Origin of the sequence: Synechococcus sp. W65.1 (genome assembly GCF_047461615.1) — a bacterium.
Taxonomy (GTDB): Bacteria; Cyanobacteriota; Cyanobacteriia; order Thermostichales; family Thermostichaceae; genus Thermostichus.
Map to the genome: position 1 here is coordinate 80,173 of NZ_JANSHI010000005.1, position 50,899 is coordinate 131,071.

General features: G+C 60.0%; 53 protein-coding genes and 1 tRNA gene. 26 read left to right on the forward strand and 28 right to left on the reverse strand.

Features of this window, described 5'->3' with window-relative positions; translation table 11 throughout:
- Positions 1-121 precede the first annotated feature (121 nt).
- The 4 genes from NW806_RS04170 to NW806_RS04185 are packed head-to-tail and all read left to right on the forward strand — an operon-like array spanning position 122 to position 3,409.
- Entirely contained in the window at positions 122-538 is a 417-nt protein-coding gene (locus NW806_RS04170; protein WP_414410131.1) for a rubredoxin, read from the forward strand.
- Between the two features lie 4 nt (positions 539-542).
- Positions 543-1,532 (forward strand): photosynthesis system II assembly factor Ycf48, encoded by a 990-nt coding sequence (locus NW806_RS04175; protein WP_414410132.1) that lies wholly within the window; start codon positions 543-545, stop codon positions 1,530-1,532.
- A gap of 13 nt (positions 1,533-1,545) precedes the next feature.
- On the forward strand, positions 1,546-2,634 hold the full coding sequence (gene murG, locus NW806_RS04180) for an undecaprenyldiphospho-muramoylpentapeptide beta-N-acetylglucosaminyltransferase (protein WP_414410133.1): 1,089 nt from the start codon (positions 1,546-1,548) through the stop codon (positions 2,632-2,634).
- 19 nt (positions 2,635-2,653) lie between these two features.
- Entirely contained in the window at positions 2,654-3,409 is a 756-nt protein-coding gene (locus NW806_RS04185) for an endonuclease III domain-containing protein (protein ID WP_414410134.1), read from the forward strand.
- A 3-nt stretch (positions 3,410-3,412) separates the two neighbouring features.
- On the opposite strand, the gene NW806_RS04190 is transcribed toward NW806_RS04185, so the two are convergent.
- The 5 genes from NW806_RS04190 to NW806_RS04210 all read right to left on the reverse strand — a co-directional run bounded on the left by NW806_RS04190 (position 3,413) and on the right by NW806_RS04210 (position 7,473).
- Positions 3,413-5,224 (reverse strand): chloride channel protein, encoded by a 1,812-nt coding sequence (locus tag NW806_RS04190; RefSeq protein ID WP_414410135.1) that lies wholly within the window; start codon positions 5,222-5,224, stop codon positions 3,413-3,415.
- A 7-nt stretch (positions 5,225-5,231) separates the two neighbouring features.
- Entirely contained in the window at positions 5,232-6,017 is a 786-nt protein-coding gene (map, locus tag NW806_RS04195) for a type I methionyl aminopeptidase (protein ID WP_414395566.1), read from the reverse strand.
- 182 nt (positions 6,018-6,199) lie between these two features.
- The gene (locus NW806_RS04200; protein ID WP_414405764.1) at positions 6,200-6,715 is read right to left on the reverse strand and encodes a DUF2062 domain-containing protein; all 516 of its coding nucleotides are present in this window, start codon (positions 6,713-6,715) and stop codon (positions 6,200-6,202) included.
- A 128-nt stretch (positions 6,716-6,843) separates the two neighbouring features.
- Positions 6,844-6,981 carry a hypothetical protein gene (locus tag NW806_RS04205; RefSeq protein ID WP_414410136.1) on the reverse strand — a complete coding sequence of 46 codons (138 nt, stop codon included), beginning with the start codon at positions 6,979-6,981 and terminating at the stop codon, positions 6,844-6,846.
- A gap of 6 nt (positions 6,982-6,987) precedes the next feature.
- Complete coding sequence (locus NW806_RS04210; RefSeq protein ID WP_414410137.1) at positions 6,988-7,473, reverse strand: DUF4168 domain-containing protein; 486 nt, start codon at positions 7,471-7,473, stop codon at positions 6,988-6,990.
- A gap of 472 nt (positions 7,474-7,945) precedes the next feature.
- On the opposite strand from NW806_RS04210, the gene NW806_RS04215 reads away from it, so the two are divergent.
- The 4 genes from NW806_RS04215 (at position 7,946) to NW806_RS04230 (ending at position 11,209) form a co-directional block, all read left to right on the forward strand.
- Positions 7,946-8,287: a DUF3155 domain-containing protein gene (locus NW806_RS04215; RefSeq protein WP_414405762.1), complete on the forward strand. Its 342-nt coding sequence runs from the start codon at positions 7,946-7,948 to the stop codon at positions 8,285-8,287.
- Positions 8,288-8,623: 336 nt separating this feature from the next.
- Positions 8,624-9,751: a sugar phosphate nucleotidyltransferase gene (locus NW806_RS04220; RefSeq protein WP_414410138.1), complete on the forward strand. Its 1,128-nt coding sequence runs from the start codon at positions 8,624-8,626 to the stop codon at positions 9,749-9,751.
- Positions 9,723-10,475: a GvpL/GvpF family gas vesicle protein gene (locus tag NW806_RS04225; RefSeq protein ID WP_414410139.1), complete on the forward strand. Its 753-nt coding sequence runs from the start codon at positions 9,723-9,725 to the stop codon at positions 10,473-10,475. The genes NW806_RS04220 and NW806_RS04225 overlap by 29 nt, the downstream gene beginning before the upstream one ends.
- Before the next feature lie 209 nt (positions 10,476-10,684).
- Positions 10,685-11,209 (forward strand): Uma2 family endonuclease, encoded by a 525-nt coding sequence (locus NW806_RS04230; protein ID WP_414410171.1) that lies wholly within the window; start codon positions 10,685-10,687, stop codon positions 11,207-11,209.
- A gap of 73 nt (positions 11,210-11,282) precedes the next feature.
- Here NW806_RS04230 and NW806_RS04235 read toward each other — a convergent pair whose 3' ends face one another.
- Complete coding sequence (locus NW806_RS04235) at positions 11,283-12,035, reverse strand: DUF561 domain-containing protein (protein ID WP_414410140.1); 753 nt, start codon at positions 12,033-12,035, stop codon at positions 11,283-11,285.
- Positions 12,036-12,180: 145 nt separating this feature from the next.
- Here NW806_RS04235 and speB point away from each other — a divergent pair, with 145 nt between their 5' ends.
- From speB to proC, 4 genes are all read left to right on the forward strand, one after another.
- Positions 12,181-13,086 carry an agmatinase gene (gene speB / locus NW806_RS04240; protein WP_414410141.1) on the forward strand — a complete coding sequence of 302 codons (906 nt, stop codon included), beginning with the start codon at positions 12,181-12,183 and terminating at the stop codon, positions 13,084-13,086.
- A gap of 53 nt (positions 13,087-13,139) precedes the next feature.
- Positions 13,140-13,847, forward strand: coding sequence for a YggS family pyridoxal phosphate-dependent enzyme (locus tag NW806_RS04245; protein ID WP_414405757.1), 708 nt, complete (start codon positions 13,140-13,142; stop codon positions 13,845-13,847).
- A gap of 346 nt (positions 13,848-14,193) precedes the next feature.
- Entirely contained in the window at positions 14,194-14,769 is a 576-nt protein-coding gene (locus NW806_RS04250) for a cell division protein SepF (RefSeq protein WP_414410172.1), read from the forward strand.
- Between the two features lie 5 nt (positions 14,770-14,774).
- Positions 14,775-15,578 (forward strand): pyrroline-5-carboxylate reductase, encoded by an 804-nt coding sequence (gene proC / locus NW806_RS04255; protein WP_414410142.1) that lies wholly within the window; start codon positions 14,775-14,777, stop codon positions 15,576-15,578.
- Here proC and NW806_RS04260 read toward each other — a convergent pair.
- From NW806_RS04260 to NW806_RS04275, 4 genes are all read right to left on the reverse strand, one after another.
- On the reverse strand, positions 15,522-16,778 hold the full coding sequence (locus NW806_RS04260; protein WP_414410143.1) for an NAD(P)/FAD-dependent oxidoreductase: 1,257 nt from the start codon (positions 16,776-16,778) through the stop codon (positions 15,522-15,524). The genes proC and NW806_RS04260 overlap by 57 nt on opposite strands.
- A 52-nt stretch (positions 16,779-16,830) precedes the next feature.
- The gene (locus NW806_RS04265; protein ID WP_414410144.1) at positions 16,831-18,114 is read right to left on the reverse strand and encodes an MDR family MFS transporter; all 1,284 of its coding nucleotides are present in this window, start codon (positions 18,112-18,114) and stop codon (positions 16,831-16,833) included.
- A gap of 65 nt (positions 18,115-18,179) precedes the next feature.
- Positions 18,180-18,338, reverse strand: a complete 159-nt coding sequence (locus tag NW806_RS04270; protein WP_414410145.1) for a hypothetical protein — start codon at positions 18,336-18,338, stop codon at positions 18,180-18,182.
- 252 nt (positions 18,339-18,590) lie between these two features.
- Complete coding sequence (locus NW806_RS04275; protein ID WP_414395562.1) at positions 18,591-18,887, reverse strand: hypothetical protein; 297 nt, start codon at positions 18,885-18,887, stop codon at positions 18,591-18,593.
- Positions 18,888-19,110: 223 nt separating this feature from the next.
- On the opposite strand from NW806_RS04275, the gene NW806_RS04280 reads away from it, so the two are divergent.
- The 4 genes from NW806_RS04280 to NW806_RS04295 all read left to right on the forward strand — a co-directional run bounded on the left by NW806_RS04280 (position 19,111) and on the right by NW806_RS04295 (position 22,761).
- Positions 19,111-19,353, forward strand: a complete 243-nt coding sequence (locus tag NW806_RS04280; RefSeq protein ID WP_414395204.1) for a Ycf34 family protein — start codon at positions 19,111-19,113, stop codon at positions 19,351-19,353.
- A gap of 115 nt (positions 19,354-19,468) precedes the next feature.
- Positions 19,469-20,482 carry an oxygen-dependent coproporphyrinogen oxidase gene (gene hemF, locus NW806_RS04285; RefSeq protein WP_414410146.1) on the forward strand — a complete coding sequence of 338 codons (1,014 nt, stop codon included), beginning with the start codon at positions 19,469-19,471 and terminating at the stop codon, positions 20,480-20,482.
- 31 nt (positions 20,483-20,513) lie between these two features.
- On the forward strand, positions 20,514-21,209 hold the full coding sequence (locus NW806_RS04290) for an alpha/beta hydrolase (RefSeq protein WP_414410147.1): 696 nt from the start codon (positions 20,514-20,516) through the stop codon (positions 21,207-21,209).
- Between the two features lie 73 nt (positions 21,210-21,282).
- A complete protein-coding gene (locus NW806_RS04295) occupies positions 21,283-22,761 on the forward strand; it encodes a hypothetical protein (protein WP_414410148.1) in 1,479 nt (492 codons plus the stop codon).
- On the opposite strand, the gene NW806_RS04300 is transcribed toward NW806_RS04295, so the two are convergent.
- The 3 genes from NW806_RS04300 to NW806_RS04310 form a co-directional block, all read right to left on the reverse strand.
- Positions 22,758-23,654, reverse strand: coding sequence for a putative CRISPR-associated protein (locus NW806_RS04300; protein WP_414410149.1), 897 nt, complete (start codon positions 23,652-23,654; stop codon positions 22,758-22,760). The genes NW806_RS04295 and NW806_RS04300 overlap by 4 nt on opposite strands.
- Before the next feature lie 35 nt (positions 23,655-23,689).
- Positions 23,690-25,234, reverse strand: coding sequence for an ArnT family glycosyltransferase (locus NW806_RS04305; protein ID WP_414410150.1), 1,545 nt, complete (start codon positions 25,232-25,234; stop codon positions 23,690-23,692).
- A 1,344-nt stretch (positions 25,235-26,578) separates the two neighbouring features.
- Positions 26,579-26,911, reverse strand: a complete 333-nt coding sequence (locus NW806_RS04310) for a hypothetical protein (protein ID WP_414410151.1) — start codon at positions 26,909-26,911, stop codon at positions 26,579-26,581.
- Between the two features lie 185 nt (positions 26,912-27,096).
- On the opposite strand from NW806_RS04310, the gene NW806_RS04315 reads away from it, so the two are divergent.
- Complete coding sequence (locus tag NW806_RS04315) at positions 27,097-27,732, forward strand: exopolysaccharide biosynthesis protein (protein ID WP_414410152.1); 636 nt, start codon at positions 27,097-27,099, stop codon at positions 27,730-27,732.
- 245 nt (positions 27,733-27,977) lie between these two features.
- Here the strand turns inward: NW806_RS04315 and NW806_RS04320 are convergent, their stop codons facing one another.
- Together NW806_RS04320 and NW806_RS04325 are read right to left on the reverse strand one after the other, a co-directional pair.
- Positions 27,978-28,892, reverse strand: a complete 915-nt coding sequence (locus NW806_RS04320; protein WP_414410153.1) for a S1 RNA-binding domain-containing protein — start codon at positions 28,890-28,892, stop codon at positions 27,978-27,980.
- Positions 28,893-28,987: 95 nt separating this feature from the next.
- Positions 28,988-29,428 (reverse strand): RrF2 family transcriptional regulator, encoded by a 441-nt coding sequence (locus tag NW806_RS04325; protein ID WP_414395560.1) that lies wholly within the window; start codon positions 29,426-29,428, stop codon positions 28,988-28,990.
- A gap of 125 nt (positions 29,429-29,553) precedes the next feature.
- On the opposite strand from NW806_RS04325, the gene NW806_RS04330 reads away from it, so the two are divergent.
- From NW806_RS04330 to ppc, 3 genes are all read left to right on the forward strand, one after another.
- Entirely contained in the window at positions 29,554-30,534 is a 981-nt protein-coding gene (locus NW806_RS04330) for an AAA family ATPase (protein WP_414405744.1), read from the forward strand.
- A 146-nt stretch (positions 30,535-30,680) separates the two neighbouring features.
- A complete protein-coding gene (locus NW806_RS04335) occupies positions 30,681-30,938 on the forward strand; it encodes a DUF3146 family protein (RefSeq protein WP_414395189.1) in 258 nt (85 codons plus the stop codon).
- Positions 30,939-31,070: 132 nt separating this feature from the next.
- Positions 31,071-34,007: a phosphoenolpyruvate carboxylase gene (ppc, locus tag NW806_RS04340; protein WP_414410154.1), complete on the forward strand. Its 2,937-nt coding sequence runs from the start codon at positions 31,071-31,073 to the stop codon at positions 34,005-34,007.
- A gap of 26 nt (positions 34,008-34,033) precedes the next feature.
- Here ppc and NW806_RS04345 read toward each other — a convergent pair whose 3' ends face one another.
- Positions 34,034-34,825: a Ycf66 family protein gene (locus tag NW806_RS04345; protein WP_414410155.1), complete on the reverse strand. Its 792-nt coding sequence runs from the start codon at positions 34,823-34,825 to the stop codon at positions 34,034-34,036.
- 158 nt (positions 34,826-34,983) lie between these two features.
- Between NW806_RS04345 and NW806_RS04350 the strand changes: the two genes are divergently transcribed.
- Positions 34,984-35,385: a hypothetical protein gene (locus NW806_RS04350; RefSeq protein ID WP_414410156.1), complete on the forward strand. Its 402-nt coding sequence runs from the start codon at positions 34,984-34,986 to the stop codon at positions 35,383-35,385.
- On the opposite strand, the gene aroH is transcribed toward NW806_RS04350, so the two are convergent.
- From aroH to NW806_RS04380, 6 genes are all read right to left on the reverse strand, one after another.
- Positions 35,382-35,756: a chorismate mutase gene (gene aroH, locus NW806_RS04355; RefSeq protein ID WP_414395182.1), complete on the reverse strand. Its 375-nt coding sequence runs from the start codon at positions 35,754-35,756 to the stop codon at positions 35,382-35,384. The two genes, NW806_RS04350 and aroH, sit on opposite strands and share 4 nt — an antisense overlap.
- Before the next feature lie 87 nt (positions 35,757-35,843).
- Positions 35,844-36,533, reverse strand: coding sequence for a V4R domain-containing protein (locus tag NW806_RS04360; protein ID WP_414410157.1), 690 nt, complete (start codon positions 36,531-36,533; stop codon positions 35,844-35,846).
- A gap of 34 nt (positions 36,534-36,567) precedes the next feature.
- Positions 36,568-37,047 carry a hypothetical protein gene (locus tag NW806_RS04365; protein ID WP_414410158.1) on the reverse strand — a complete coding sequence of 160 codons (480 nt, stop codon included), beginning with the start codon at positions 37,045-37,047 and terminating at the stop codon, positions 36,568-36,570.
- Positions 37,048-37,072: 25 nt separating this feature from the next.
- Positions 37,073-37,324, reverse strand: a complete 252-nt coding sequence (locus NW806_RS04370; RefSeq protein WP_414410159.1) for a hypothetical protein — start codon at positions 37,322-37,324, stop codon at positions 37,073-37,075.
- Positions 37,321-38,004: a V4R domain-containing protein gene (locus tag NW806_RS04375; protein ID WP_414405737.1), complete on the reverse strand. Its 684-nt coding sequence runs from the start codon at positions 38,002-38,004 to the stop codon at positions 37,321-37,323. The genes NW806_RS04370 and NW806_RS04375 overlap by 4 nt, the downstream gene beginning before the upstream one ends.
- Before the next feature lie 153 nt (positions 38,005-38,157).
- A complete protein-coding gene (locus NW806_RS04380) occupies positions 38,158-38,376 on the reverse strand; it encodes an Hfq-related RNA-binding protein (RefSeq protein ID WP_414410160.1) in 219 nt (72 codons plus the stop codon).
- 360 nt (positions 38,377-38,736) lie between these two features.
- On the opposite strand from NW806_RS04380, the gene gvpA reads away from it, so the two are divergent.
- The 5 genes from gvpA (at position 38,737) to NW806_RS04405 (ending at position 41,940) form a co-directional block, all read left to right on the forward strand.
- Positions 38,737-38,964, forward strand: coding sequence for a gas vesicle structural protein GvpA (gene gvpA / locus NW806_RS04385; protein ID WP_414404485.1), 228 nt, complete (start codon positions 38,737-38,739; stop codon positions 38,962-38,964).
- A 156-nt stretch (positions 38,965-39,120) separates the two neighbouring features.
- Positions 39,121-40,128 carry a gas vesicle protein GvpC gene (gvpC, locus tag NW806_RS04390; protein ID WP_414410161.1) on the forward strand — a complete coding sequence of 336 codons (1,008 nt, stop codon included), beginning with the start codon at positions 39,121-39,123 and terminating at the stop codon, positions 40,126-40,128.
- Positions 40,129-40,190: 62 nt separating this feature from the next.
- Positions 40,191-41,075, forward strand: a complete 885-nt coding sequence (gene gvpN, locus NW806_RS04395) for a gas vesicle protein GvpN (protein ID WP_414405735.1) — start codon at positions 40,191-40,193, stop codon at positions 41,073-41,075.
- Between the two features lie 33 nt (positions 41,076-41,108).
- Entirely contained in the window at positions 41,109-41,480 is a 372-nt protein-coding gene (locus NW806_RS04400) for a gas vesicle protein (protein ID WP_414410162.1), read from the forward strand.
- Positions 41,481-41,514: 34 nt separating this feature from the next.
- Positions 41,515-41,940, forward strand: coding sequence for an LptA/OstA family protein (locus NW806_RS04405; protein WP_414410163.1), 426 nt, complete (start codon positions 41,515-41,517; stop codon positions 41,938-41,940).
- Positions 41,941-41,955: 15 nt separating this feature from the next.
- Here NW806_RS04405 and NW806_RS04410 read toward each other — a convergent pair.
- The 6 genes from NW806_RS04410 to mutL all read right to left on the reverse strand — a co-directional run bounded on the left by NW806_RS04410 (position 41,956) and on the right by mutL (position 50,720).
- A tRNA-Arg gene (locus tag NW806_RS04410) sits at positions 41,956-42,029 on the reverse strand.
- Entirely contained in the window at positions 42,007-42,687 is a 681-nt protein-coding gene (locus tag NW806_RS04415; RefSeq protein ID WP_414410164.1) for a ribonuclease HII, read from the reverse strand. The genes NW806_RS04410 and NW806_RS04415 overlap by 23 nt, the downstream gene beginning before the upstream one ends.
- 43 nt (positions 42,688-42,730) lie before the next feature.
- On the reverse strand, positions 42,731-44,692 hold the full coding sequence (locus NW806_RS04420; protein WP_414410165.1) for an Rne/Rng family ribonuclease: 1,962 nt from the start codon (positions 44,690-44,692) through the stop codon (positions 42,731-42,733).
- 540 nt (positions 44,693-45,232) lie between these two features.
- Positions 45,233-47,872: a TIGR03960 family B12-binding radical SAM protein gene (locus NW806_RS04425; protein ID WP_414410166.1), complete on the reverse strand. Its 2,640-nt coding sequence runs from the start codon at positions 47,870-47,872 to the stop codon at positions 45,233-45,235.
- A gap of 248 nt (positions 47,873-48,120) precedes the next feature.
- On the reverse strand, positions 48,121-48,975 hold the full coding sequence (locus tag NW806_RS04430) for a vitamin K epoxide reductase family protein (protein ID WP_414410167.1): 855 nt from the start codon (positions 48,973-48,975) through the stop codon (positions 48,121-48,123).
- A gap of 32 nt (positions 48,976-49,007) precedes the next feature.
- Positions 49,008-50,720 carry a DNA mismatch repair endonuclease MutL gene (mutL, locus tag NW806_RS04435; protein WP_414410168.1) on the reverse strand — a complete coding sequence of 571 codons (1,713 nt, stop codon included), beginning with the start codon at positions 50,718-50,720 and terminating at the stop codon, positions 49,008-49,010.
- Positions 50,721-50,899 lie beyond the last annotated feature (179 nt).

Below are 50,899 nucleotides of genomic sequence, written 5' to 3' on the forward strand. Positions count from 1 at the left end.
CAACGCCAGCTCCCCAGCGGGCTAGACGTGTACAAAAGCATTGCGGAGAAAGCAAGTAGATTTTTGTAACAGATCCTCTCATAATAGGATCGAGCAACGCAGACCCTTCCTCAATCGCTCCATGAATAGCGCCCCCTCGCCTCTTGTCGACCAGTCCAAAGCCACCAAGGCACCCAAGCTAATTGAGCTGCCGGAGGATGAAACCGAGGCTCAGCTTGGCGATCCCCAGAGCCTGCAGCGGTACGAATGCCGCGCTTGTGGCTATGTCTACGAGCCAACCCAGGGGGATCAGCTCAATCGCATCCCGGCAGGCGTGCCCTTTGAGGAGCTGCCCCCTACCTGGAGATGTCCAGTGTGCCGAGCCGATAAGCGCCTGTTCCAAGCGGTGGGCGCCAAGGGCAAGCCTTCCGGCTTTCAGGAAAACCTGCGCTACGGTTTTGGGGTTAACGTGATGACCCCTGCGCAAAAAAACCTCCTCATCTTCCTGGGGTTGGCGCTGGGGTTTCTGTTTTTGATGAGTTTTTATTTCGTCGAGTAACAAAATGGTGAAGCTCCTGAGGCTAGTGCTGTTGGCTGCCTTCTCGCTCCTGCTGGTGGCAGCGGGAATGCCAGAGATGAAGGTGGTGCCCTGGGAACAGGTGGAGGTGCCCACCCAGAGCATCCTGCTGGATATTGCCTTCACCGGCACTAACCCTTCTCATGGCTGGCTGGTGGGCGACAAGGCGACCCTGCTGGAGTCCCAGGATGGCGGTCTGCACTGGCAAGTGCGCCAGTTGTCGGCTCTAGAGCCCGAGGCTTACTTGAGATCGATTAGCTTTGCCGGGGCAGAAGGGTGGGTAGTGGGGCAGCCGAAGATCCTGCTGCACACCTTGAATGAGGGAGCGGACTGGACGTTGATTCGCCTTAGCAAGCAACTGCCAGGAGAGCCCCTCTTGATCCACGCCCTCGGCCCTGGCGCTGCCGAAATGGTAACCAATGTGGGAGCCATCTACCGCACAGAAGATGGGGGACAGACCTGGCACGCCCAGGTGGAGGAGCCGATTGGGGCAATCAAAAACATTGCCCGCGGTCCTGGAGGGGAGTACCTAGCCGTTTCCTCGCGCGGCAGCTTCTACTTTTTGTACACGCCTGCAACCCAAGCTTGGAAGCCCTATCTGCGGGAGAGCTCTCGCCGCATCCAGAACATGGGCTTTGGCCCCAACGGCAGTGCCTGGAAACTGAATCAGGGGGCAGAAATTGCCTTTACCGACGACTTTACCTCTGGCAAATGGTCTAAGCCTCTGCGACCTGGGCGAGCCCTTAGCTTTGGCTATCTCGATGCAGCCTACCAAAACGACCACGACCTCTGGGTGGTGGGGGGCGGCGGCACGCTGATCCACAGCCCTGATGGCGGCAAAACCTGGGAGGAGGCCAAAAAGTTGAGCAGCATTCCCGCCAATTTCTACAGCATCGAGTTTTTCGGCCCCGACCGAGGGTTTATCCTGGGGCAGCGAGGCACGCTTCTGCGCTACGTCGGCTACGGCAGCTCCTGATCCCAGGGCAAGGGTGAAGAGAACCAGCAGGGATCCCGCTTCCCCACCGCGGCTGCTGGTGGCGGCCAGTGGCACCGGAGGTCACATCTTTCCAGCCCTAGCTGTTGCTGAGCAGTTGCCCACCTGGCAGATTGAATGGCTGGGAGTGCCGCAGCGGCTGGAGGAGAAACTGGTGCCAGAGTGCTACCCGCTGCATCGGGTCACCATGTCGGGCTGGCAGGGATCCCCTCTGCAGAAGCTGGGCTCCCTAATCCAGTTGGCCCGAGCAACGCGGCAGGTGCAGCAGATCCTCCGGGAGGGACGGTTTGACGCTGTGTTGACCACCGGTGGCTACATCGCTGCCCCGGCCATCTTGGCAGCTCGCTCGCTGGGAGTGCCGGTGCTGCTGCACGAGTCCAACCGTATCCCAGGCAAAGTAACCCGCTGGCTGGGAAGGTTTTGCCAGGTAGTAGCCTTGGGCCTGGCGGAAGCGGCGGAGCATTTGCCAGGAGTAGCTACCCGGGTGGTGGGCACGCCGGTGCGGCCAGAGTTCTATCAGCCTCAGCCCTTGCCTGCAGATCTGCCCATTCCAGAGGGGGATCCTTTGATTGTGGTGATGGGGGGGAGCCAGGGAGCGCAGGGCCTGAACCGCCTGGTGGCCGCCTGTGCCCCAGCCTGGTTGGAGGCAGGGGCCTGGATTGTGCATTTGACCGGCGGCAGTGAGGTCGGGATCCCTTCCCACCTCCGCTACCGCGCTTTTCCTTTCCGCACCGATGTGGCCGCTCTGCTGCAGCGGGCAACTTTTGCCATCAGCCGAGCTGGCGCCCTCAGCCTGGCAGAGTTGTGGGCCACCGCCACCCCCGCCATCTTGATCCCCTATCCGTTTGCCGCCGAAGACCATCAGTATCACAACGCCCTGGCTTTTGTGGAGCGGGGTGGAGGAGTGGTCCTGCGAGAGTCTGAAGAGAATTTGGACTTGCTGCGGCAAACGGCGCTAAGCTGGCTGGATCAGCCCCAGGTGGTTGCCCAAATGGCCGCTAACTTGAAGGCGACAGCTCCTCCCCCTGCCAGCAAGGCAGTTGCCGGCCTGCTTCAGGAGATCTGCCGAGATTCCGCCCGTTAACTTTCCCAGGAGGCCAGCCGTGGTACAGCCGAGATGGGATCGGGACCCTTTTGCCGCAGCCGTCGACACCTCAGCCCGGCTGGAGCCTCGTCCTCCCAACACCATCGCGGTGGAATTGCTGTTGGCGCGCCTGGAACAGTGCTTTGGGGTCCCCCAACGTCCTTGCAGCCCCGACGGCCTGCCTCTCTATCCCGACCTCTTGGACGAATTGGTGGGCACAATCCTCTCCCAAAACACCACCGACCACAACAGCAGCCGCGTCTTTCGCGCCCTCAAAGCCGCTTTTCCCTCCTGGGAAGCTGTCTTGGCTGCCGACCCGGCCGAGGTGGCCCAGGTGATCCGTCCTGGGGGCCTGGCCCAACTCAAAGCAGCCCGCATTCGGGAGATTCTGGCTGCCATTGTCCAGCGCCAGGGATCCCTGAGCCTCGACTTTTTGCGGGATCTCGACGACGCGGACGCTCTGGCCTATCTCCTCTCCCTGAAGGGGGTGGGACTGAAGACAGCCGCCTGTGTACTGTTGTTTGGCCTGGGCCGAGATCTCTGCCCGGTGGATACCCATGTGCATCGGGTGGCCAACCGTCTTGGCTTGGTGCGAACCAGACATCCCGACGACACCTTTGCCCAACTGTCGCCGCGGATCCCGACAGGCAAGGCTTATTCCCTACACGTCAACCTCATCCGGCTGGGCAAACGCCTCTGTAAGGCGCGCCTGCCCGACTGCGGTCGCTGCCCCCTGCACCACGAATGCCCCTCCGCCCTGCTGCAGCAGCGCTGATCCCTACTCTGCCGGCCTAGGGGAAGAAGGGATCCCGTTTTCGCTCCCCTCTGAGGCAGGAACTTCCGGCTCGAGGACTTGCCGCACAGATTCAATCTCTTGGGAGAGCAACACCCGCTCCCGATCCAGGAGGCCAACCACATGCTCCGGATCCTCCCGCGAAACCACCGGCAACTGGCGCAGATCGTACTCGTACATCGGCTCGGCAGCCACCGCCACCGCCTCGTCAGGGAAAGTGGTGAGCACAGGCGACTGGCTGACCTGCTCTACCGTCAGTTCGGCCACTTCTCCAGCTCCCCTGTGGGCTAAGGCCCGCTCGAGGTCTTCCAGGGTGAGGATGCCCCGCAGCCGATCTTGCCTGTCCACCACCAAAGCGCTGTGGCACTTTTGCTGCAGCAAACGCTCCAGGGCCTCTCGCAGAGGCGTATCCTGTTGCAGCAGCAGAGAAGGAGGCACCATGACCTCTTGAACTGTTAGGCCCTTGGGCTCCTGCCTGCGGCGGGCGGAAGGGTAAACAACTGGCGGGTGCAAATGCTCCGTTAGCCAAATGCTCAAGCCCACCGCCGCCATCACCGGCAGGGCAATGTGGTAGTCCCGCGTCATCTCAAACAGCAGCAGAATTGCCGTCAGGGGAGCCCGCACGCTGGCTGCCAGTACCGCCCCCATGCCCACCATGGCGTAGGCGGCAGGGGGAGAGAGGGCAAAAGCAGGCAAGACCCTTCCCACCACCTGGCCATAGCCTGCTCCCAACACCGCCCCCAGGAACAGAGCCGGGGCAAAGGTGCCCCCGACAAAGCCGCTGCCCAAGCTCACCGCGCTGAGGAATACCTTGCCCAACAACAGCAAGCCCAACTGGCCAAGGGAAAAGGGCACCCCTTGCAAGATCGACTCAATGGTCTCGTAGCCCACCCCCAGCGCTAACGGGATCCAGAGGCCAACACCGCCGAGGATGGCACCGCCCAGAATAGGCTTGCTCCAGGTTGGCCAGGCCGCCATGCGGCTAAATAGCTGCTTGCCCCCCTCCAGGGCATAGCTAAAGGCCAGGGAGACCAAGCTGGCCAAAAAGCCCAAGCCCAAATAAAGCGGCACCTCCAGCAGACTGTGAAGCTCGTAGGCAGGCAAGACAAAAGCCGGCTGCGTAATGGTTGGCAGCAGGAAGGCCGGCTGCGCCCCTAGCCCCACTTGAGCAATTAGAGCGGAGACCACTGCCGCCAGAACCACCACGCTGACCGCAGAGGTGGTAAAGGAGCGGGCCAGGGCCAGCTCCAAGGCCAAGAACACCCCCGCAATCGGTGCGTTAAACCCCGCCGCCAAGCCCGCTGCCGCCCCGGCAGCCATCAACAGCTGCACCCGCTCCCGCGCAAGACGGAGGGTCTGCCCTACCAGGGATCCCAGCAGGGCGCCGCTTTCCACACTAGGAGCCTCCGGACCCAGAGAGGCTCCCGCCCCCAAGGAGATGGCAGCAGCCACGAGCTTAAGAGGGATCCAGCTTGGCCGAGGGCGGAAGGCTCGGCTAGGACTTACCAAGCTGGAGAGGCTGAAGTTGGGAAGAGGCAGAGCCACCTTCAGCACGCCAATCAAGAGGCCTCCCAAGAGCGGTGCCAAAGCCGGGACCCAGGATCCCAACTGCTCCAGACCATAGGGTTGGACAGCCTTGGCAAGGTTGTCGAGCAGAAGCTCTTGGAAGAGATGGCGACACCAGCCAATCAAATAGCGAAACCCAACCACCCCTAGACCCGTGCCCAGGCCGACGGCTGCTGCCAACAGCAGCACCAGATTCTCAGAGGAGAGGCGCAGGCGGGGATCCGCACTCATAGGGAGCCTAACTGGAGGAAGGCAACGTCAGGATCTCCACGCCAGTTTCAGTGACAGCAACAGTATGCTCAAACTGGGCAGAAAGCTTGCCGTCTGCCGTCACCACTGTCCACCCGTCGGAGAGCACCCTCACCTCCCAAGTGCCCTCGTTGATCATTGGCTCAATGGTAAACACCATGCCCGGGCGGAGCTTTTCCCCCTTTCCTCGCTCGCCGTAGTGAGGGATCTGGGGGGCGGTGTGGAACTGCCGTCCCACCCCGTGGCCGACAAAGTCCCGCACCACGCTGTAGCCCTGGGACTCGGCGTACTCCTGGATGGCTGCTCCAATGTCCCCCACGCGGCCCCCGGGTCTTACCGCAGCAATGCCCCGCCGCAGGCATTCTTCGGCCACCTCCACCAGGCGCCGGGCTCGCTCGGAGGGCTTGCCCACAAAGAAGGTTTTGGAGGCATCGCCGTGGTAGCCATCCAAAACGGGAGTGACATCGATATTAATAATGTCCCCTTCGCGCAGGATTTGCTTGGGGCTAGGAATGCCGTGGCAGACAACGTGGTTGACACTGGTGCAGATGGACTTGGGAAAGCCGTGGTAGCCCAGTGGGGCGCTTCTAGCACCCTGGGCCCGCGTCCAGCGCTCGGCCTCGTCGTTGAGCTCTTGCGTGGTTACTCCCGGCTGCACCATCGGCTCCAGGTGCTTGAGCAAATCCGCCGCCAGGCGGCAGGCCCGCCGCATCTTCTCCAGCTCCCGCGGCGAGAGCAATACAATTGGCTGTGCAGCTTGGGCAAGCTGGCTCATGCCTGTCTGGAGGGCAGATCCCAACTGTTGCCTCCAGCGCTGAGAGCGGCGGCCCAGGTTGGTTAACAGCGACCGCATATCTTCCATCGTCAAACCCTTCCCTTCTCTAACACTCCCTCAATTCCTAGGCTGGGACAGGCAGGGATCTCTGCCTGACTTAGCATTGACCGCCTTCTAGCCCCTCACAGACTCTGCCCCCATCGGCTTATTCTCCGCCGCTGGCGGATCCGGCGTACCAGCCACAGCCCAAGAAAATAGCTGGCCAAAGCTCCCCAAAACCCAACAAAGGCGCAGCCAACAAAAAGCGTGCCCGACACCTCCAGGCCCCACTGCATCCAGTTTTGGGGTGCCGCCAGTTCCGCAGGGGCAAAGGCCGTCGTGGATCCCAGTAGCCATTGCCCAACCCGGTAGTTAAACGCATAGATGGGCACATAGGTAAGAGGGTTGCTCACCCAGGTTCCTGCAGCCGCTACCAGCTTGTTGCCCCGCAGGGGAACTGCCAGCAGCAGGGCAGCTAGGGTTTGGAAGCCGAAGATGGGAAAACAACCGGCAAAGACCCCTGCCGCCAGGCCCCGGGCAATTTCTTCGGGAGAAGATTGCATCCGCAGCAGGCGCAAATACAGGTAGCGCAACCAGCGCCTCCAGCCCGCCTCTTGGCGGGGCAAAGTCAGCCTAGGGGGAGATTCCAGATAGGGCATGGCGGATCCCGCTGAACTGGCAAACCAAAAAGGGGGGCTCATGGACAGTCACTGAGAAAAGGTGTTAAGCCTTGTAAATCCAGTGTATCTTTCCCAGTGCCCAAGACAAAAGGCTCTTGGAGAGTCTGCTAGCTGAGCTTGCTCACCAAAGCCAGGAGGAAGTTAAGGCTTAAGTAGGAAACCAGCACCAACAAAAAGAAAAACAGGGCAAGGTTCAACGCAGCTCGCAGGGATCCCAAGTTAGGCTTTTCAGGCGGAGGGGTCATGTCAGCTTAAGGTGTAGGGGTTGGTGTAGCTGCTTGGGGGGAAGCTGAGGATCTTTTTTGTTGGAGGAGCTCTTGCAGGCGCACCCGCACTCGCTGATTTAGGGTGGGATCCTCGTTGGCCAAGGTCATCAGCTCACGGTATTTGGCCACCGTCAGCCCCTGCTTCTCGACAATGCGGCTGGCCTGGGCCTCAGTACGCTGCATAATCTTCTCATACTCAGCTTCGTTTTGGGTTTCTCGCAGCTGGGCGCTAGCTTCGCGAATCAGAGGATCCAGCTCCAACAAAATGCGCGCCAACTGCTCCACCTGCGCGTCAGTGACCTGAGCTGCAGTCAAAGAGGGAGAAACCTGCGGGCTGGGAGCCGCTCCTCTAGCCGGGGTAGCTGTTGCAGTAGGACTGGGGATCGGGGTAGAGCCCTTGGATCCCTGGGCCCAAACGGTCAGGGCACCAAAGCTGAGTCCCAAACCCACTAGAAACGTCAATTTCCTCATGGCCAAAATTCCTTAGTAGACCGAAGACAGCCCGAAACCCTACTGGCACAGTCCTGCCTGGAGACAGGGTAGCAGGAGGTTTGGTCTCTGCACTAAGGGTTTAGCGCAAGGCAGGAGACCTGGACTAGTATCTTGTATAAAGTAGGGGATTGGTTGTAGAATCGTGAGGAAGTCCGCCAAGGATTACTCCTTTCGGCGAAGCTAGGTTTGCCGGTCTACAGTCAGCTGCTCCCCTTCTAAGCTGGGGAGTTGCCCATAGTGGGGCTTGGCTATTTGCTCTGCTGGGGTTGTTCTTTGCATTTTAGGGCTCTTGGGCAGCAATGAAGGTAGGTTGCTGTACAAGACCTCTTAGTGCAAGCTTTTTGCCTCTGCAAAAGATGACGACAAAAAACGGCGAGGACTATTGATTTTCTTAAGCAATCTTGATATATTCTTTGCGACTGTTTCGTAATCCTTCTGTGGGAGGCTTACATTGGTCAGGAAAAGAAAGCGTAAGAGCCGCCGCCGCTTGGAAGGGCGCAAAATTTTAGATCTTGTTCCTCAGTATAAGCTAGACAGTGGTGAAGAAAAGTCTGTTACTGCAGCTCGAAGGTACATTCAGGAAAACTCTATTCAGCCGCCAGCACTTATCTTGGTTCGACGAAATGAACATACCGTTGACCGCTTCTTTTGGGCAGAGAAAGGACTATTTGGTGCCCAGTACGTTGAAGAAAATCACTTCCTTTTTCCCAGCTTGCGCTCTCTCTTAGCAAAAGTTGCAGCGGAGAAACCAGAGAGGAAGTCTTCCAAAGCTCTAGCCGCTGCCCCTCAGTAGCCTCTCTAGAAGCTGAGATCCCCCTTTTGGGGGGTTTGTTTTTCAGATCCCTTCCGTTCCTGGCCTGGCAAGCTCTCAAGGTTCTGCAGCGTTAACCTTTTTTGCGGCAGGGCAGCCAAGTGTTTTCTTGATTGAGCTAGCAGTAGACCTTTGCCCAACTAACTTTGAAGATCTGGGCGGCTACAGTGGGGCTGCTCGGCAGAGCTGACAACCTTGAGCTGGAGCGCCGTCTCATTGTGAGAATAGGAGCTAGAGGGCTAGTCTCGCCTCTCACCTAGAAAGCCAATCCTGGGGTAGTAAAGTCAGAACACGGGAACCCGGAGGAGGGACAAAGGCATGAAAGCCATGATCCTGGCAGCCGGCAAGGGAACGCGGGTACGGCCCATTACCTACATGATGCCGAAGCCGATGATTCCCATTTTGCACAAGCCTGTCATGGAGTTTTTGGTGGAGCTGCTGCGGGAACATGGCTTTGACCAGATCATGATCAACACTAGCCACCTCGCCCACCAAATTGAGGACTACTTCCGGGATGGCCAGCAGTGGGGAGTACACATTGGCTTTTCCTTCGAGGGCCATTTTGAGAACGGCCAGCCGGTAGCCGAGCCTCTAGGATCCGCTGGCGGTATGCGCAAGATCCAGGATTTCTCCGGCTTTTTCGACAGCACCTTCGTGGTGCTCTGCGGCGATGCCTTGATTGACCTCAACCTGACCGAGGTGGTCAACTTCCACAAGTCTAAGGGGGCGCTGGCCACGGTAGTGCTGCGGGAGGTGGATCCCAGCCAGGTCTCCAGCTATGGGGTGGTGGTTACTGATGAAACGGGTCGGGTTACGGCTTTCCAGGAAAAGCCAAGGCGAGAAGAGGCCCTTAGCAACACCATCAACACGGGCATCTATGTTTTTGAGCCAGAGGTGTTTGACTATATTCCTCCTGGCCGTCCCTACGACATCGGCAGCGATCTCTTCCCTACTTTGGTTAAAGTCGGTGCCCCCTTCTACGGCGTCAAGGCTGACTTCCAATGGGTGGACATTGGCCGTACCCACGATTACTGGCTGGCTGTGCAAAAGGTGCTGCGCGGGGAGATCAAGGGCGTCAAGGTACCGGGGATCCAGATTCGGCCCGGCGTCTGGACAGGGATCAACATCCGTGCCAACTGGGATCGCATCCACATCGAGCCGCCAGTCTACATCGGGGCCAGCACCTACCTGGCAGACGGGGTAAAGCTCATCGGCCCCACGGCCATTGGCTACGGCTGTGTCTTAAACGAGGGGTGTACGCTGGATGCCAGCCTCATCTTCAACTACACCCAAATTGCTGCAGGGGTAACCCTGCGCCACCAGATGGTGATGGGCCGCTACTGCATTTCCTCAGACGGCAATGCCATCGACACGGAGGAGTCCAACCTTACCTGGCTCATTGGAGATGCCCGCAGCCATGGCAACGGCAAGTCTCAACCCCGCTAGCGCCCTCTACCTCTACGGGATCGTTGCCGCCCCTGGCCCGCGCCACCTGAATGTAGTCGGCTTGGACGGGCAGCCGGTGCGGGTTCACGTGCTCGGATCCCTGGCCTTCCTCTATTCCCAAACCTGCCAGGAGCGTTACCTGGCTAGCCGGGCCAACCTGCTGGCTCATGAGGCCGTTTTGGAAAGCGTCATGAATGAGGGCCATCGCACCCTACTGCCACTGCAGTTTGGCCTAGTAGTGAGCAGTTGGGATCAGGTGGAGCAGGATCTGGTCAAGCCACGCCTGGCCGAGCTCTTGGCCTTGCTGCAGCGCCTAGAGGGCAAGCGGGAGGTGGGGGTAAAAGTCTTCTGGGATCCCGAGCGAGAGCTCCAGTTGGGGTTAGAAGAAAACCCCGCCCTGAAAGCCCGCCGCGACGAGCTGGCTGGCACTCCGCTGGGACTGGAGGCCGTCGTGGAAATGGGACGGGCTTTGGAGCAACTTTTGGAGCAGCGACGCCAGCATATTGCCCACACCTTCACGGCTGCCCTTGCTCCCCTTGCCAGCGATTGTGTGGAAGGAAAGCTGCTTACCGAGAACATGGCCTACAACAGCGCTTTTCTCATTAACTGGGAAGATGAGCCGGCTTTTGCCCAAAAAGTGGAGGAGCTGGATCAAGCTTTTCAGGGACGGCTGCGCATCCGCTACAACAATTTCACTGCTCCCTACAATTTCGTCAAGCTTTGACCGGCCTGTATTCCTCCCCAGGATTGATAACATGGGCTTGCAATTTAGGGCGGAGCCATTTCAGGCCAGATTCATATCGGCATCTGGGGAAGGCTATTCAACATCGTTGCCCAGAGTGATCACTCCCAAGGAGTCTTTCGATGGCCGCAGTAACCGAAGCCAAAAAAGAAGTCCAACAGGAAAAAAAGATTTGGGCTGATGAGGAACTCATGGCGCTGCCTAAAGATGGGCACCGCTATGAGGTTGTCAATGGAAAACTGGTAGACATGGGAAGTGCAGGGGCACTGCATGGAAATCTTACTATCACTCTAAGTTCAGCTCTTTTTGCAGTTGTCAAGGCCAAGAAGCTAGGCGCCCTGTTCGATTCCAGCACCGCTTTCAGGATGAGGAGTGGAAATCTGCGATCGCCCGATATTTCCTTCTTTGCCAGGGAACGCTTACAAGGGATGGCCGAGCTGCCCACTGGCTTTTTGGAAGGAGCTCCGGATCTGGCCGTTGAAGTGCTATCTCCTAGCAACACCGTAGAGGAAATCGAGGGGAAAATTGCCGACTATTTCGAGAACGGTGCCCGCTTGGTCTGGGTCATCAGCCCAACTCAGCGCTACGTGTTGGTCTATCGCTCTGCTCACGAGCCAGATCGCCTGCTAAAGTCCGCAGATATCCTCGATGGGGAGGAGGTGATCCCTGGCTTCCAGTTGCCGCTTGCCGAGCTCTTCCAGAAGCTGCCTTTCTAGCCTGCCCTTAGATTGTCCCAAAATTAAGGGGTGGCGCATGGCCACCCCAAGAAAAAGACTTTCCCAGCCAATGTCAAACCAGCGCCGGCACCCGCGCGCCAGCCAGAGCCTCCTTGAGCGCCCGCACCTGGGCCACCATGGCCACCTCGTCCTGCAGGCGGCTGACAGCTTTGCCCACCCCCACCGCCGAGGCCCCAGCAGCGATGGCTAGGGGCACCGTTACCGTCGAGAGGCCGGAGGCGCAGATGACCGGCACGGAAACTACTCGGCTAATCTCATAGGTGGCAGCTAGGGTGGGGGCAGCCTTCTCAATGAGGCCCAGGGATCCGCTATGGCGCGGCTCAGCGCTGGTGCTGCCCTCGGTTTGGATGAAGTCAGCCCCCAGGTCTTCCAGTTTCTCCGCCAGCTCCGCCTGCTGATCCAAAGGCAGCGTGTGGGGAACGGTTACCGATAGGAGGGTGCGCGGCAGCAGGGAGCGGGTTTGGCGAGTGAGCTCCAAAACCTCTTCTGCGGAGAAGACGCGGCCTGAGGGGTAAAAGCTGTCGTAGTTGCCAATTTCGGCCATGTCAGCCCCTGCTTGCACCGCAACAGCCAACTGCTGCGGATTCACTGCCGACACGCAGATGGGCAGATCTACTTGAGCCCGCACCGCCTGCACCAACTCGGGACTGGCAGCAATATCTACCCAGGTGGCCCCTCCCTGCTGGGCAGCACGGGCAATTTTCAGCACGGACTCCAGGTCAAAGTTCTGCAGGCCGCTGATGATCTTGAGGGCACGGCGCTGGGCAAGAGCGTCAAAAAGAGCAGCTTGAGAGGCAGGTGTCATAGAAGCGTCAGGTCAGTTTGTCCAAAGAGACAGAATGGAGAGAGAGCCAAGGAGCCGCTGTCTAGCCACTAGTGTAGGGGTTTTGTCTTCATCCCACAAGGGATCTTCGTTCAATACAATAGGAATCCCTTCCTGTACCTTTGCTATGTATCGCTCCCCCCTGCCTTTTCTGGGCCTGCCCGAGTCGGATCCAGAGGTAGCCCACGCCATTCTCTTGCCTGTCCCCTACGAGGCCACCACCTCCTACGGAAAAGGCACCGCCAAGGGCCCCCAAGCGCTCCTAGAGGCTTCGGCCTACGTGGAGATCTACGACGAGCTGAGGGACTGCCAGCCGGCCCTCCGCCCCGACTGTCGCGAAGAGATCTCCCGCTACTGGACGGCGCCGCCGGTAGAGTTCGAGGGGCTGGATACCCACGAGCTGGCCATGGCCGAAATTCAGCGCCGCGCTGCCGAGTGGGTTAGGCCGGGGCGGTTTTTGCTCTCCATTGGCGGCGAGCACTCCATCACTGGCCCCTTGATTGCTGCCCACTTGGTGCATTACCCCGAGCTGCACGTGCTGCAGATCGACGCCCACTGCGACCTTAGAGATAGCTACGAGGGATCCCGCTACTCCCACGCCTCGGCCATGGCTCGGGTAGTCGAGCAAGTGGGCAGCCGCCTTACCCAGGTGGGGATCCGTTCTATCTGCGCCGAAGACCGCCAGGCCATCCGCAAGTACCGCCTGCACACCTTCTTTGCCCACAGCCTGCACAGCAAGCCAGCTCAGGAGTGGATCCCAGAGGTGATTGCCACGCTGGGAGCCCAGGTTTACCTGACGGTGGATGTAGACGGCCTCGATCCCGCGGTCGTGCCGGCCACCGGCACCCCTGAGCCCGGTGGGCTGAGCTGGTGGGAAACCGTGGAGCTGATCCGAGCGCTGGGGCAGCAGCGGCAGATTGTTGGCGCCGACGTGGTGGAGCTGGCCGTTACCGGGGAGCGAGAAACCGATCGCCGCAGCGCTTTTACCGTCGCCAAGCTGGCCTATCAGATCCTAGCCGCCGCTTTGGGTTAAGCTCCCCTAAAGACTGGACTCTCGGTGTTGCCAGCTTCCTAATGCCCCCAGCCATGTCCTCGCCTTCTTTGCCGCCGCCCCTAGTTGACGAGGAGCTCATCCACAGCCGCATTCAGGCTGTCCGAGCCCAGATCCCAGAGCAGGTGGAGATCATGGCGGTGAGCAAGGGCTACAGCGTCAACCACATCCGCGCCGCCTATCGAGCTGGAATCCGCCACTTTGGGGAGAGTCGGGTGCAAGAGGCAGCCGTCAAACAGGCGCAGCTGCAGGATTTGACCGACATTGTCTGGCACCTGATTGGACACCTCCAGACCAATAAAGTAAAGCCAGCCCTCAAGCAATTTGCCTGGATTGACAGCGTCGACAGCCTGCGCCTGGCCAAGCTGATTGACCAAAAAGCGGGGGAGCTCCACCTCACCCCCAAGCTTTGCCTGCAAGTGAAATTGGCACCGGATCCCAACAAATTCGGCTGGCTTGTCCCCGACCTGCTGCAGAGCCTGCCTCAGCTCAATCAGCTGCTGCAGGTGGAAATTGTGGGCCTGATGACCATTCTGCCGCTCGGCCTTAGCTCAGAGGCCGCCTTGGAACTGTTTCGTAAACTCGCTGAGCTTGCTGAGTCCATTCGGCAAAGCGGCTACGAGCGCCTGCAGCTACGCACCCTCTCCATGGGGATGTCCGACGACTACCTGCTGGCAGTGGCGGCAGGCTCCAACTTGATTCGGCTGGGACGCGCTCTGTTTGCCAATGCCGAGCGTCGGTAGATGCAAACTTTATGAAGCCCTTGAGTTGTGATTAAATTTTTCTGAAGCTGTCCCCCTCCAGGATTGCTCTGCAGGGCTCTTTAGAGGGGGAGACCTGCGTTACTTGGCTGGCGTTGGCAGCTTCTTGCCCAAAGGCCTCCTTAGTCTCTTGAAAGAGAATATGAAGGACGTTTCCTAGCTTGGGCCTCTGCCCAAGATCACGGGTCTAAACGCCGAGCTTGCTGTAGATGTAGGGTAGGTAGTGAGGATGCAAGGGATGAATGTCAGTGGAATCTGGAGCAGGGTAAAGGACTTTGTGGGCTTAAATGATCCCGCGGATAACCTGGAGGAGTACTCTGAATCGGAGATGGATGGGCAGGACGACTACCAACTTCTCTACGAAAGACACCGTTCTGCATCGGCCACCTCTAGTGAGGAGGAGGTAGAGCACCCCTGGCGGGGACGGCGGCAGCGCTCAGTAGAAGCTGGCGAAGGGCCTGTCCATCGGGAAGAGTCGCGTGGCCATCGGCGCAGTCAGCCTCCTCGGGAGCGCTCAGGAGGGAGTGGTATGGGGAGCAAGGTGATTGGATTGCCTGGCGTCAGCCAGCCGACCAATGAAGTAGTGGTGCTGGAGCCGCGCAGCTTTGATGAAATGGCCCAGGTTATCCAATACCTGCGCGAGCGCAAAACGGTGATCATGAACCTAAGCCTGATGGATCCCGCCGAGGCGCAGCGTTCGGTGGACTTTGTTGCCGGCGGCACCTACGCCATTGACGGCCATCAGGAGCGTATTGGGGAGAATATTTTTTTATTCACCCCCAGCACCGTCACCATCTCCACCCCCAGTAGCCAAGTTATGCAGCCGCTGCAGCGCCCTTTGCAAAGCCCTACCCCTCTCTGGCCCAGCGGCTATGAGCACCTGCAGGCGGTAGGCCAGCACTAGCTGCGATGGAGCAACTGCTGCTGAGTGTCATTGGGGGCGGAGCTATGGGATCTGCCCTGCTGCGCCGCTGGGTGGCGGCAGGGGTTTATTCTCCAAAGCAGATGGCGCTGCGGGAGGTCGATAAGGACAGGGCCACCGCTCTCCAGCAAGAGCTTGGCATTCGTCTATTGGCCGATCCCTCGGAGGCGGGGGAGGCCGAGATTTTATTTTTGGCCGTCAAGCCCCAGGTCTTTCCGCAGGTAGTGGCAGAGATAGGGCAGCCGGCGGCCACAGAGTTGGTCATTTCTATTATGGCCGGGATCCCTTTGCAGCAGTTGCAGCAGGCTTTTCCCCGGCAAAAGGTGGTGCGCACCATGCCCAACACACCGGCACTGGTGGGGGCAGGGATCACGGCTATCTGCTACGGGCCAGGGGTGACGCCTCAGCAAAGGGATCTGGTGGAAAGGTTGTTTCGGGCTGTAGGCCAGGTGGTGACGGTGCCGGAGAGCCAGATGGATGCGGTAACCGCCCTGTCAGGATCGGGGCCAGGGTATTTGGCAGTGATCCTGGAAGCGCTCATCGACGGCGGCGTAGGGGTGGGCCTACCGCGCCCCATCGCCACCCAACTGGCGGTGCAGACCCTGGCAGGCACTGCTGCCCTCCTGCAGCAGGAGCAGCTGCACCCCGCCCTGCTCAAAGACCAGGTCACTAGCCCCGGCGGCACCACCATTGCCGGCCTCCAAGTCCTGGAACAGGCAGGGGTGCGAGGGGCCCTAATGCAGGCGGTGCGGGCGGCCTACGAGCGCTCCCGTCAGCTCCAGGGATCCTAGCGCCTGCCACAGCGGGCGGGTCATCCAGCTCCACCCCACCCTGAGCTGGTGCTCTAGAGTGGGCAGGCGGAAGAGGTAGGCAACTCGCCGCGCTAGGTAGCCCAGGGGGCCGGTTAGGGTAAGGCCGCCCAAGGCCGAGACTACTGCCGTATCCGCCCCTAGGCTGAGCATCTCCCCCAGCGAAAAGTAGCGAAACGGCAACAGCGGCCGCTCCTGGGTGAGCAGAGCCCACAGGTTCCAAGCGCAGTAGCCCGCTTCTTGGAAAGCTGCCTGTGCAGTTGCAGGTACGGGCTGTCCTGTGGCATCCACCACCGCTGCTCCGTCGCCCAGGGCAAATACTTCGGGAAAGGTGGGCGTTTGGAGAGTGGGCAGAACCTGCAGGCGGCCCCGCTCGTTTTTGGGCAAATCCAAGTTAGCAATGGCCGCCGCTGGTTGGGTGCCGACTGTCCAAAGCACAGCATCGACCAAGTCAACAGCCATCTCCTGAGTTGCCAGGCGCTGCCGCTGCAGACGAAAGGGAGGAGCGCCGTTTTCTCCCGTAGCCTCGATCCCAAGTACCTTGGTCTGCAGCTCCACCTGCACCCGCCGTTGGGCCAGCGCCGCCTGGGCTGCCTCCCGGCTTGAGGGAGCAAAACCCGGCAAAATCTGGGATCCCACCTCAATAAGACGGACCTGGCCGCGCGATCCCAGCCGGTCAGCCAATTTGCAGGCTAGCTCTACGCCGCTGGCCCCCGCCCCCACAATAGCTAGGTAAATGGCCTGAGCCGGATCCCGCGCTTCTAGGGTCTGCAAGTAGGCCCGCAGCCGTTGGGCATCGGCTAGGGTGCGGAAGGGAAAGGCAAACTCCGCTGCTCCCGGCACGCCCTGCAGGGGAGTTTCCCCTCCCAGCGCCAGCACCAGGGCGTCGTACTCCAAGGTCTGCCCCTCTGCCAGGAAGACGCAGTGGTCTTGGAGGTCAACCGACTGCACCGCGCCGCGGCGAAACGCTACCCCTTCCGGCAGCAGATCCTGGAAACGGGGGGCCACCTCCCACTCTTCCATCTCGCCGGTGAGCAGCTCGTAGAGCAAAGGAGCAAAAACAAAGCGCTCCTGACGATCCACCAGGGTAATCTGCGGCGGCTCCGGCCAAGGCCGGCGGATGAGCTCCAGGGCTGTATACAGCCCGCCAAAGCCGCCCCCAAGGATGCAAATGCGACGCATGCTTCGAGGGTTGAAGGTAACATCAGCTTAACAAACCGACCGGGATCCAGCCTCAGGGCTCTGCGTTGTGTAGGGGAACAGCCGCTGGCGGCGGAGAGACCGTTGCCGCATTGACTCTGCAGGGTAGGATGCTGTCCAAAAAGCTAAGGATTCCCCAAACCAGGCCGACGCTGGCCACCCAAAAGAGCCACAGCCCACCCGCCCAAGGAGGTGGCAGATCCAGAGCCACTCCCCCAATGAGCGGCCCAACGGCAAAGCCTGCTGCCCAGCAGAGGGAGTTGATCGATAGATAAACCCCCCGCAGATGCTCTGGGGCCAAATCTGCCACCAGCGCCGAAGCTGAGGGGTTGTAGCTCGCCAAGGCCAAGGAGAGCACCGCCAAGGCCAAGGCCGCCATCCCTGTGGCCGGCATCGCTCCCAACTGTGCTGCTGGGCCGCTGAGCCAAACCAACCCAAATCCCAGCCCCCACATCAGGGCGGATCCCTGTAAACCCTGGATGCGGGTGAGGCGGTTCAGCCGGCGGGCCACTGGTATCTGCAGCAGGGCAACGATGGCTCCGTGCAGAGCAAACAACGGGCCAATCTGCACCTCAGGGATCCCAGCTCCCTTGCGCAAGTAAAGGGGCAAGCTGCTGCTGAGTTGGGCAATGTAGGTGGTGAAGAAAATGTTGGCCAGGGCGAACACCCATAGGGGGCGATCCCGCAGGGCAACTTTCCAGCCTGCCAACAGAGGCTCTGCCGCCGGCTGAGCTGCCCGAGTCTCCTGAACGCAAAGCCAGAGTAGGGCTAGAAAGGCCAAGTACGTGAGGCCGTCGATAACAAACAGGAGGCGGTAGTTCTTCGTCAGAGCTACCAGGACGCTGCCCATGGCGGCGCCAAGGCTCAGGCCCAAGTTATCCCCCAGGCGGTTTAGGGCATAGGCTTCGTTGCGCTGCTCGCGCGTGGTTAGATCCGCTACCACTGCCTCCACCGGCGGCCAATAGAGGCCCTGCCCGAACCCTGCCGCCAGGTTGGCCAGGGCAAAGCTCCAGAAGCCATGGGAAAGGGCAAAGCCAAAGGAGCCCAGAGCGGAAATGGCCAGCGAGAGGATCAAAGTGGAGCGGCGGCCCCAAGCTCCGTCTGCCATGGATCCCCCGAGGAGGCGGCCAAACACGCCAGCAAAGGCCATCATGCCCAGACCCAAACCTACCTGAGTGGCCGTTAGCCCTACCTGATTGACGAAAAAGAGGGTGGTGTAGAACAGAGTAAAACCGGTTCCAGTTTGGGAAATCAGCCGACCGATAAAGATCAGCCAGACCTGAAAACCGAGCTGTGGCCACCAGTAAGGGATCCGCATAGGGGAGGCAACGGGAGACAGGTTACCTAGCCTAGGGGATCCCAGTCGCTGACGCCAGATCCGGTTCAGCAGGCAGAAAACTGAGTGGGAGCCAGCGGCTCCTCTTCCAGGGATCCGGTGGAAGCCGCAACCAACTCCCCCAAATTCAGGTATTCGCTCAGCAGCCGCGCCAGCCGGTACACCCAGTAGTCGAGCTGGGCCAAGTCATTTCCCATCGCCTTCATCACCACCAAACACCTGCTTTCCCAAACTGGCTGGCAGCCCTCTCTCGACCTAAACCCCGCCGGCTGCCTTTTCTTTTGGTCGGCCCACCCATCGGCACCGAGACAGACCTTGGGGGCCAGGGCTTGGAGGGCTGGCTGCAACAAACTGTAGCAAAAATTAAACAAGCATTGAGAACCAAGACCCGCCGGCCAGCAAGGCGGCTTGCCAACCCCTAGCATCCGTGGGCCAGCAGGAGAGGATCCAACTGGCTGTTACCTGACAGCCACTGGCGACTTGGCTGCCACAGCGCGCTCTTCCTCTTCTTCCTCAGGAGGAACAGCCACAAACTCGATGTGGTTGAGCAATGTTGTCACGAAGGCAAAGAGCAGAAAAGGCAGGGAGATGACCAAGATCAACGCGATGGTGAGGAAGGCGTAGAGAGGGCTATTCATCAGAGAGAGGGCGGCGCCCAGGCCAGCAAAAATCACGATTAGCCAAACAATGATCTGGCCGTAGATATCCCCAAAGGAGAGGGTACAGATAAAGCGGTAGCGGGTGTGGGTGTTCATGGCAATTCCTCGGGATAGCCTGGCTAGCTTGATCCTGACCGGGAACCAAGCCTTAGCCTCACGGGTGGATATGAGTATCTTGAGATTTTAGACGAGAGAAGGGGAGACGCCTCTCTTTCCTAAGAAATGTCTCAAGAATCGGCTGAGCAAGCCGGATCCTCCGTCTTCCCGAAGACAGGATGCTATCGTCGAGATCGCAGACTCTTTCTGGTAGGCAGCAGCCATGTGTATTTGTATTCACTGCTACTACGTGGATCGCTGCACCACCTATCACGCCGTGGAAGCGCAGCACCAACAGCCCCACCTCACCCTGACGCCAGATTTTGAGCCGCAAGGGCCCCAGATCAACGTCAACATCCGCAACGGCGGCACTGAGATGGAGTGGGATGTGGTGGCCTGCCAGAGCTTTCGTGAGGAGCGGAACAAGTGGGCAAGGCTCCGCCCCCACGAGGTCGTTCCCACTTAAAATCTAGAGATGGCCTAGATGCCAAAAGGGTTCTCCGCGCCTGGGGGCTTGAGACTTAGGTCTGCTGCAGGCAAAAGCCTTAGTTCGTTTATTTCGAGAGATTGGGAAGACCACGATGCTAACCGCAAGCCCGACAGCACCACCAACGGATGCTCGTCAACGGGTAGGCCAGTTTATGCGGTATCTCCAGGACGAGATCTGTGCTCGTCTGGAAGCGCTGGATGGCAAAGCCAAGTTTCGGGAAGACAGCTGGGAACGCCCTGGAGGGGGAGGCGGTCGCTCGCGGGTCATCCAGCAAGGAGGCGTGTTCGAGCAAGGAGGGGTCAATTTTTCCGAGGTATTTGGCTCCCAGCTGCCCCCTTCGATTTTGAAACATCGCCCCGAGGCAGCGGGGCATCCCTTTTACGCCACCGGTACCTCCATGGTGTTGCATCCCCGCAACCCCTATGTGCCGACGGTTCACCTCAACTACCGCTATTTCGAGGCGGGGCCGGTTTGGTGGTTTGGCGGCGGCATGGATCTCACCCCCTACTACTTGTTTGAGGAGGATGCGGCTCATTTTCACCGCACCGCCAAAGCGGCCTGCGACCGTCTGGATCCGGTCTACTACCCAACTTTCAAGATTTGGTGCGACCGCTACTTCTTCTTGCCCCATCGGGGCGAGGCCCGCGGCGTTGGCGGCATTTTCTTTGACTATCAAGACGACCGGCCCGGGCTGCTCTACCGCCCTGAGGGTGAGGCAGAGGCGGATCCCGAACAGCTTGTGGCTGAGCCGCTGCCACTCCAGGCGCGGGTGGGATCCCGCAGTTGGGAGCATCTCTTTGAGCTGGTGCAAGCCTGTGCCGAGGCGTTCTTGCCTGCCTATGTGCCGATTGTGGAGCGGCGGCAGGGGATGGAATGGGGGGAACGGGAGCGACAGTTCCAACTCTACCGGCGCGGGCGCTATGTGGAGTTTAACCTCGTCTACGACCGGGGCACGGTCTTTGGTCTCCAGACCCAAGGTCGTGCCGAGTCGATCCTGATGTCGTTGCCGCCATTGGTGCGCTGGGAATACGGCTACGAGCCGCCGCCCGATAGCTGGGAAGCCAAGCTCTACGAAGTGCTGCGCCAGCCTCGGGATTGGGCCTAGGCGGTATTGGTCTCAATTTTTGAGGATCGCGTTGTCTTCCCCTCTGCCCCTTGTCTACCGCTTTCAACCGCCCCGACAGGCCGGGCCGGGATCTGCTCCTGTGTTGGTGATGCTGCACGGGATCGGCAGCCATGAGGGGGATCTCCTCCAGTTGGCCCCTTACTTGGATCCCCGCCTAGCGGTGATTAGCCTAAGGGCGCCGCTTCCCTGGGGGGCGGGTGGCTTTGCCTGGTTTGAAATGGCCTGGACGCCGGAAGGGCTGGTGGGGGATCCCGAGCAAGCCCGCCGCAGCCGGGAGCTTGTCAGCCACTTTCTGGAGCAGGTTCTGTCCCAGGGGATGGCCGACATTTCTCTGGATCCGGCCCGGGTCTATTTGCTGGGGTTTAGCCAGGGGGCGATCATGAGCCTATATCTGGCTCTAACCCGGCCGGAGAAGCTGGCTGGCGTAGTGGCCATAAGCGGTCGCCTTTCACCGGAGATCCTAGCCGAGGCGGTGGAGCCAGCCCGGATGCAACACTTGAGCGTCCTCGTGGTTCACGGCACCGCCGATACCGTTTTGCCTGTGGCTTTCGGCCGCCAGATCCGCGACTACTTTGCCTTGCTGCCCCTGCGCTTGACCTATCGGGAGTACGAAATGGGCCACGAGGTTTCCCCAGAAAGTTTGCGGGATATCCAAGGGTGGTTGCAAAGTCAGTTGGACAAAAGCTGTGGCCCTCCTTGGAGTTGAACCCTGGGCAAGGGCTGGGAGCCGTTGGGATCCCCTACAATAGCGGCAAAGTTTTTGCCCCCTGAGGGTCTCAGTGAACGGCGGCCAGCCTCCCTACGACATCCTCATCCTCTCCAACGGCCCCGGCGAGCTGCTCACCTGGGTGCGGCCAGTTGTCCTAGAGTTGCGTCAGCAACTGCCCCAGGCGCGTCTTTCCCTGGTGCTCTCTCCTTGTCCGCACGCTTCTGGGCAAGAGGTGAAGATAGCAGAGGAATTTATCCAGGTCGATCGGGTTCAGGATCCCGATTTTTTTCTAGCTTTTTTGCTCACGGGTCAGACCGAAGAAGCCTGGGATTGGGCCAAGCGGGGGGTGGTGCTGTTCCTAGGAGGGGATCAGTTTTTTGCGCTCTGGATTGCCCGCCGTCTGCGCTACCGTCTGGTGGTGTATGCGGAGCGTCGGCCTCGCTGGCGACCCTGGGTAGACGTTTTTGCGGTGCGGACGGAGGAGATCAAACGCCGCTACGACGGGGGACACCTCTTGGGCCACCGCTGGGCTGCCAAGATGCAGGTGGTCGGGGATCTGATGGCCGATGGAGTGGCCAGTGCTGTCTCCTTGCCGGGGATCCCTCTTCCCGGCTGGCTCAGCAGCCGCTTTCTCCCCCCGCCGGCTTCTAGCGCTGCTCCTGAAGCGACGGCAGGCTTTTCCACCCTCCTCCAGCCCCTCCCCGATCCCATCGAGGAGCCGGAATCGGGGCAAACGGCACCGGAAAGGGTGGAACCCCCCCCTGCCGACGAAGCCTTGCTGCCGCGTGGCTGGCAACGTCTTGGCGACCGCAACCGCACCCACTACCAGGTGGGGCTGCTCCCCGGCTCCAAGCCAGCCAAGCTCTCCCTGGGAGTGCCGCTGGTGCTGGCGGTGGCCGATGAGTTGCGCCAGTTGTTGCCCAACGTCCGCTTCGTGATCCCAGTGGCTCCTGGCCAGACCCCTCAGTCGCTGGCGGCTTACGCCCATCCCAAGCTCAACCCCGATATGGCCGTCATCTACGGCACCTCCGCCACCCTGGAGCAAACCAACCTAGGCTCCCACTTCGTCACTCCCTTTGGCACCACGGTACAGCTGTGGACCCGTTTCCCCGCCTATTCTGTGCTAGCCAATTGCGACCTCTGCCTGACTACGGTTGGAGCCAACACCGCTGAGCTGGCCTACCTGGGGGTGCCCATGGTGGTGGCGATCCCCACCAACAAGCTGGAGGCGATGCGCGCCTGGGACGGGATCCCTGGCCTGTTGGCCCGCTTGCCTGGCCTGGGCACTTGGATAGCCCGCCTCATCAACACAATTGCCCTGCGGTGGCTGGGTTACCTGGCTTGGCCAAACATCTGGGCAGGACGGGAGGTGGTGCCGGAGCTGCGAGGCCATTTGCGACCAGCCCAGGTAGCCGAACAGGTGCGGGCCCTGTTGGCCGATCCCGAACGACGCCAGCAGATGCAGAGGGAATTGCAACAGCTGGGGGGCAGACCGGGTGCGGCCCAGGCCATCGTGCAACTCGTGGCCCAGCAGTTGAGCAAAAGCTAAAGGAGACGGCCGAGGCGCTCCCGCAGCTCGGCGGCAGCCTGCTCCAGATGCTCGGGAGTATAGCCAGTGGTCTCTACCCGGACGGCAAGGTGGGTGTCCTGGCTCTCGTGCAGATGGATCCACAGAATGTGGCGGCCATCTTCGGTTTTGCGGTTGGCGGCTTTGACGCCGTTTTTGGGGGCAGCGTAGGCGTTTGGGTCGTAGCGAACCAGATCCACCCAGGGAAGGTCGCGCAGGAGCTTTTCCACCTTGGCCCAGCTGCGAGGGCGGTGGTGGCTACTCTCGCTTCGCAATTGGATGACCTCGGCGCGATTGCGGCCAGAATCTGGCAAGCTCGCCCGCGGGATCCGAGGCTGGACTTGCGGTTGCAGATAGGGCAGATACACCAAAGACTTGTATTGCTCGTGGATGTAGCAGACTGGGATCCCCAGTTGGCTGCCCACCACGGCCATAACCATGGCCTGGGCTTTGAACCCCCCAGTGGCGGCGAAGGTGACGAGCCCTTTAGCGCTCTCCGCCAACTGTTTCAACAGCTCGGCCATCCGTTCCAAGGAGGATTCCTCCAGCTCGTAGTTGATGCCGGGGAGAGGCAAGAGGGAAACCCCTTGTTGGCCCAGGGCTTCCTCAAAAAAGAGCTTCAAAATCTGGGCACACTCTTGGCCTTCAGGAGTTTCTGAGTAAAGCAAAATCAAGGCATCCTGGGGGGTGGGGTCCAGCCGGTAGTAGGTGTTGGTTTCGGCGCTGATCAGTTCCAGGTCGGTCTTTCTCATCCAGGCTAAGGCCCGTTCTGGATCCCCAATGGTCTTTTGCCCTAGCCACGGCCGCGGCGGCTGTAGGTTTTTGTCCGGGTTGGTGAGCAAAGAGGTGCCCACGGTCATGATGATGGTCTGCATGAGTTCTCCGCAAATGAAGCCCAAAGCTATGGCTCTTAGCGCCGGCGGGAGTAGGGACGGGGATAGGGCTGGCGCATTTGCCGAGCCAGGTACACCTGAAAGGTCTGCGCCACTGCACCCGCCCGCCGCAGAGGGATCTCGGCCACCGGTTCAATGTGTTCAAAATAGTTGCCGTAGGTGGCTGGGATCCCTGCTTTTGGCTGGAACAGCGTGGAGGTGACTAGCAGCCCGTCTTTTCCCAGCCAGTCTTCCGGCTGAGACCAAAAGGCAAAGCCCCGCGGATCTTCATCTAGGCAGGTGAGGGGCTTCTCCGTCAGCGGTGCCAAGGCCATGCCGATCTGCCCGCCCAGGAAGTAGGTATTGGTGAAGATGAAGTCTACTGCCTCCAGGGCCTGAGTCAGGCGGGGATCCGTCTGAAACTGGCGGCGCAACTGCTCAATTTCAATGAGCTGAGTGGAGGGATCCCGTTCCACTGGCCACAGGCCCAAGCCGCCGGGCGCCTGCAGCAACCCGTAGCGCACATGGGCTAGCCCCACCCCCACCAACAGACCCACCGCCACCGCCGTCCCCGCCAAGAGCCGCTTTGCTCCTAGCCATCCTTCCCAGCGGGATCCTAAAAGCAGGCTCAGCACCCAAAACCCCGGCATGGGCCAGGTGGGGAGGATGGGGCGGTAGCCCCCCATCAAGGTAAAAGCCAGCACTAGCGGCAGCCCACAGGCCAGGATTAAAAGGTGCCTCAGCTCCTGATCCGCGAGGCGTCTTCTCTGGAAGAGAGCTAGCCCCAGCCGCCCGCCCTCAGCCAAGCTCAGCCCCAGCAGAGGGATCCCCAAGGTTGGGAAAAGATAAAAAACTTCCTGCAGCACCGTCAGAGCCAGATCCTGCAGGCGGTAGCCTGTCTCCGGCACCGCTCGCCCCCCTTGGAAGCGAAAGGAGATCCAATCCTGCTGGGCGTTCCAGAGCAACACTGGGCTAAAGGCTGCCAAGAACCCCAGCGCCGCCAAGAGCGCCCAGCCGGATCTAAAGGCACAGCGGTGGGCTGGGCTGAGCAGGCAAAAGAGCGCCAGGCCAAACCCCAACGCCAGGCCGTGGTATTTGCCCAGAGAGGCCAGCCCCACCAACAGCCCAATCAGCGCCAAGCGCGGTCCCGGTCGGTAGCGAGCCGACCCGTAGACCCCCGGTTTGGGAGCCGGAAAAAACTCCTGGGCAGCCACCCACAGCGTTGCCGCCGTAAACAACGTCAGCGGGCTATCCGGCAGGGTTAGCACCCCAAACCCAATCCAGAAAATGGGCGCGATGCTAATGGTTGCCAGGCTAATCAGCCCCGCCTGCACCGAAAAGAGCCGCGCTCCGGTGAGGTAAAGCAACAGCGAAGAGCCGCTGTAGGCCAACAGGGATCCCAGTCGGATGGAAAAAGCCGACACCTGACCTGTCAAAACAGGCCCCAACCCCGTCGTCCAGGCCACCAGGGGCGGATGGTCAAAATAGCTCCACTCCGGATGGCGGGTATAGAGGTAGTAGTAGGCTTCGTCAAAGCCTGGCGGCAACAGAGCCGCGACCAGACAGCGCAGAAGCAGGCTCAACCCCAGAATCCACAGAACAGCCCGCGGCAGCACAGGGGATCGCTTTGAGCGCGTGGACAGATGCCATTGTCTCAGCTTCGGCAAATCTTGCCTCCCCCACCTTCCCCAAAAACCAAGGGGGGTCTAGTCTAGGCCTAGGGCGTTGTCTCCGGCAGCCTTACTGGACACCTCAAAAGCTGGCCCAATTGTTCTGCTTCCGCCCTTGCCTTGCTATCGTCAGTACCAAAACTCAGGTACAACAAGGGTTCTCCTGCTTGCAACTGCACCTCCACCGAAAAAAGGTATCGCCATCAGAGTCTGTTGTGCTCTGAACCACAACTTGCTGCACGTCTCTGAAGGAGTAAGTTTTCCTCCTCCTTATCCCAAAGGGAGTGAGGTACTCCTCCAAGATCTGGTCTAGGGAGCGGTCAAAGGTCAGCCGGCATCTCGGCAGCGCAACTGTTCGCAATAGACCTAAAAGAAATAACATTCCTGAGAGAAAAAGCACAATCAGAAGTACAGACAAACTTCCTAAGTTGAGAGTATTGCCGTCCACCAATAGCTGACTCTCTGCACTCACCCGAAACGATTGGATCTTTGTTGCCAGTTGTCGGGCTTTGCTCTCGCTGGCGGTTGACCAGGCTTCCTTTTCTCCTGCAGAAGTTATGAGAGTGACGTAGTAATAGGTTCTCTTGTCTCCCTCAAAGTCTATTTGAACTTCAGTTTTGGTTCTGGCCCCTCTTACGTTATAGTAAGACCTGACCCATTTTGGTAAGAGCAGTGGCTGGAAGACCACTTCGCAGTTGACCATATCCTGATCAAGGCGATAGCAAGTGAAGCTGCGATCTACCAGAAAACGCCAAGTCAGGGAACCAGGGAACAAAGATACAGCACCAAAAAGAGAGCAAAGATAGCACTAACCGACAAAACTCCAAGCCCCCTTAGATAAACACGCTTGCTGGGGGTCTGCTCCACACACCTCATCTCCATAGGCTTACCTCCGTCGGGATCCCCAGGCTTTGCCCTCATTATTGCTTGCTGGCGTGATACTTGACCGTTTTCCGCAATACAGAGTTTTGCTCATTTTGAGAGCGGAGTTTGCTTTTTTATGCCCAAATTAGACTGAGATCCAGGGCAAAGCCAGGGAGGAGAGGATCCCCCTGCAGGTAAGCTGGGCGCTCCAGGACTTGTAATGGCTGGCTAGGACGATAGACACGGGTCAATTAGCCAGCCCAGTTAGTGCAGCTTGACTTGCAAAGCAACTAGATCGCTCGGGGGGAGTGCAACTCCAAAACAGAGCTCCCTAAGCGCCCCCAGCAGCATCCAGCAAGAGGTGAAGGAGTCGAAGACCAGCGATTTTCCTTTTCAGCTTTTGGGGATCAGCCGCTTCGGACAGGCGGCGCGGATATGGGACTTGCTCAGGTCAGGCATGAGAGCCAAGGCTCGTTCGGCATCAATTTGTGCTTCGCACACTGCCTCCAGCACCTGCTCTGCCAGCAGGGAAAGGGGCATGTCAGCAGTCTCCTCTGGATTGGTTTTTTCAGAGATTTGCCGAACTCCCTGGGGCGGAGGGGGTAAGGTCGGCTCTGCTCGGGGAGGCAAGGTAGTGGAGGTGCCCACTGACAGTTGGGTTTCGGCAAAGGTTGCGCCAATCCTCCCCAGCAGTAGGGATCCCAGCAGCAACACCAGCCCAGCCATCCCCTGTGCTGGCCAACGCCTTGGTCTCTGGGCAAGGCTGCGGCTGACCACCTCCCTGTCCAACCACCTACCAAGCCCCTGGCCGCTCATTTCACCCCTCCAAGACCACCTTCTTCCTCAAGCCTCAGGATATCCAACAGACTCAGAATTTGCAGTAGGCTAGGCCTTGGTCAACCTTTCCCGCTATGGCACGTCTATCCCAAGAGCTAGCCCGCTTAGCCGGCCTTGCCAACAGCTCGGAGCAGCCCGAGGGATCCCCACCAGAGGCGATCCGCCTCGAAGAGATTCTCAAACTGGCGCGCGAGCGCAGCTTTGGCTTGTTTTTGGCAGTGCTGTCTTTTCCCTCGGCTTTGCCTCTGCCCGCTCCTGGCTATTCCACTCCCTTTGGCGTGGTTATTCTGCTGCTGGCCCTACAAATGCTGTCAGGGCGAGCCACTCCCTGGCTGCCGCCATGGGTGCTGCAGACATCCATTGAACGGAAGCAATTTCAAAAATGGGTGCAGGTCGGGATCCCTTGGTTGCAGCGCCTTGAACAAGTCGCCCGCCCCCGTTGGAACCTCGTCTGCACCAGTCGCCTGGGCCAAGTCTGGCTAGGCACCTGGATTGGTTTGATGGGCATTTCCATGATCATCCCCGTGCCCGGCACCAACACCCTGCCAGCGATGGGGGTATTCGTCACCGCCTTCGGCCTCCTGGAAGAAGATGGGATCCTCTGCAGCTTGGGATCCCTGATCTGTGTGGCAGCGGGGCTGCTGACCACTTCCATTTTGGTAGGCTTGGGGCTGGGGGGAACGACCTTGTTGAATTGGCTGCGAAGATAGCGCCCTACCAGCCTCTCTCCCAGAGGGAGTTGGGGATCCCAGCTTCACTGACAAGCTGTATCGCCTACACCTTGCTGCAATCTAGAGCTCCGCGCCGCTAGCGGGAGATCCTGGCTGAGGTGTTCAACACCCCTACCTCTGGCGGCGTGACATTGCCGCAGCCCCCAGCACTGCTTCTGTAGCAATGGGGCGAGATTGAGGGATCCAAAAAGCTCGGCCTGGAGCGCCTCGGCAGGCGGCATGGGTTAAATGACCTCGCCCTCGGACGTGATTCTCCCCTTGAGTTTGCCGGCTCGTTTTTCAGCTTCCTCAAGAACAAGAGGCAGTTGCTCCAACACCTCGCCAGGGTACTTCTCCAACACTCTCAAGGAGAGGGCGACCCGCCCCTTGGTCTCATCCACATCGATGACCACTGCTTTGATGGGCTGCCCAGGCTGGAACAAGTCGGAGAGAGAGGCAACAAAGCGTTGGCTGACCTGCTTGATGGGCAACAGCCCGCTGGCCCCTTCCTCCAGCTCTACAAAGACGCCAAAGGGCTTGAGGGCGCTGACCTTGCCCCGCACCACTTGGCCAGTGGTATAGCTCCCCAAGCTCTCCACTTGTCGGGCCACTCGCTGGGAGAGCACCAGCTTGTTGGCTGCGGGGTTGACCTCCAGCAAACTGGCAGTGAGGAATTGGCCTACTAGATCTTCCAGAGCTTCCCGCTGGATGAGATGGGAGCGCGGAATGAAGCCGCGCAGGCCCTGCACATCCACCACCACCCCGCCCTTGTTGATGCCAATCACCGGCGCTGTGACCACCTCGCCTCTGGCTTGCTTTTCGGCCAGCTCTTCCCAGAGCCGCTTCAGCCGCAGCCGCCGCACCGAGAGCAGGATCTGCCCTTCTGCGTCTTCTCGCAAGATGAGAAACTCGGCTTCGCTTTTGAGGGGAAACACCTGCCTCAGGTCTTCCTCTGAGCCGACCCCAGCTTCTTTGAAAGGCAAAAAGGCTGGCGACTTGGCGCCAATATCCACCAAAACGCCGTCGCTCTGGTGCTGGAAGATGCGACCTCGGATCACCTGGCCCGGTTGGAAGTCAAGGCTTTGGGCCGCTAGAGCCTGGGCAAAGTCTTCTGCGGAAAAGATCTCGGCAGCGGGCGGGCGAGGGGAGTGCAAGCTCATGGCCAGGGTAGCAATGTGAAGCAGTGCGCTCCAGGATAACCCAAAACGAAGTCAGGATCCCAGCCCTTCCTGTCTGCCTTGACTTTTGCTGCAGCTTAGATGTAGTACATCAGCCTGGCCTGTTGCCCTTGGGCCTGCCGGTCACAGAGATCTTGCAAGGTTGTCTTTTGGAGAATGTCCACTGCCGCTGCTTGGGCCTCTTGCCAAGCCTGCAGAAGCACCTGGCGCTCTGGAGTGAGATCGCTGCTGGGCAAGGTGCGGGAGCGGCTCAGCTCCTCGCCCTCGATGGCCTGAATGACGTCTAATAGGGAAATCTGCCAGGGCGGTCGAGCCAGAAAATAACCCCCTTTGGCCCCCCGCTGGCTGCGCACCAGCCCCTGCCGGCGCAAGGTGGCCAACAGTTGCTCCAGGTAGCGGTCGGGAATGGACTGATGGGCTGCAATCTCCCTAATCTGCAACACCCGGCCGTCGTTGTAGTGCTGGGCCAATTCCAGCAGCGCCAGGAGCGCGTACTCGCTTTTGCAGGACAGCTCCAAAATACCCATCCTTAGCTGTAGGGATGAGATCTATGATATTCCGGTTTTCCGCCGGGGTTTTGTGGGATCCTGCTCTGGGCTGGGATTGGGCTTGTATGGTGGAATAGGCCTCTTTGGATCGATCTATGGTGGGTGCGGGCACCCGGATCCCGGCGGAGCGACTGCAAACTTTGCAGCAGCAGATCGGCAGGCTGATGGCCAACGTCGAATCGGTATTCCAGGGCAAGTCGCAGGTGGTGCAGGCGGTGGTGACAGCCCTGGTGGCAGAAGGTCATGTCCTGCTAGAGGATGTGCCGGGAGTGGGCAAGACCACGTTGGCGCGGGCCATAGCCCGCAGTTTGGGGGCCAAGTTTCAGCGAATTCAATTTACCAGCGACCTCTTGCCGACTGACATTCTTGGCCTCACTCTTTTCAACAAGGAAAAAGGGGAGTTTGAGTTTCGCCCCGGCCCCATTTTTGCCCATGTCATCCTAGCCGACGAGATTAACCGCACCTCGCCCCGCACCCAGAGCGCCCTGCTAGAGGCGATGGCGGAAAAGCAGGTTTCGCTGGACGACCGCACCTACCCGCTGCCCCGCCCCTTCATCGTGCTAGCCACCCAAAACCCTTTGGAGTACCACGGCACCTATCCCCTGCCAGAAAGCCAGTTGGATCGGTTCTTGGTGCGGCTGTCGATTGGCTACCCCAGCCCTGAAGTTGAGCGATCCCTCCTGTTGCATCGGCAACAGGCGGATCCCGTGGAGGCTCTGCAGCCCGTGCTTTCACTGGCCGAGTTACGGGAGATTCAGGCGGCGGTGGATCAGGTGTACTTGGAGGGATCCCTGGCCGACTACCTTCTCCAGGTAGTCCAGGCTACACGCACCTCCAAGCTGCTGCGGGCTGGGGTCTCCACTCGAGGGGCGTTGGCTTTGGCAAGGGCAGCGCGAGCCAGGGCCCTCGTAAAGGGACGCGGCTTCTGCCTGCCCGAGGATCTACAGGCCTTGTTCGTGCCGGTACTGGCCCATCGTGTTTCCCTAGCTGGAGGGGGAGAGATGGCAAGTAACCGCCGGCAGGAAGCCGAAGCCATCATCCGCGACATTGTGGCCACGGTCGAGCCCCCGGTTTGATATTCCAGAAGACAGTCGAGGGGGTTGCCCTGCCTGAGGCTTGCGCTTCTCTGGCCCAGGGGCTGGCTAAATTGGGGGCTGGCAGAGCTAGTGGGCCTTTGCGCCGCTTTTATGGAGAATAGGGGATAGATTCTCACGGCTTCAGGATGAGCCAGCTACCTCAGACCACTGCCCATGTGCAGATTACCCGCCGCTCCTGGCAGGAGGGTGCCATTGAAGGGGAAGTCAGCGCTAACGGCTGGGTTTGGCACTTTTGCTGGCGCTTTCGAGGTGGAGGGCTTAGGGTGGAGCCCTCAGTGGGGCGAGCCTTGATTTGCGATCCCTTGAGCCGTTTTTTGGAGAAATCGGATTACCTGCTAGAGCCCGGCAGCAACTACTCATTTGTTATTCGTAGCCGCCTCTAAATAGCCATTTGGAATCCTCAAGCGGGAGAGGCTGGCGCTGAGCAGACCTCCCTTTCCTCGTCATGTCGGCTACCTCTGTGCTGCCGGCGGACAAGTTCTAATATTGGGATGGTCGTTCTAGGAGCTGCCTTCATGACCTCTTCCTCCCACCTAGCGGCTGCAGAGCAGGCCAGTGGTTCTGCTAACGGCCTGAAGGAGGCCTCTCTCCTGGCGCAACGGGATTCCTTGGACCGGGCCCTCCCTAGGGACGAGGTGCTCGATCGCCGGAACACCTTGTTGAACCAGCGCCTGCAACTGGTTGAAGAACTTTGGGAATCGGTAATCCTGCGGGAGTGTGGGCAGCCGTTGGTGGATCTGCTGCGACGGCTGCGCTCCCTGTGTTCTCCCGAAGGACAAGCTCTAGAATATCCAATCCCAGAAGTCTTCCAAATTGTTGAGAACCTTAGCCTTGAGGAAGCCATTCAAGCAGCGCGCGCCTTTGCCTTGTTCTTTCAGCTCATCAACATTGTTGAACAAAATTACGAGCGAGCAGAAGACTCGGATATGCGCATGGTGGACAGCCAACAGCGCACCGTGCGGGAAAACGAAAAATTTGAACGGCTCTTCCCCTACCTCCGGGCTCAGGGAGTGCCGCCTGGCTTGCTGCGCCGCCTGCTGGAGCGGCTGCACATCCGCTTGGTGTTTACCGCCCACCCCACTGAGATTGTCCGCCACACCATCCGCGAAAAACAACGGGTCTTCTCCCGTCTGCTCAGCCAACTGGACTGGGCAGAGCAGTTCGACCCTCTGCAAGCTCAGATGTTGAGAGAACAGCTGGCAGAGGAAGTTTTGCTCTGGTGGCGCACCGACGAGTTGCACCAAACCAAGCCGACGGTGCTCAACGAAGTCGATTACACCCTGCACTATTTTGAAGAGGTACTGTTTCAGGCTATCCCTCTACTGCACGAGCGCCTCAGGCGCAGCCTGAAAAAGTCCTTTCCCACCGTCGAGCCGCCCCCTGCAGGATTTTGCAACTTCGGCTCCTGGGTGGGCGGGGATCGCGACGGCAACCCTTCAGTGACTGCCGACGTAACCTGGCAAACAGCCCGCTACCAGCGCAACCTCATTTTGGGCAAATACATTGAGTCGGTGAAAGCGCTCACCAAAACCCTAAGCGTCTCTTTGCACTGGGGAGATGTGGACAGCCAACTGCTGGACGCCCTCGAGCAGGATCGCCGCCTCATGCCTGAGGTTTACGAGACCTTTTCCTTGCAATACCGCCAGGAGCCCTACCGACTGAAGCTCAGCTACATCCTGCGGCGGCTAGAGTTGACGCGGGAGCGCAACCGCAACTTGGCTGATTCCGCCTGTCTGCCCGCTCCTCCTTCCTTGGGCAACGCTTACGCCAGCGCCGAGGAGTTTTTGGCCGACTTGCAACTCATCCAAAGAAGCTTGAAAAACAGCGGCCTTTCCTGCCGCCAGTTGGACTACCTCATCGAACAGGTACAGGTCTTTGGCTTTCACCTGGCTCACCTAGATATCCGCCAAGACAGCAGCTACCACGAGGCCGCGCTCACGGAGATCTGCGAGTACTTGCGCATCTTGCCGCGGCCTTATAGCCAGATGACGGAGGAGGAAAAAACGGCTTTTCTCCTGCAGGAGCTGCAAACCCGGCGGCCCCTGATTCCGCTGGAGGCTCCTTTTTCTGAGAAAACGGCGGAGCTGATTGCCACCTTGCGTACCCTGCGCCGCCTGCAGCAGGAGTTTGGTCGAGACATCTGCCAGACCTACATCATCAGCATGAGCCGCCAGCTGAGCGATCTGCTAGAGGTTTTACTGCTGGCCAAGGAGGTGGGCCTTTATGATCCCATTAGCGGGCGCGGGTCTATAGCGGTAGTGCCGCTGTTTGAGACGGTGGAAGACCTGCAGCGGGCGCCGGAGATCTTGCGGCAGTTGCTGGAGATCCCCTTCTATCGCCAGTACCTGGCCCAGCAGGAGAATTTACAGGAGGTGATGCTGGGCTACTCCGATAGCAACAAGGATGCCGGCTTTTTGAGCAGCAACTGGGAGATCTACAAGGCCCAGCAGCGGCTCCAGGCGGTGGCCGAGGCGTGTGGGGTAAAGTTGCAGATCTTCCATGGGCGGGGTGGCTCGGTGGGTCGCGGCGGCGGGCCGGCTTACGAGGCCATCTTGGCCCAGCCTGGGCGCAGCGTGGGGGGCCGCATCAAGATTACCGAACAGGGAGAGGTGCTGGCTTCTAAGTATTCCCTCCAGGATCTGGCCCTTTTCAACCTAGAGACGGTTACTAGCGCTGTCATTCAGGCCAGCCTGCTGCGCACTTACCCCAATGACCTGCACGAGTGGTCGCGCCTGATGGAGTCCCTAGCGGAGCGCTCGCGGCAGGTGTACCGCAACCTGGTCTACGAGCAGGAGGGCTTTGAGGAGTTTTTCCACGAGGTCACTCCTATCGAAGAGATTAGCCAACTGCAGATTAGCTCTCGCCCAGCCCGCCGTAGCGATGGCTCAAAGGATATCCGATCCCTGCGGGCCATCCCTTGGGTATTTAGCTGGACGCAAAGCCGCTTTCTCCTGCCAGCCTGGTACGGAGTGGGCACTGCTCTCCAGGAATACGCCGCCCAAGGCGAGCACCATCTCACCCACCTGCAACACCTCTACCGCGAGTGGCCCTTCTTCCGCATGGTGATCTCCAAGGTGGAGATGACTCTGGCTAAAGCGGATTTGCAGATTGCCCGCCACTATGTCCAGGAAATGAGCTCCCCCGAGCGTTTGCCGCGGGCAATGGAGCTGTTTGAGCTCATTGCCCAAGAAATGCACCGCACCCGCGAGATGGTTTTAAAAATTACCGGCCATAGGGAGCTGTTGGAAAGTGACCCCTACCTAAGACGCTCAATCCAGTTGCGCAACCGCTCCATTGTGCCCCTGGGCTTTATTCAGATCTCGCTGCTCAAGCGCCTGCGCGGCAAGCAAAGACCCCCCCTTCACCCCAGCCAGCACAGCCGCGCTGAGCTGCTGCGCGGAGCCCTTCTCACCATCAATGGCATTGCCGCTGGCATGCGCAATACCGGCTAAAGGCTTCTGGGGGTCTGCTGGGTCAGCTAAAACAAGTCATCCTCGGATTCGTCCGGCTCTGCCTCCTGCACTTCCACCGACTCCACCTCGACGACGCGGCGAGAGGAAGGGCGAGGCTTTTCTTCGGCGTAGCTCTCCTCTTGAGTTTGGGGTAGACGGGGAGGGCGACGTCGGCTACCCGAGTCAGTGCCTTGCTCCTCCTGAAGATCTTCCCGGTACTCCTCGGGGCTTGGGCGACGAGGGCGACGGGCGGAAGGCGGAGGGGAAGACTCAGCCTCCTGCTGCAAGGTTGTCTCTAGCTCTTCCTCGTCATCCTCCGAACGACGACGCGGGCGCACCTGCGTACTGCTGGTCAACTGTGGCCGCGGGCGGCGAGCTGGTTCCTCGCTGCGCTCAGGAATGGAGCGGGTAGAGGAGGAGGCATCGCGAATGCGGGATCCGCTGGCCGCGCTGGCAACGGCACGTCCTTGGCCATAGCCATCGGGCGGATAGGTGCGGCTAAAGCCTTGGCGCCGCATAGCTGGACGAACTCCAGTTATCTGGCGCACCTTCTCGTTTAGGAGAATGCGCAGGCGGAAGGTCTGGATGGCAAACCAGCCCGCCATCACCGCCAACAGCACCTGGGCAAAAAACAGCAAGGGGATTAGGCGCTGACCTTCCAGGAGCAGAGAGATGGAGTAGATCAGGCCCATCGTAGCGAAGATTACATCTGACTCTTCCGAGGCTTCGGGCTTGACAAAGCGGACGGCAAAGATGGCTCCACTGGCAATTGCCACCAGGGCTGCCATCAAAAAGTAGGGGCTTTGGGTGAGAAACATGCCAGGGATCCCCAAACGATAGGAGCGGGAAAGCTGTAAGCTTTACCCCTTTCAGAGCCGATCCTAACACCAATCCTTCTGCTGGCACGGCCCAGGATCAGGATGCTTTGGTAGGGAGGGGTTGGTGCTAGAATCGACGGCAGCTCCCAGTAGGCTCCATGCTGTACCTGGCACGGGTAGACAAGAAAAGTCTTTTTGGCCCAGCGGAGTTACAGCTTCTAGCCCAACAGGGCGAGAAGGGGATTTGGACACCGCTGCCTCAGCCGGGGCGGATTACTCTCAAGGAGGCAGCCCCTTACAACGTTGGGGTGTTGCTGCTGGTCGAGCTGGGAGAAAACCGGCAGGTGCAGCAGGTGGAAGAGGCGGCGATGAAGCTGGTGGAGATGCTGCACAGTCTCTCCCAAGCCTACAGCCTAGTTGACTGGACGGAGATTGAAAGCTGGCGTTTTTCCCTAACTCGGCAAAGCCAAGAGTTAAGCCGTCGCGAAGCGGAGATAGCTGCCCGTCAGGAGCAGCTGCAACAGTGGGAAGCTCAACTGCGGCAAAAGCAATCTTCCTAGACGGGGCTGAGATCGGGCCGTAACTCGCGAGCGCCTCTTAGATAAACGTGGTGCATCTCCGCCTGGGTCAGGGGAGTGTTCAGTTGGATTAAAACACGGATGCAGCGGGGCAAAGCGCCATTGACCTCCATCTGTTGCACGTCCAGCAGAGGCACTGCCTCCCAGCCAGGACGGCGGCGGGCAAATTGGGCAGGAAAGGCGGCATCTAGGTCAGGGGTAACGGAGAAAATGACGCTCACTACCTCTGCCGGATCAATGGCGTTGCGATGTTCTAGGGCATCCAGCAGCTCGTTGACTGCCGCACCAATGGCCTCGGCAGTGTTGGCCGGCACGGTGATGGCTCCTCGAATTGCTCTCACCCGCCACCCCAATGGCTTGGCCCTCGTGCCTTTGAGCTCGTCTTGCTTTCACAAGATTATACAGTTTGTCTCTTTGGGATCCCACCCCCTCCTTGCAAGCTAGGGGGCAGGCTGCAACACCTTCTCTAGGATCTGCTCGTGGCTAAGGCCCGCGTCCACCCAGGTTTCTGCCTCCTTGAGGCGGTTGGCAGCCGTCAAGATAAACAAGTTGCTTTTTGCCCCCAGAGCCTCGCTGGTGGTTTGCACGCAGGCCAAGTCCTGGCCAGTCAATTGGCTAAACCAAGTGGCCAATAGCCCTGCCTCCAAGAAGCCCATTGGGCGCTTAAAGTGGGAAGGCGTGGCAGCGGCGAAGGGAGAGTTGCGAATCGACACCACCACTACCCCCTGGTCTTTGTAGGTCCAGTCGAGGTCGATCAACCCCCAGCCGTGGGTTTTCCAAGCCTGTTTGAGATTCTGGAGAAAAAGGCCCATCTCCAGCTCAGCTAGGGGCTTTTGGTAGTAGTCGGAGAGCTCCTGGGCAAAGCGGCGGAAAAACTCCTTGCCCCACATGCGGCCACAGTGGCGCAGCACCAGACGGGCTGCTTGTCCTGTCTCGTATTCCAGACCAGTGTAGATGGCTCGCAATAAGGTCTCTGGAAGGGCTAGGAGACGGTCGCCGTGGCGACTTTCTAGCAAACCCGACTCCAGATCGCTTTGCAGGTAGAGGCTGGGCGCGTAGTAGTTGGCCAGAACCGGCGTGTAGGGATCAAAGCCGGCAGAGCTGTTGGCAAGGGAAACGGTGTCAGCCATAGAGGATCCCTGGGTTGGCGAATGGAAGCCACCGCTAGGCGGCTGGGAGGCCGCTTAAAGCTAGCAAAGCTGCCTGCACGCGGGTAATCAAGGGACGGATGAACTCGAGTTCGCCAGGTTGTAGGCAGTCTTTGAGCTCCTGCTGGAAAAGCCGATGGGCAACTTCGTAGACGTTCTGCAGCCCATACAGGCGCACTTCCTCTTCCATCCAGTCGATGAGCCGCTCTTTGAGGAGGTTTTCGTCCTGCAGCAACATGGCCAGGGCGCTGTGCCGCAGCAACAGCGACAGGTGCCGACGGCACAGATCCACGACCTGGGGGGAGAGGTTGGGCATCTCCTTCTGCAGAGCCTCCAAGGTGCGGCCCACCATCTGAGCCTCCCCCTCCCGCAGAGCCCGGTACACGTGCTGCCGTTTTGGCCAGCCGAGGACATAGGCTTTAAGCTGATCCAGCTGCTCCGAGGTGAGGTAGCGAGCCTCTGCCTCGATTAGCATTTGCTCCAAGGGGCTGACCATCTCGCTTCTCCTAGAAGGCTGGCGTTCAAAACAGGCTGAATAGGTCGTCCAAGGTGATCTGCTCTTCCTCTAGCCCAGCTTCCGGTACCGACCCCAGGGATTGCCAAGAACGGGCCGCCAAGGCCAGGGGATCCCCGGGCCAGGGGATGGAGTTAAGGTACTCCCGCACTTGTAAGAAGGGCATTGGCAGCAAGCGGCTTTGCCGTGGACGGTTATCCCAGTTCAAGCGGGCAAAAAAGCTCTGTACCGACTCCTCTAGAAAGCTCTCTGGCGTCATGCCTTGGCCACCCCTTGACCAGAGCGCAACTTTTGGGCAATTTCACTAGCCGTGGCCCCCTCGTTGAGCCAAAAGGCAGCCGCGTCAATGCGCTCTTTGCTGCCGAGCAAAAACTTGCAGTAGCTTTCCCCCATGGAGTAGCACTGGATCTCGATGCAGTTGAGCTGCCGCTCTACCATCGTGCTGAAAAAACCGGCAAATAGGCCGGCGTAGAGGTGGCAAACGGGTTTGCCCACATCCCCCAAGGTGCGGGCCACAGCCGAGTCGAACAGGTTGATGAAAATAAACCCCTGCCGCCGGCTTTCGAGCTCGACTTCCCAGCGCCCCCAGCCTTGCGAGGTCAGAGGCCACCACCAGGTTTCCAGGAGAAACATGAGGTGGGTCTGCTTGGGCTTGCGCCGGTACTCCTCCTCGAACCAGCGGGAGAAGTGGAGAGCATCGTTGCGCCCCCACTCGCGGCCAATGGTATACATCAAAGAAGCAGAGGCATCCCCCACCTCTTCTTCCAGCCCCTGCTGCAAGCCGAGGATAAAGTCTTCGCTGACCAAGACATTGCGCGCGCCCGTCCAGTCCACTAGAGATCCCCGCGAGGGGTCGAAGCGGTAGAAGTCCTCACGGCTGTAGTGGTTGTGTCGCTGGGCAGCGGGCTGCAGGGCGAGCTCTAGGGTGCCGGTTGTCATGGCTGGAGGCGAGGAAGGTCAAGTTTTTCACTCTTCTTGTTGCTGAATCATAACCTTTCTGCTAGAAGCTTTGGCTAGAGCTGTCGATGGATGCGCCAAGAGCTCCTGCCGCTGGGAAGCCAGCGACAACAAAGAGGCTAGGGGAATTTGGGTTTAGGGGTGAGGTCGGACTTTGACAAAGGCGATGGCGGAGCGCCACAGCAGCGATTCTTGCCCCTCCGCGTCTGCTAAGCAGAGACAGTCGGGATCCTGCCAGCGTAGCTGGCCGACGAAGACATCTCCCGTATTGAGCTTAACCTCCAGGATTTCTCGATCCCGAATCACCTGCTGTAGGCGACGCACACTCGGGATCCCAGTGTCAAAGTCGGTCACGGCAGTCCTCTTGGTCAGTGAACGGACGGCGTATCGGCAAGCGCACTGCTCTCAGTATAGGGGATCCCTGCCGGCCCGCACCTTGGCTTAGCCAACGCTAAAAAGCGCTCTCGCCCTTTGACCCACTTTTTCTGCCAGCGGCTACTATGTAGGGGGGTGCGCTTAGAGAAGACGGCAAGCCTTGTCGACCTGCCGTGTTCTTCTGTTCTCCCCGGAAAAAGCTAGCGGAATAGCGCTGGGGTGGCAGAACGTGCACCTGTCGCCTTAGAGAGGGCCAATCCCGTTTGGGATCCCTTCTATCTACCGCTTTGCCACCGAATTGTTGTCCTTTTCAACCATCATCCTTGCAGGAGAGAGGCTATGGCAGTTGAGAAAGTGAACTCTTCTTCGAGCTTGGCCGAGGTGATCGATCGCATCTTGGACAAGGGCATTGTGGTCGATGCCTGGGTGCGGGTTTCGCTGGTGGGGATCGAGCTGTTGGCCATTGAAGCGCGCGTCGTCGTGGCTTCGGTGGAGACCTACCTGAAGTACGCCGAGGCTGTGGGCCTAACGGCTACTGCTGCCGCTCCCGCTGTCCAAACCTCCTAATCGACTTCCCAGCTCCCAACAAAGCCTCAGCCTTTAACTAAGAGAAATGCAGTCGGCAAGTGAGGCAGGGGTTCAAAAGAATCTCTGCCTCCTCCCCCTTCAAGCGATTGGCTTGCGGTTTGAGGGGAAGTAAAAAACTGCCAAGGAGAGAACGCCATGAGTTTGCAGAAGCAGTGGGCCGAAGCCCGCAGCCGACGGGTGGCTCGAAACCTAAGTTTGTTGAGCGGATCCCGGCAGCAGCGCCTGGAGCAGCACCGCGCTCTGATGGCCGAGCTGAGACGACGTCGCCAGGAACGCCAAGAGGCAGTACAGCAGCAGAGGGAGCAAACCCGCAGCCAACTGCGCAGCCTGGAGCAGAACCGAGCGGCGCAGCGGGCTTTGGACAAACATGCCCGTCTAGAGGCTGCAGCGCAGCGGGCCCAAGGAGTGGCGGTGCTTCTCTCTCGCCTGGCCCAAGAACGGGCCGCCCAATCGCAGGCGCAGCGGCAGGAGCTAGAGACTTTTCAAGCCGACTTGACAGCGATGGTGAAGAGCTTGCTAGCCACCTATGCCCAGGCGCGGCAGGCCATGGCCAACCAAACCCGACAAGTGCGGCAGGCTTTCTATGCCGACTTGCGGCAACGGGTACGGCAGGAGCTGGCTCGGATTGCCCAAGAACAGCGGGCAGAAGCCCAAGCGCTCCGCCAGGCTTTGGCAGCTTTCTGCAGGGCGTTGCGCGAGCAGGTGTGGGGGGATGGGATCCCTGTCCTCCTACCTGAAGATTCTGGGGCTGTTGAGAAGCAGTTTGAGTGTTGGGACAACCCCCCAGAAATAGCTCCAGGCGAAGCTCCTCAGCCAGAGGCTACAAGCAAGAGCGAACCCCCAGGGGATACTCCTGTAGCGCCGCCACCCCCTGAGCCCTCTCAAGATCGAGTTGCACCCCCACTTGCTGGCGAGGAGCAGCCGGATCCAATCCTGAACTACGTCAACAACTATGTGGCAGCCCTGCAGGCGCAGGATCCCAACCTAACCTTGCTGCAGGTGATTGGCGATCGGGAGCGAGTGCGGGATCTGCTGGCCCGCGGTGCCGTGGATCTGGGGGTGGATCCCTCGGAAATCTTGGCCACCTTGCGGCGTATGGTGTCAGCGACGGCTGTGATCTCAGTTCCGCCCCCGTCTCCGTAAGCGCAAGAAGACGGTTACGGCTTACGGCTATAGTCCAGGCAAGTTAAGCGTTGGGTATTGATATGGCTACGGTTTTGCAAGCGCGTCCCCGCCAGTTTGTAAGCACTCCCTACATTGAGCGGATTACCCGCCGCGCCTTGCGCTATCTGCAATCCGGTTTTGCCGTGCATCTGCGGGGGCCTTCGGGCACAGGCAAGACCACCCTGGCAATGCATTTGGCCAGCCTTCTAGGTCGCCCCATCATGCTGATCTACGGCGACGATCGCTTCGATTCTTCCGACCTCATCGGGGGGCGCACTGGCTTTACCCATCGGCGGGTGGTGGATAACTTCATCCATTCAGTGGTGAAGGTAGAGGAAGATGTGCAGCAGCGCTGGGTAGATGCCCGCCTCACCTTGGCCTGCCGGGAGGGGTTTACCCTCATCTACGACGAGTTCAACCGCTCCCGCCCCGAGGCCAACAACGCCCTCCTAAGTGCCTTGGAAGAAAGGCTGCTGGTTTTGCCGCCGGGCAGCCACCGCTCCGAATATCTGCGGGTGCATCCCCAGTTTCGGGCCATCTTCACCTCCAACCCCGAGGAATACACGGGGGTTCACAGGGCTCAGGATGCGCTGTTGGATCGGATGATTACCATCGATATTGGGGAGCCCGACATCGAGACGGAAAAGGAGATCCTCATTTCCCGCATTGGCCTATCGGCTTCCGACGCGCTTAAGATTGTCCACCTTGTCCGTACCTTCCGCCGCAGGTTGGATCTGACTCGCCAACCCAGCCTGCGCAGTTGTCTGATGATTGGACGCATCGTCAGGGAGCACGAGCTGGCGGTGAGTAAGAACGATGCCGACTTTCGTGCTCTGTGTGCCGACGTGCTGTTGCCCAGGGCCGGCAAGCGCTACGAGGAAGGAGCCCAGGTGCTCAACTACTTGCTGGATCAACTGCCCAACTGATATTGGTTTGCACGCTTTGGAGGAGAATTCCCAGTGCCCATTGCCTCTCAGCCCCTGGCCACGGCAACGCATGGCTCTTCTCTGGCCGATGTCCTGGAGCGGGTTCTGGACAAGGGCATTGTCATCGCTGGAGATATCACCGTTTCCGTGGGCAATGTGGAGCTGCTCAGGGTGCGCATTCGGCTGCTGATCTCTTCGGTGGACAAGGCCAAGGAGATTGGGATCAACTGGTGGGAATCGGATCCCTATCTCAGCAGCCAGGCGCGGGAGCTGCTGGAGACCAACCGCCAGTTGCTGCAGCGGGTTAGCGAGTTGGAAAAGCAACTGGCTCAAGTCCTGCCCAGGGGAGGGGATGGCAAGGACCAACAGGCTGCCCCAGCAGCGGGATCAGGGATCCCAGGCTAGACTGGCTGCTGGAGTGGTTTAACCAGGGGAGGGAATGGCGAGGGGGATCGACCTTGACCAAAGGAGCTTGGGCCGCCAGAGGAAGGTGGGTTGGGCGGTGGGCATAGGGTTGGCCCTTGCGATCCCCGGCCCAGCGTGGGGGCAAAATCCACGCGCCATCAGCATTAGCGCCGATGTTCAGGAGGCCAACGCGAATACAGGGGTGTTCGTAGCCACTGGCAATGTTACCCTCCGCTTCCCTGCTGAGCGCCTCACGGCCCGCGCTCACAAGGCGGTCTACTACAGCCAAGAGCAGCGGATTGAGCTGGAAGGCCGGGTCACCGTCCGCCAAGGAGAAAATCAACTCCAGGCCGAGAAAGTCATCTATCACATTGGAAAAGGGATCATTCAAGCTGTCCCCTCGCCAGGCCAGCAGGTGGAGTCTATCTACGTGTTGCCAGCGCCCACCGCCAGCCCTTGACCCAATCCCAACTAACGCCCACGAAAGGATTCGAACCTCCGACCCCTGGGACCGGAACCCAGTGCTCTAGTCCGCTGAGCTACGTGGGCAGCCTTCAGACCTTATCCTACCCTCCCACTGGCCTGCTTGCAAGTCCCGGACAGGGGCAAAGCTATGGCGATGCTGGGGGCTTGGCCCCAAGCGCTGCAGCGCTAGCCAGTGCTCCCGTGTCCCATAGCCGACGTTGGTGCGCCAGCCGTAGCCGGGGTACTGGGAGTCCCAGCTCTGCATCAGGGCATCCCGCCAGACCTTGGCCACGATGGAGGCAGCGGCGATGGAGAGGCAGAGCTGATCCCCTTTGACCAGCGCCGTCTGCTGGGATCCCAGCTCCGCCAGCGGCAGTCCATCCAGCAGGATGTGCTCCACTTCCCCCACTTGGGCCAGAGCTCGCTGCATGGCCAGCAATGTTGCCTGGCGAATGTTGAGTTGGTCAATTTCGGCAGCAGAAGCACTGCCAATGCCTACAGCCAGGGCCACTTGGCAAATCCGCTCTGCCCATTGGGCACGCTGCCGTGGGCGCAGTTGCTTGCCATCCTTTACCCCCGCCAGTACCTCGGGATCAAGGTGGGGTGGCAGGATGACTGCCGCTGCCACTACCGGCCCCGCCAAGGCTCCTCGCCCCACTTCATCCACGCCTGCTACCCGCAGGATCCCCTCTTGCCACAGGGATCCCTCGCACCTTAAGCTTGGCTTCGTTGCTCTGTCCATACGGCCTCAGCGCTGTCTCAAGCAAGAGCGCTAACCGGCTTGGCTAGCTGCTGCGAGAGCGCCGTCGTCTGGAGGCTGCTGGAGACTGGTGAGAGGGATCAATGACCACTTCTGGCGGCGCCCCTGTTGCCGGTGGCTTTGCTATTGATTCTGTAGGCAACCGTTCAGGCTGGGCAACTTCCGCCAAAGGCGCGCCGTTGGCAGAAGTTGTGTCGGTTTTTGCCTCCACCGGGCTGGCCACCTTGGCCGTGCCTGGCAAAATGACCCTAACCACCGTGTCTCGGCCCGCCGGCGGCGGCTGATCCAAAAGCAACAGGGGTGACAGACCCAGCTCCGAATAGACCCGCTGCTGGAGAGGAGTCATCTCCACAGTGATGGTTTGTCGAGCTGGCTGGCTCTCTGGGGACTCTATCCCACTGGCGCGCCCAGCATCCTCCCCCCGGCCAGGGCGATGGACTTCCTTGCGCTTCTGCTCTGCCCCTGCCACCGGCAGTGGCTGCGGGCTTTCCTCTTCTACCGCTCCCTCTTCGCGAGGCCGTTTGCGCACTGGCTCAGCCCTGGCTTCCTCTGGCTCCAGTCGCTCTCCTTGAGCAAGTCGAGAGCGGTCTAGACTTGGTGGCAATGCCCCATTGCTTCCTAGCTGCAGGCGCGCCCGCTGGGAATCGCCGTTGCGGGGCAGAATTGGAGCGCCCTCCTCTTCGCCCTCCTCAGCCTCGCCAGGCAGCGTTACCGGTCGTCCACTTTCGACAGTTAACAGCCGCCCCGGCTCGGATCCCGGCAGTCGGGCCAGGATCCCTAGCCCCTCACAGGTGGGGCAGGGGTGGCCAAAGATCTCGTAGAGGCTCTGCCCCTGCCGCTTGCGGGTGAGTTCCACTAGCCCCAACTCTGAGAGCTGAACCACCTGGGGGCGGGCCTTGTCATGGGCAAGGGCTTTGTTGAAGTGTTCCAAAACCAGCAGCTGATCCTGGCGGGAGTCCATGTCGATGAAATCCACCACGATCACGCCGGCAATGTTGCGCAGCCTCAGTTGGCGGGCAATCTCGGTGGCAGCCTCGCAGTTGGTCCACAGCACCGTCTCGCGGGAAGTGGCCGACTGGGTGAAAGAGCCAGAGTTGACATCGATCACGGTCAGGGCCTCCGTGGGCTCGATGACGATATAGCCCCCGGAGGGTAGATCCACCCGCGGCCGCAGCGCCTGGCGAATAACCGCATTGACCCGGAAATACTCCAAGATGGGGGTGGGCTCACGGTGAACCTCGACAACAACGCCGGGCGGCATTTTTCCTTTGTTCCAGCCTTGCAGATAGCTGCGCACCCGCTTCGCACCGGCCGCCGAGTCAGTAACGATGCGGTTGACATCGTCTGAGTAGACGTCCCGCAGCACCCGCTGGATAAAATCCTCGTCTCGTCTCAGTAGACCCGGCCCCCGTGCCGCCTGGTACTGCTGTTGAATCTCTTCCCAGAGCTTTTTCAATTGCTCCAGGTCATCGATCATCGCCTCTTCAGCGACTCCCTCGGCCTCAGTGCGCACCAACAGGCCCATTTGGGGGGGCTTAATCAAGATGGCTAGCGATTTCAGGCGATTGCGTTCTTCTCGATCCTCGATGCGGCGAGACAAATACACCCCTTTGCCGTAAGGTCGCAGCACCAGGTAGCGCCCTGGAAGAGCCAGGTCTCCCGTAAGACGCGGCCCTTTGTTGCCAGTGGGCTCTTTCATGACCTGCACCAGCACTTTCTGTTGCGGCAGGACCAGTTCGGAAATGGGAGCCTGGTTGCGTTTGAGGCGCAGCGGGCCTAGGTCACTGACGTGAATAAACCCGTTGCGTTCTCCAGAGCCGATGTTGACAAAGGCGGCATCGATGCTGGGCAGGACGTTCTCGATGACACCCACGTAGATATCCCCCACCTGGTGGGTGCCACTGGCGATGATCAGCTCTTGGACTTGGTCTTCGGCAAAGACAGCGGCAATGCGGTGTTGCTCAGCAATAACGATCTGCCTAGGCATGCATTTTCCTCCCCGCCCCCACGGCCTGCGGTTTTGGATTTGCCCTCGTCTCGGAGAAGTGGTGTTCTAGGATTGGCTCGATTTGACAACAAAATTGACTCATCGTGCAGCTGTCCATTACCCTAAGCTCTGCTCCAATGGCCAACGACGAACTTTATAGACAGGCAGCAGGAAAAAAGTAGCCCAGCAGAGGAGCCTGTGGCAGCCTAGCCACCTCTTGCCCGTAACTTGCCTGCAGGAAAGAAGCCTGTCCTCGGGAGAAATGAAAAGCTAGGTCTAACTGGAAGAGGCACACCTCTTTGTAGCACCTGGCGCCTGGGCCCTGTTGCGGCTGCTGCCTGCTCTAGATAGTGAGCTCAAATTTGGCCCGACTTTTGCTGGCTGCTCATCTTGCCTTGGGTTAGGTTGAGGGCTAGCAAGGGTGGCAGCGGCAGAAGCCAGGGGTAGCAAAATTATAGCGCTTGCGGGATCCCTCAGCCCAGCTAACCCTGATACCGCAGCCTGACTGGAGATTTGTCCAGGGGATCCTGCCACCCGTCCTCAGTCGGAATTCAAGGTGCCGTCCTCCCACAACAAGCGCAGCCGTTTGGACGCCTGCAGCGTCCAGCGAGGCAAGCCCAGGGCCTCGGCCATTTGCAGCAGTTGGTTGGGCCGCAGGTAGGCGCCGTTGTTGCGGCAACTGCCGCGGTAGAAGAGGTAGGCGCTGCCGTCGGGGGCCAAGCCCTGAAACTCCAGGTAGTATAGCAGGGGACGGGCATTGAAGAGAGAAGCTTTGCCCGACTTGGAGACTTTTTCAATCCAGATCTCGCGCGCATCCAGGATCTGGGTGACCCAGGCTGGCCAGTCGGCAGTGGGCGACTCGCAACTTACAGTGAGCTGATACTCAGCGGCATAGACGGCTTCGGTAGCCGAGGGATCTCGCAGGCCAATCTCTTGGATGGCCCGGATGGAGATTTCTGGCGGCAGTTGTTCGACAAGCAGGGCGCGCAGTTCGTCAGGGGTAACGGGCCCCTCGGGGCGCTTTAGCAATTCCAGATCGAGGACTTCGCCGTAGCCTTCCTGGCCGATGGGTAGGGCGTTGGCGTTGGCTAGTCGAGGCATGGGGTGGTAGCCGCCGCTGAAGGCTAGGGGCAAGCCGGCGCGCCGACAGGCCCGCTCCCATAGGCGCATGAGATCCAGGTGGCCTAGCCAACGCAGATCCCCAGTTTTGCTGTAGGTGATGCGGAAACGCTGGGCAGGCGGCTCTGGCTCGAGAGGATCGGGGGTGGGGGTGGGGCGGCTTTGCAAGGGCGGAACGGGCGGGGGCGGGATGACAATGTTGTGACCAAAGCCGGGACCGCAGACGCCGCAGGCGGAGCACTTCTCGAAGGAGCAGTCTTCTACCGTGATCGCTTCTAGGGCGCGGCGGTAGTCTTTCTGCAGCCATTTCTTGTCGATGCCGGTATCGATGTGATCCCAGGGCAAGGGATCCTCCAGGCCAAATTCGCGCATCGGGAGATAGGCGCAGAGGGCCACTGGATCGGCGCTGGGATCTACCGCCTCGCCGCAGTAGGCCTTCACCCAGGCGGCATAGGCGGCGTCGATGTTTTCCCACCAGGCATCCAAGCCGGCGCCAGCTCGCCAGGCCTGCTCGATCATGCGGCCCAGGGAGCGATCCCCTTTGCCAATCAAGTCCTCCAGGATGCTAAAGCGAATATCGGTAAAGTGGGCCTTGACTCCCCGCAGTCGCCGCAGTTCCCTTTGCAGCAGATCCTGCTTGCGCCGCACGTCAGCGTAGTCCACCCGGTGCCACTGGAAGGGCGTGTGGGGCTTGGGGACAAAGTTGGAGAGGGTGAGGGTAAACTCCACCCGCTTGCGGCCCAGGGCCGCACATTCTCGCTGCAGCATCTCGACCGTGCGGGCAATCCCAATCACATCGTCGTCAGTCTCGCCGGGCAGGCCAATCATGAAGTAGAGCTTAATTTTGTCCCAGCCCTCCTGGACTGCAGTGCGAATGCCGCGAATGAGGTCAGCATCGCTAAGGCCCTTGTTGATGATGTCCCGCAGCCGTTGCGTGCCGGCCTCCGGAGCAAAGGTCAGCCCCGAGCGGCGGGATCCCTTCATGATGGCGGAAATGTTCTCATCAAAGCGATCCACCCGCTGGCTGGGCAGGGAAAGGGCAATGTGCTGGCCAAGGAGACGGTTATGTAGCTCTGCTCCCACCGCCGGCAGGGAAAGGTAGTCAGAGCAGCTGAGAGAAGAAAGAGAAAACTCGTTGTAGCCGGTCTTGCGCAAGCCCTGCACCACCGCCTCCACTACCGCTTCCGGATCGACATCGCGGGCAGGGCGGGTGAGCATGCCGGGTTGGCAAAAGCGACAGCCGCGGGTACAGCCACGTCGCACTTCCACCACCAGGCGGTCGTGGACGGTGGCCACCAGCGGTACTAGACCAATGGAGTACTGCAGTTGGGGCAGCGCTACGCGGCGGCGAATGCGCTCCGGCACCCCAGGCACGATGGGCCGCGGGGGGATCCCCTCGTAAAACTGCGGCACATACACTCCTGGCACCTGGGCCAGCTCCAAGAGCACCTCCCGGCGGGGCTTGTGCAGGGATCCGGCCAGCACCTGACCAATTTCCGGCAGCACCTCTTCCCCATCCCCGAAGACGAAGAAATCAAAAAAGTCGGCAAAGGGCTCTGGGTTGGAGGTGGCAGTCGGCCCACCGGCAAAGATGAGGGGACACTCTTGTGGGGTAAAGGCTTGCCGTTCCCACCACTTGAGCGGGATCCCGGCCAGATCCAGCATCTCTAGGATGTTGGTGCCCCCCAGCTCATAGGCCAGGCTGAAGCCGACAATGTGGAAAGCGCGCAGGGGGCGACGCGATTCTACGGCAAACAGCGGGATCCCCAGCTGCCGCATCCGAGCCGCCAGATCCGGGCCTGGCAAGTAGGTGCGGTCGCACAACTGGTCTGGCTGGGCGTTGAGGATGTTGTAGAGGATGATGTGGCCCAGGTTGGAAGCCCCCACCTCGTACAGCTCCGGGTAACTTAGCACCCAACGCACCCGTGCCGAGTCCCAAGGGCGATGGACAGCCCCGAATTCTTTGCCCAAGTAGCGAGCTGGCCGCTGGATTTCAGGCGTGAGCAAGCGATCCAAATCAACGGGTTCTAGGTGTGCTTCCGTGGCAGCCGCAGCAAGCATGGGGATCCTGGCAAGAAGTAAACGCAGCTACTAATTCTGACTCTAGCCGAACTTTTCCAGCAGCCCAAACCCGGCGTGGTTTCTGTGTAGGCAACGGGCGCAACCCTCAAGAAAAGGACAGCTCGACGGGAAGTGATCCCGTAAAGATCCCTCCAGTGGGGCAGTGGAGATAAACCCCGCTCCTAGCTAGGGGTCGTGGAAAAAGTCCGCCTTTGTCCAGTGTTGTATCAGTCTTCAGATCAGAGCAGTCAATCCTGCTCTTCCTCTGCCTTGAGGGAGTACCCAGAAGCTACTGCCAAAGCTTCCAGCGAGCGGAGTCCCACGTAACTGCGGCCATTGATAATCCAAGTGGGATAGCTGGTGATCCCTGCCTTCGTACATTCCTCAACCTGAGGCGTGCCGGGCCCGTTGGGCGAGCACTCCACGTAGGGTATCTGGGCAAAGGCCGACCCAAACAAGGCCTTCTGCTCTTGGCAGTGGGGGCACCAATAGGCCCCGTACATGGTGGCGCCAATCTTGCGCAGGTGGGCTGCTAAGCCTGCCGCTAGGGGGCTGGGCGGAGGAGCCTGCTTGGCGTACACCCCAAGGGTAACTACCAACGTAAACAGGCCCACGAGAATGTAACTGAAAGCCAGCTTGGCCCAGTCCAGCCAGCGGTGGCCAAACACCGTGACGAGCCACAGCCCCGCTACCAACCCCATCGCTACCGTGCAGTACAGGCAGAATTGCCGTAGCACCGCCACCATCAGGTAAAGCATGTACAGCTCAAAGGCAGTCATGGCGGAAACCAAGCCAAATAGGGCTGGCCACCGCCACCGCTTCACTCCTGGAATCCCCTCCGGCAGCCCTGCCAGGGCCAAGACGGCTAGAAACCCCAGCAGGCCAATGGCTGCGGTTGGGATCCCCAAAAACTCTGCCCACCGACTGGAGAGCACCAGGTTACACCCCCCATCCCCCCCACAGAAGGCAGCAGGTTGCTCCGTCAGCTTGGTGTAGGTAAGGTAGGCTGTTAACAGAACTCCCAAGCTGGACAAGAAGACCAAGATTGGGCGCGCATGGCGCTGCAGCCAGGTTTCTTCTGGGGTTCTGAGATAGGAAGCCATAGGATCGTTCCAGCAGCTTGACACCCCTGAAATTATAGAGGGGCAGAATTGACCTCGTCCGTGGGATCTAACACCGGCAAGCCGGCTGAGCGACGTACTTGAGCGGCCAAACTGTCTCCCAGCCGCAGGGATCCCAGCTTGGGGTCAGAGAGGGGGCGGTCGCAGATCCCCCAGCGGCGGCGAAAGTAGCGGGCTAAGTCGGCTTCGGCCAAAACTAGATAAACTGGACGGCCATGGGGACAGGTGTGGGGGTTAGCCGTGCGCTGCCAGGCATCCAGCAACTGCTGCATCTGCTCCAGGGTAAGCGGGATCCCGTTGCGCAAGGCACCACGACAGGCCAGGGTTACCTGAGCTGCTTCTAGATCCGCACAGCGGCTGAGTTCCAGAAGGGATCCCTGCACCTCTTCGGGGTCTTCCGAGCAGAGAGCTAGCGGCAGGCGGCGCACCAAATACGTAGCGGGGCCAAAGGGTTCCGGCTCTAGCCCCAACTGTTCCAGCTGCTCCACGGCTTGGGAAGACAATCCCTGCAACATTACTGGTGTCTCGAGCTCCACTAGCTGCCAGTGCCGTTGGATCTCCTCATAGCGCACTCGCTCGTGGGCCAGGTGTTGCTCCACTAGCCACAGCCCCTGGGGGTGCTCCGCTAGAATGTAGGTTTGGTGCAGTTGGGCTAGCGCCTTCAGGGGGGGCAAGGAGCAGCCAGCGGCGGAGGGAGCTGAAACCTTGTAGAGCGACTTGGACTCGCTGGCGCGGAGGAGATGGAGAGAGCGGCGGCTGGACTGGGCAGAGCCTGCGCGCAGAAGATCCTGCAGGTACTGGCGCAATTGCTCCTGTCGCTTCTGCGGCTTTTGTAGATAGAGCTCGCTCTTAGCCGGATGGCGGTTCCAGTCCACTTGTTCCGGTGGCAGGCGCAGGTGCACCACTACCAGAGGATGGCGGTGGCGGGGCAAAGCGTGTTGAAAGACTGACTGGATTAGCCGTTGCCACTCCAGCATCTGCACAAAGCGACCATTGACGGCCACCCGGATCCAATCGGGGCGAGGGCGATGCAGGCGATCCGGCAAGCCCACCACCAACTCCCAGTCGCTATCCCCCTCTTGAATGCGCCGGTAGCGCAGATCGGAAGGCTCCACCTGCGGCAACATTTGCAGGAGCAGATCCTGCAGAGATTGGCCCGGCCAAAGACTAAGTAGCAGCTGCCCCTCCTGGCAGACTTGCCAGCTAACCCCTGGATGGGCTAGTGCAGCGTTCTGGATCAAGGTTAGGAGTGAGCGCGTCTGGGGCGGGGGACAGCGGCGCAGGGGCCAGCTAGCAAACAAATCCGCCACCGTCACGACTGTCCCCAGAGCGGTGGCTGCTGGCTGCTTGTGGATCAACTCCCCCTGCTGGTCGTAGGTGGCCAGCCAGCCATGCTCATCGGTGGCATGACGGGTCTGGATGGTCAGGGATCCCAAGCGGGCTAGGCTGTGCAGAGCTTCTCCGCGAAACCCTAGGCTGCACCCATCCCACTTGCTCGTGGTATGGCGACGGGCTACCTGCTCCAACTCCGAGCCTGGGATCCCTTGGCCGTTATCGGCTACCCGCACCTGCCAGCGGCTGGGCCAAAGATCTACCTGAACGCGGCTGGCCTGGGCATCAAGGGCGTTTTCTATTAATTCCCGCAGGGCTGCCTCCAGGGAGTCGATCACCTCTCCCGCCGCCATTTGGGCAACTCGTTCCGGACTTAGAGGCCGAATCTTGACCATGGGAATATCCAGCACTGCTCCGCGGGGAGTCCTCTTTGCTCAATACGCCCAGTATGTCCTGAAAGAAAAACCCCTGGCGCTGAGGCCAGGGGAAGTAGAGTCAGGAAACCTGGGGAAGCACTAGCCCCGCACAGCCGGCGCTACCTCCACCGCCGCCAAGTCCAGCGGGAAGTTGTGCG

What these genes read in the sequence shown, in the direction of transcription:
- NW806_RS04170 (WP_414410131.1), top strand. Translation starts at nt 122, where the DNA reads ATGAATAGCGCCCCCTCGCCTCTTGTCGACCAGTCCAAAGCCACCAAG.
- NW806_RS04175 (WP_414410132.1), top strand. Translation starts at nt 543, where the DNA reads ATGGTGAAGCTCCTGAGGCTAGTGCTGTTGGCTGCCTTCTCGCTCCTG.
- NW806_RS04190 (WP_414410135.1), bottom strand. Translation starts at nt 5,224, where the DNA reads ATGAGTGCGGATCCCCGCCTGCGCCTCTCCTCTGAGAATCTGGTGCTG.
- map (WP_414395566.1), bottom strand. Translation starts at nt 6,017, where the DNA reads ATGAGCCAGCTTGCCCAAGCTGCACAGCCAATTGTATTGCTCTCGCCG.
- NW806_RS04200 (WP_414405764.1), bottom strand. Translation starts at nt 6,715, where the DNA reads ATGCCCTATCTGGAATCTCCCCCTAGGCTGACTTTGCCCCGCCAAGAG.
- NW806_RS04205 (WP_414410136.1), bottom strand. Translation starts at nt 6,981, where the DNA reads ATGACCCCTCCGCCTGAAAAGCCTAACTTGGGATCCCTGCGAGCTGCG.
- NW806_RS04210 (WP_414410137.1), bottom strand. Translation starts at nt 7,473, where the DNA reads ATGAGGAAATTGACGTTTCTAGTGGGTTTGGGACTCAGCTTTGGTGCC.
- NW806_RS04220 (WP_414410138.1), top strand. Translation starts at nt 8,624, where the DNA reads ATGAAAGCCATGATCCTGGCAGCCGGCAAGGGAACGCGGGTACGGCCC.
- NW806_RS04225 (WP_414410139.1), top strand. Translation starts at nt 9,723, where the DNA reads ATGGCAACGGCAAGTCTCAACCCCGCTAGCGCCCTCTACCTCTACGGG.
- NW806_RS04230 (WP_414410171.1), top strand. Translation starts at nt 10,685, where the DNA reads ATGGCGCTGCCTAAAGATGGGCACCGCTATGAGGTTGTCAATGGAAAA.
- NW806_RS04235 (WP_414410140.1), bottom strand. Translation starts at nt 12,035, where the DNA reads ATGACACCTGCCTCTCAAGCTGCTCTTTTTGACGCTCTTGCCCAGCGC.
- speB (WP_414410141.1), top strand. Translation starts at nt 12,181, where the DNA reads ATGTATCGCTCCCCCCTGCCTTTTCTGGGCCTGCCCGAGTCGGATCCA.
- NW806_RS04245 (WP_414405757.1), top strand. Translation starts at nt 13,140, where the DNA reads ATGTCCTCGCCTTCTTTGCCGCCGCCCCTAGTTGACGAGGAGCTCATC.
- NW806_RS04250 (WP_414410172.1), top strand. Translation starts at nt 14,194, where the DNA reads ATGGATGGGCAGGACGACTACCAACTTCTCTACGAAAGACACCGTTCT.
- proC (WP_414410142.1), top strand. Translation starts at nt 14,775, where the DNA reads ATGGAGCAACTGCTGCTGAGTGTCATTGGGGGCGGAGCTATGGGATCT.
- NW806_RS04260 (WP_414410143.1), bottom strand. Translation starts at nt 16,778, where the DNA reads ATGCGTCGCATTTGCATCCTTGGGGGCGGCTTTGGCGGGCTGTATACA.
- NW806_RS04265 (WP_414410144.1), bottom strand. Translation starts at nt 18,114, where the DNA reads ATGCGGATCCCTTACTGGTGGCCACAGCTCGGTTTTCAGGTCTGGCTG.
- NW806_RS04270 (WP_414410145.1), bottom strand. Translation starts at nt 18,338, where the DNA reads ATGAAGGCGATGGGAAATGACTTGGCCCAGCTCGACTACTGGGTGTAC.
- NW806_RS04275 (WP_414395562.1), bottom strand. Translation starts at nt 18,887, where the DNA reads ATGAACACCCACACCCGCTACCGCTTTATCTGTACCCTCTCCTTTGGG.
- NW806_RS04280 (WP_414395204.1), top strand. Translation starts at nt 19,111, where the DNA reads ATGTGTATTTGTATTCACTGCTACTACGTGGATCGCTGCACCACCTAT.
- hemF (WP_414410146.1), top strand. Translation starts at nt 19,469, where the DNA reads ATGCTAACCGCAAGCCCGACAGCACCACCAACGGATGCTCGTCAACGG.
- NW806_RS04300 (WP_414410149.1), bottom strand. Translation starts at nt 23,654, where the DNA reads ATGCAGACCATCATCATGACCGTGGGCACCTCTTTGCTCACCAACCCG.
- NW806_RS04310 (WP_414410151.1), bottom strand. Translation starts at nt 26,911, where the DNA reads ATGGCTGGGCTGGTGTTGCTGCTGGGATCCCTACTGCTGGGGAGGATT.
- NW806_RS04315 (WP_414410152.1), top strand. Translation starts at nt 27,097, where the DNA reads ATGGCACGTCTATCCCAAGAGCTAGCCCGCTTAGCCGGCCTTGCCAAC.
- NW806_RS04320 (WP_414410153.1), bottom strand. Translation starts at nt 28,892, where the DNA reads ATGAGCTTGCACTCCCCTCGCCCGCCCGCTGCCGAGATCTTTTCCGCA.
- NW806_RS04330 (WP_414405744.1), top strand. Translation starts at nt 29,554, where the DNA reads ATGGTGGGTGCGGGCACCCGGATCCCGGCGGAGCGACTGCAAACTTTG.
- NW806_RS04335 (WP_414395189.1), top strand. Translation starts at nt 30,681, where the DNA reads ATGAGCCAGCTACCTCAGACCACTGCCCATGTGCAGATTACCCGCCGC.
- ppc (WP_414410154.1), top strand. Translation starts at nt 31,071, where the DNA reads ATGACCTCTTCCTCCCACCTAGCGGCTGCAGAGCAGGCCAGTGGTTCT.
- NW806_RS04345 (WP_414410155.1), bottom strand. Translation starts at nt 34,825, where the DNA reads ATGTTTCTCACCCAAAGCCCCTACTTTTTGATGGCAGCCCTGGTGGCA.
- NW806_RS04350 (WP_414410156.1), top strand. Translation starts at nt 34,984, where the DNA reads ATGCTGTACCTGGCACGGGTAGACAAGAAAAGTCTTTTTGGCCCAGCG.
- NW806_RS04360 (WP_414410157.1), bottom strand. Translation starts at nt 36,533, where the DNA reads ATGGCTGACACCGTTTCCCTTGCCAACAGCTCTGCCGGCTTTGATCCC.
- NW806_RS04365 (WP_414410158.1), bottom strand. Translation starts at nt 37,047, where the DNA reads ATGGTCAGCCCCTTGGAGCAAATGCTAATCGAGGCAGAGGCTCGCTAC.
- NW806_RS04370 (WP_414410159.1), bottom strand. Translation starts at nt 37,324, where the DNA reads ATGACGCCAGAGAGCTTTCTAGAGGAGTCGGTACAGAGCTTTTTTGCC.
- NW806_RS04375 (WP_414405737.1), bottom strand. Translation starts at nt 38,004, where the DNA reads ATGACAACCGGCACCCTAGAGCTCGCCCTGCAGCCCGCTGCCCAGCGA.
- gvpA (WP_414404485.1), top strand. Translation starts at nt 38,737, where the DNA reads ATGGCAGTTGAGAAAGTGAACTCTTCTTCGAGCTTGGCCGAGGTGATC.
- gvpC (WP_414410161.1), top strand. Translation starts at nt 39,121, where the DNA reads ATGAGTTTGCAGAAGCAGTGGGCCGAAGCCCGCAGCCGACGGGTGGCT.
- gvpN (WP_414405735.1), top strand. Translation starts at nt 40,191, where the DNA reads ATGGCTACGGTTTTGCAAGCGCGTCCCCGCCAGTTTGTAAGCACTCCC.
- NW806_RS04405 (WP_414410163.1), top strand. Translation starts at nt 41,515, where the DNA reads ATGGCGAGGGGGATCGACCTTGACCAAAGGAGCTTGGGCCGCCAGAGG.
- NW806_RS04415 (WP_414410164.1), bottom strand. Translation starts at nt 42,687, where the DNA reads ATGGACAGAGCAACGAAGCCAAGCTTAAGGTGCGAGGGATCCCTGTGG.
- NW806_RS04420 (WP_414410165.1), bottom strand. Translation starts at nt 44,692, where the DNA reads ATGCCTAGGCAGATCGTTATTGCTGAGCAACACCGCATTGCCGCTGTC.
- NW806_RS04425 (WP_414410166.1), bottom strand. Translation starts at nt 47,872, where the DNA reads ATGCTTGCTGCGGCTGCCACGGAAGCACACCTAGAACCCGTTGATTTG.
- NW806_RS04430 (WP_414410167.1), bottom strand. Translation starts at nt 48,975, where the DNA reads ATGGCTTCCTATCTCAGAACCCCAGAAGAAACCTGGCTGCAGCGCCAT.
- mutL (WP_414410168.1), bottom strand. Translation starts at nt 50,720, where the DNA reads ATGGTCAAGATTCGGCCTCTAAGTCCGGAACGAGTTGCCCAAATGGCG.